This is a genomic window from Streptomyces sp. NPDC004327, from assembly GCF_042873935.1.
GTDB lineage: Bacteria > Actinomycetota > Actinomycetes > Streptomycetales > Streptomycetaceae > Streptomyces.
Genome location: NZ_JBIAME010000010.1, coordinates 1 through 56,573, shown reverse-complemented (window position 1 = coordinate 56,573; position 56,573 = coordinate 1). Strand labels below are relative to the sequence as shown.

Genomic DNA, 56,573 nt, shown 5'->3' with positions numbered 1-56,573 from the left:
TCCTCCTCCCCTTCACGGAGTTCCTCACCATGAGCAAGCGCAACAGCCAGGAGAACAAGGCCGCCGCCCGCGAGCGGCTGCGCGCCGAGCGCGAGAAGCAGGCCAAGAAGGACAAGGCCCGCCGGCAGCTGATCGTCGCCGGGTCGGCCGTGGCCGTGCTCGCCGTCGCCGGCGGCATCGGCTTCGCCGTCGTCCAGGCCAACAAGCCCTCCCAGTGGGAGGCGGCCGCCGACGCGAAGAGCGTCACGGCCCCGAAGAACAGCGAGGGCACCGACGGCACGACGGTCGTCATCGGCAAGCCCGAGGCGAAGAAGACGCTGGAGCTGTACGAGGACTCGCGCTGCCCGGTCTGCGCGACCTTCGAGCAGGGCGTGGGCGCCAACGTCGAGAAGGACGTCGCCGACGGCAAGTACAAGATCAAGTACATCGGTGCCACCTTCATCGACAACTCCGACCAGGGCCAGGGCTCCAAGAACGCCCTCTCGGCGCTCGGCGCGGCGCTGGACGTCAGCCCCGAGGCGTTCCTGAAGTACAAGGCGGCGCTCTACTCGACCCAGTTCCACCCGGACGAGCGCGACGACAAGTTCGCCAAGGACGACTACCTGCTGAAGGTGGCCGACTCGGTGCCGGCCCTGAAGGGCAACGCCGCGTTCAAGAAGAACGTCGAGGACGGCACGTTCGACGCCTGGGCGATGAAGATGTCGAAGACCTTCGACAAGAGCGGGGTCACGGGCACGCCGACGCTGAAGATGGACGGCAAGGCGCTGACCGCCGAGGGCAGCAAGAACCCGCCGCTGACGGTGGACCAGTTCAACACGGCCCTGACGAAGGCCCTGAAGGGCTGACGCCCCCTCACCACCCCACGGGCCCTTCCCTTGCGCGCTCCGGCGCGAAGGGGAAGGGCCCGTGGGGTACGGCCCGGCGAATGCTGGACGAACATTCGCACGCACCCCTGCCCTTTTGGCTTACTCGTCGGTAATCTGACGGGCCGTGACCAGTCGTAACCTCATATCCGCCCCCAGCCGCCGCACCGTGGTGAAAGCCGCCGCCGTGACCGCCGTGGTCGCGCCGGCCCTGGTGGGCACAGCCTCGACCGCGCTCGCGGACTCCGCGGCCCCCGCGTTCCTGCACGGCGTCGCCTCCGGCGACCCGCTGCCCGACGGCATCCTGCTCTGGACGCGCGTCACGCCCACGCCCGACGCCGTGCCCGGCTCGGGCACCGGCCCCGACGTCACGGTCGGCTGGGAGCTGGCCGAGGACCGGGGCTTCACCCGGGTCGTGGCCGGCGGCACCACCGTCGCCACCGCCGCGTCCGACCACACCGTGAAGGCCGACGTCCGCGGACTGCGGCCGGCCACCGCGTACTTCTACCGCTTCACGGCCGGCCCGACCGTCTCCCCCGTGGGCCGTACCCGCACCGCGCCGGCCGCCGACGCGACCGACGGCATCCGCTTCGGCGTGGTGTCCTGCGCCAACTGGGAGGCCGGCTACTTCTCGCCGTACCGGCACCTGGCCGCCCGGACCGACCTGGACGCCGTCCTCCACCTCGGCGACTACATCTACGAGTACGCGACCGGCGCCTACCCGGCGGCGAAGTACGTCGTGCGGCAGCACCGGCCGGCGCACGAGATCCTCACCCTCGCCGACTACCGCCTCCGCCACGCCACCTACAAGACGGACGCCGACCTCCAGGCGCTGCACGCGGCGCACCCGATCGTGGCGATCTGGGACGACCACGAGTTCGCCAACGACGCCTGGTCGGGCGGGGCCGAGAACCACACGCCGGGCACCGAGGGGGCGTGGGCGGACCGGGTGGCGGCGGCCAAGCGGGCGTACTTCGAGTGGATGCCGGTGCGCACCTCCACCGAGGGCACGGTCTACCGCCGGCTGCGCTTCGGCCGGCTCGCCGACCTGCACCTGCTCGACCTGCGCTCGTTCCGTTCGCAGCAGGCGGGCGTGGGCAGCGGCAAGGTCGACGACCCGGAGCGCACCATCACCGGCCGGGCGCAGCTGGACTGGCTGAAGTCGGGCCTGGTGGCCTCGGACGCGACCTGGCAGCTGGTGGGCACCTCGGTGATGATCTCGCCGGTGGCCTTCGGCGCGCTGCCGGCCGATCTGCTCGGCCCGCTCACCGAGCTGCTCGGGCTGCCCGGCGGCGGCATCGCGGTCAACGTCGACCAGTGGGACGGCTACACGGACGACCGCAAGGAGCTGCTGCAGCACCTGGTGGACCGTTCGATCCGCAACACGGTCTTCCTGACCGGCGACATCCACATGGCGTGGGCCAACGACGTGCCGGTGAAGGCGGCGACGTACCCGCTGTCGGCGTCGGCGGCGACGGAGTTCGTGGTGACGTCGGTGACCTCGGACAACCTGGACGACCTGCTGCACGTGGCGCCGGGCACGCTCTCGGTGGTGGCGGCGGGCGCGGTGAAGGCCGCCAACCGTCATGTGAAGTGGGTGGACATGGACCACCATGGCTACGGCGTGCTCGACGTGACGGCCGACCGCTCGCAGATGGACTACTACCAGGTGTCCGACCGGGCGGACCGCGACGCGACGGCGTCGTGGGCGCGTTCGTACCGCACGCTCAACGGAACGCAGCGTGTCGAGCGGGTGTACCAGCCGGTACGCTGATCGATGATTTTCAGCCATGATCCATCGCGTTAACGGGGGATCACATGGCTACGGCGGGTGGTGGGTCCGGAGCTTCGAATCCGGACACATCACCCGCCTTTGTCGTTCCTTCTGTTACGTCGACGTCTCAAACTCCGGAAGCGGCGCAAGTTTTTCTTCCCGATGACCCCATTTGCCCGACGAATGATTGGGCTTGATCAACCCTCAACGTCATATGACATGGACGCGTAATCTCCCCGCCGTGGCGAGGAAGTACCTCTCCACAACCCCCCGCGAGGAGTCCCCCCGTGCGCGCTCTTGCCCGTATATCGCCGCGTATGTCCCGTCGCCTGCTCGGCACCGCCGTCATGGCCGGAACGCTGGCCCTGGCGCCGCTCTCCGCCCCGGTGGCCGCCCCCTCCGCCGGCACCACCACCCTGGCCTCGGCCGAGAAGTGCGCCGACGGTGCGGCCGCCCTCTCCGGCGCCCGCAAGGCGAAGGGCAGCGCCACCCAGGCCGAGCCCAACGAGCTGACCGCCGCCCAGGCCAAGGCCATGAACGACGACCTGGCCAAGAAGGTGTCCGCCGCCCGCGCCGAGGGCCGGGTCTCCTCCGCCGCCGGTCTCGCCGCGACGACCACCATCCCGGTCTACTTCCACGTCATCCACAGCGGCACGACGGGCAAGCTCAGCGCCACCGCCATCAACAACCAGATCGCCGTGCTCAACGCCGCCTACGCGGGCCAGGGCACCGGCAACGTGGACTCGGGCTTCCAGTTCTCGCTGGCCGGCACCGACTACACGGACAACGCCACCTGGTACAACCTCACCGACGGCACCCAGGCCGAGAAGGACATGAAGAACGCCCTGCGCAAGGGCGGTGCCAACGCGCTGAACATCTACACCGCCAACCTCGGCGGCGGCCTGCTCGGCTGGGCGACCTTCCCGTCCTCCTACAAGTCCAGCCCCAGCATGGACGGTGTCGTGATCCTCGACGCCTCGCTGCCCGGCGGCTCGGCGGCCAACTACAACGAGGGCGACACCGCCACCCACGAGGTCGGCCACTGGATGGGCCTGTACCACACCTTCCAGGGCGGCTGCACGGGCAACGGCGACTACGTCAGCGACACCCCGGCCGAGAAGAGCGCCGCGTTCCAGTGCCCGACCGGCCGTGACACCTGCACCTCGAAGCCCGGCGTGGACCCGATCCACAACTTCATGGACTACACGTACGACTCCTGCATGTACCAGCTCACCGCGGGCCAGGTGACCCGCATGAACGACTCCTGGGTCGCGTACCGCGCCTGACGCACCGCGCACGAAGGCGGCGGCCCCGGGGAACTCCCCGGGGCCGCCGCCCTTTTCACCCGTGGCCGTGTCCGCTCACGGGCCGCGTCCGCCTACAGGCTCTCCAGGAAGGACAGCCCGACCGCCCAGGTCCGCTCCGCCGCCTCCGCGTCCCAGTCCGGCGACTCCGGGTCGGTGTAGAGGTGCCCGGCGCCCCGGTATCGGTAGATCTCCACGTCCGCACCGGCCTTGCGCATCTGCAGGTACCAGGCCGACAGCCAGTCGTCCGTCTCGAACGGGTCCGGCTCGGCCACGTGCAGCTGCACCGGCAGGTCGTCCACCGAGGCCGACTCGGCGATGTCCGAGGTGCCGTGGAGCAGCAGCAGTCCACGCGCCTTCTCGTCGCCGAGCGCGAGCGTCTGCGCCACCGAGGCGCCGAAGTCCAGGCCCATGTAGACCAGGCCGCGCTCCGAGTACGGGGCCGCCGCCAGGACCGCCCGCTTCAGCAGCTCGTCCTTGCCGATCTCGTCCCGCAGCGCCGTGCCCTCCTCGGCGGTCCGCGCCGTCCGTCCGCCGAAGAGGTCCGGCGTCCAGACCTGGTGTCCGGCGGTCCGCAGCCGCTCGGCGGCGGCCTCCACGGCGGCATCGAGCCCGTGGACGGAGTGGAAGAGCATGATGTCCATGCGCCCCATCCTGCCACCCGTCCCCATCGGTGCCGGTCAGCGCATGCTGCGCACGTCCAGCTGGCGCAGCACCCGGTCCACCACCTCCGGGTCGGCGCCCGGCTCGCTGCGGGCCGAGAGCACCGCGTGCCGGGCGGCCGACATCATCTCCCGCTGGATCCGCTGAAGGGACTTCAGCCGCGCCGCGCGCTGGGTGAACGCGGCCCGCCGCTCCTCGTCCACCATGTCCGCGCTGATCCGCGCCCCGATGTCGTAGGCCCCGCGCAGCAGCCGCTCGGCCACCTCCTCGGGCAGCTCCTCGAACTCCTCGATCTCCTTCAGCCGCTGCTTGGCGGCCTTCGCCGCCCGGATCGCCAGGTCGCGCTCGAAGGCCCGCTCGGCGTCCGCGTCCGCCTTCACGCCGAGCCACTTCACCAGCCGGGGCAGGGTCAGGCCCTGCACCACCAGGGTCGTGAGGATCACACAGAAGGCGATGAAGATCAGCTCGTCCCGGCCGGGGAAGGGCGAGCCGTCGTCGGTCCGCAGCGGGATGGCGAGGGCGAGGGCGACCGAGGCCACCCCGCGCATCCCGGCCCACCACATGACGACCGACTCCCGCCAGCTCATCGGGATCTCCTCGGCGTAGTCCCGCCGGTCGTGCAGCTTCTTCGCCACCCAGGCGGCCGGCAGCAGCCAGAGCAGCCGCACCACGACCACCACGCCGACCACGGTCGCGCCCCAGCCGAGCATCTGTCCGCCGCGGCCCTCGGCGACCCCGAAGACGTGCACCAGCTCCAGGCCGATCAGGCCGAAGGCGATGCCGGTGACGAGGGTGTCGACGACCTCCCAGAAGGTCTGCCCGGCGAGCCGGCCCATGACGTCGTCGGCGTCGCTCGCGTGCTCGGCCAGGAAGAGCGCCGTGACGAGCACGGCGAGGACGCCGGAACCGTGCAGCTCCTCGGCGAGCACGTACGACACGAACGGCACGAGGAGGGTGAGGCCGGTCTGCAGGGTGGGGTCGCCGAGGACGCCGATCAGCTTGTTGGCGACCCAGCCGAGCGCGAGGCCGACGGCGACGGCGACGACGGCCGACAGGACGAGCTCGGCGAGCGCCTCCGGCCAGGAGAACCGGCCGCTCACCACGGCGGTGATCGCCACGTGGTAGAGCACGATCGCGGTGACGTCGTTGAAGAGCCCCTCGCCCTCCAGGATCGACACGAGCCGCCGGGGCAGCCCCAGCGAGCCGGCCACGGCCGTGGCCGCGACCGGGTCGGGCGGCGCCACCAGCGCGCCGAGGGCGAGCGCGGCGGCCAGCGGGATGCCCGGCACGAGGGCGTCCGCGACGGCGCCGACGGCGGCCGTGGTCACGAAGACCAGGGCCACCGCGAGCAGGAAGATCGGGCGTCTGTTGGCCGCGAACTGCCGCCAGGAGGTGCGCTGCACGGAGGCGTAGAGCAGCGGCGGCAGCACCAGCGGCAGGATGTACTCGGGCGGGATGTCGACGTTCGGCACGAAGGGCAGGAACGCCAGCGCGATCCCGACGAGGGTCATCAGGACGGGCGCGGGCAGCCCGAGCCGGTCCCCGAGGGGCACGGTCAGGACGGCGCCGAGCAGCAACAGGAACAGCAGGGCCAATTGATCCACGGCCCCACATTGTCACGTACATCCGTTTTCGCCGTCTGATCAGACGGCCGACGGCCGGTACCACATCGTGACCGGACGTCCGGCTACAGAGACCTTCGCATGGCCCGGTGCGGCATGCCCGCGTCCGGGAACTCGGGGCCGTACGCCACGTACCCGAGCCGCTCGTAGAAACCGAGCGCGTGGGTCTGCGCGTGCAGGTCGACCGCGGCGAGCCCGCGCCCGCGGGCCACGTCCTCGATGGCCCGTACGAGCGCCGCGCCGACCCCGAGGCCGCGCGCGGCCCTGGTCACCGCGAGCCGCCCGAGGGAGCCCACCGAGGCGTCGGCGCCGGTCTTGCCGGTCGCGTCCGCCCCGTGCAGCAGCCGTCCGGTGCCCAGCGGGACGCCGTCCGCGCGGATCGCGAGCACGTGCACGGCGGTCTCGTCGTAGGTGTCGTACTCCAGCTCGCGCGGCACGCCCTGCTCGTCGACGAAGACGTCACGGCGCACCTCGAAGCAGGCGTCGCGGTCGCCCGGGCCCACGGCCTCGCGGACCTCGTACGACACGGCCCCGTCCGGGCCGGCCCCGGCGGTGGTGGTCACCGGCTCTCCGAGGCGATCCGGTCGAGCGCGGTCTGCAGGTCGGCCGGGTAGGTGCTGGCGAACTCGACCCACTGCCCGTCGGCGGGGTGCTCGAAGCCGAGCCGGACGGCGTGCAGCCACTGCCGGGTCAGCCCGAGGCGCTTGGCCATGGTCGGGTCGGCGCCGTAGGTGAGGTCGCCGACGCAGGGGTGGCGGTGGGCGGACATGTGCACCCGGATCTGGTGGGTGCGGCCCGTCTCCAGCTTGATGTCGAGCAGCGACGCGGCCCGGTACGCCTCGATCAGGTCGTAGTGCGTCACGGACGCCTTGCCGTCGGCGGTCACGGCCCACTTGTAGTCGTGGTTCGGGTGCCGGCCGATGGGCGCGTCGATGGTGCCGCTCAGCGGGTCCGGGTGGCCCTGCACCAGGGCGTGGTAGCGCTTGTCGACCACGCGCTCCTTGAACTGCCGCTTCAGCGAGGTGTACGCGTACTCCGACTTCGCCACCACCATCAGACCGGAGGTGCCGACGTCGAGGCGGTGCACGATGCCCTGGCGCTCGGCGGCGCCGGAGGTGGAGATGCGGTAGCCGGCGGCGGCCAGGCCGCCGATCACGGTGGTGCCGGTCCAGCCGGGGCTGGGGTGCGCGGCGACGCCGACCGGCTTCATGATCACGACGATGTCGTCGTCGTCGTGGACGATCTCCATGCCCTCCACGGGCTCGGCCACGATCTGCACCGGGGCGGCCGCGCCGGGCATCTCGACCTCGAGCCACGCGCCACCGCTGACCCGCTCGGACTTGCCGACGACGCTGCCGTCGACGAGGACCTTGCCTGCGGCGGCCAGCTCGGCCGCCTTCGTACGGGAGAACCCGAACATACGGGCGATGGCGGCGTCGACGCGCTCGCCCTCCAGGCCGTCGGGTACGGGCAGCGTGCGGATCTCGGGACTCGTGCTCACCCTGTCGAGTATGCCTTGCCGCGGGACGTGGCCCCGCACTCAGTCCTTGTGGACGGTCCCGTCCGGGTCCAGCCCGCGGAACGACAGCAGGACGATCAGGATGCCGCCGCACACGATCGCCGAGTCGGCGAGGTTGAAGACGGCGAAGTGCGCGGGCGCGATGAAGTCGACGACCGCGCCCTCGAAGATGCCGGGCGAGCGGAAGATGCGGTCGGTGAGGTTGCCGAGGGCGCCGCCGAGCAGCAGGCCGAGGGCGATGGCCCAGGGCAGGCTGTAGAGCTTGCGCGCGAGCCGGATGATCACCACGATCACCACGGCCGCGATCACCGTGAAGATGATCGTGAACGCCTCGCCCATGCCGAAGGCGGCACCGGGGTTGCGGATGGCCTCCAGGCGCAGCAGGTCGCCGATCACCTTGATCGGCTCGTGCCCCTCCAGCCTGTCGACCACGAGCATCTTGCTGCCGAGGTCGAGCAGGTAGGCGAGGACGGCCACCACGAAGAGCGCGGCGATCTTCCGCTTGCCCTTCGGCCGCTCCTCGACCTCGGGAGCCGTCGTCCCGTCGGCGCCTGCCGATTCCGGAGTACCGATGACGTTCTCCCCGATGACGCTGTCCGCCTCTGCCATGCCACGAGGGTACGGCACGCGCCTCGGGCGGCGTCAGCCGCGGCGCTCCTGCTTCTGCTTGTCCTCCACGCACAAAGTGGCCCGGGGGAACGCCTGCATCCTGGCCTTGCCGATGGGCTTGCCGCAGACCTCGCAGAGGCCGTACGTGCCCGCGTCGAGCCGCTCCAGGGCGTGCTCGGTCTGCTCCAGCATCTCGCGGGCGTTCGCGGCCAGGGCCAGCTCGTGCTCGCGCGTGATGTTCTTCGTACCGGTGTCGGCCTGGTCGTCGCCGGCGCCGTCGCCGGAGTCGCGCATCAGCCCGGTCAGCTCCTCCTTGGAGTGGACGAGTTCGCTGCGCAGCCGCAGCGCCTCGGACTGCAGCTCGCTGCGGGCCTCGGCGACCTCCTCGGGGGTCCACGGCTCCTCGCCGGGGCGTACGGCGAGCTCGCCGGCCCTGGCCTGGGGCACCGCGGCCTCGTCGCCGGCCGTCGTGACGCCACCCGCGGTCTTCTTCGCTGCCACCGTCCTGGCTCCTGTCTTCTCGGCCGCGGCCTGTGCGGCCGGGGCCTTCCTCGCCGGCGTCTTCTTCGCCGGGGTCTTCTTCGCCGGGGTCTTCTTGTTCGCCGGGGTCTTCTTGGCGGTCTTCTTCGCGGCGGTCTTCTTCGCGGGGGCCGCGGGCGCGGCGACCGGGGTGTCGTCGACGGCCGCCCGGTCCGCGGCGGCCTTCTTCGCGGCCGGGGCCTTCTTCGCCGCCGCCCCGGCCGCCTCTCCGACCGCCTTCTTCGTCGCCGTCCTCGTCGCCGTCCTCGTCGCCTCCGTCGCCTTCCCGGCCGCCGTTCTCGTGGCCGCCGGCTTCTTCGCGGCGGTCTTCTTCGCCACCATGGCGCGGCCCCTTCACATTTTGTGATCTTGCGCGCGAATCGTGCTGGGACGATAAATCGGCCCAAGGTCCGCGGCAACGGGGCACGCCGCCCGTTCCGCCCGCCCCGGCGTCGTACCGGTCGGGTCTGACTCGGTTGTGCCCAGCTCCGCGGCGGGTTATCCGCGCCCCCGCTCCCCCACTTGGCCGCGGCGGAAGTCCGCGCGCGGCCGTGTGGCCATTCGGGTCACGCGGGAACGCCCGGGAAAAGCGGTCGGCCTCCGTCGCCGGCGCCCCGTACACTGGGCGCAGCGAAAGGCTTGGATGGGGACGAGTAGCGTCGTACGCAGCCATGAGCGACCCGGGGACGGTGCGAGCCCGGGGGCGTGCCCGATGTGAAGGATCACCCCGGAGCTGCCGGAAGAAAGCCGCCGGACCCGTTGAGGACCGTGCGGCGAGTAGAACCGGCGTCGCGACCCCAATGAGGGGGCACCGGGCGACCGCGTCCGGGGCCAAGGAGGGTGGTACCGCGGGAGCACTGCTCTCGTCCCTCCGGACGGAAACGTGGCACATCCGCCGGAGGAAGATCGATGTCTTCGCAGTACCGCCAGGTACCCGCCCAGGTAGACCTGCCCGCGCTCGAGCACGCCGTGCTCGACTTCTGGCGCGAGAACAAGGTCTTCGCCAAGAGCCTCGAGCAGTCCGAGGGACGCCCCGAGTGGGTGTTCTACGAGGGCCCGCCGACGGCCAACGGCATGCCGGGCGCGCACCACATCGAGGCCCGCGTCTTCAAGGACGTCTTCCCGCGCTTCCGCACCATGCGCGGCTACCACGTGGCCCGCAAGGCCGGCTGGGACTGCCACGGCCTGCCCGTGGAGCTCGCCGTCGAGAAGGAGCTCGGCTTCTCCGGCAAGAAGGACATCGAGGCGTACGGCATCGCCGAGTTCAACGCCAAGTGCCGCGAGTCGGTGACCCGCCACACCGACGCCTTCGCCGAGCTGACGACCCGCATGGGCTACTGGGTCGACATGGACGACGCCTACCGCACCATGGACCCCTCGTACATCGAGTCGGTCTGGTGGTCGCTCAAGCAGATCTTCGACAAGGGCCTGCTCGTCCAGGACCACCGCGTCGCCCCCTGGTGCCCGCGCTGCGGCACCGGCCTGTCGGACCACGAGCTGGCGCAGGGCTACGAGACGGTCGTCGACCCGTCCGTCTTCGTCCGCTTCCCGCTGACCTCCGGCCCGCTCGCCGGCAAGGCCGCGCTCCTCGTCTGGACGACCACCCCCTGGACCCTGGTGTCCAACACGGCCGTCGCCGCCCACCCCGAGGTGACCTACGTGGTCGCCACGGACGGCGACGAGCGTCTAGTCGTCGCCGAGCCGCTGCTCGACAAGGCTCTCGGCGAGGGCTGGGTGACCACCGGCGAGTCCTTCACCGGCAAGGAGATGGAGCGCTGGACGTACCAGCGCCCCTTCGAGCTGGTCGCCTTCCCGGAGCCGGCGCACTACGTCGTCAACGCCGAGTACGTGACCACCGAGGACGGCACGGGTCTGGTCCACCAGTCCCCCGCCTTCGGTGAGGACGACCTCAAGGTCTGCAAGGCCTACGGCCTGCCGATGGTGAACCCGGTCCGCCAGGACGGCACCTTCGAGGAGGACGTGCCGCTGGTCGGCGGCGTCTTCTTCAAGAAGGCCGACGAGGCCCTCACCGCCGACCTGGACGCGCGCGGCCTGCTCTTCAAGCACATCGCCTACGAGCACAGCTACCCGCACTGCTGGCGCTGCCACACCGCGCTGCTCTACTACGCGCAGCCGTCCTGGTACATCCGGACGACCGCCGTGAAGGACCGTCTCCTCGAGGAGAACGAGAAGACCAACTGGTTCCCGGACTCGGTCAAGCACGGCCGCTTCGGCGACTGGCTGAACAACAACATCGACTGGGCGCTCTCCCGCAACCGCTACTGGGGCACCCCGCTGCCGATCTGGCGCTGCGCGGACGACCACCTGACGTGCGTGGGCTCGCGCGCCGAGCTCTCCGAGCTGACCGGCACGGACCAGGCGGGCCTCGACCCGCACCGCCCGTTCATCGACGACGTCACCTTCACGTGCTCCGCCGAGGGCTGCTCGCTGGAGGCCGTGCGCGTCCCGGAGGTCATCGACGCCTGGTACGACTCGGGTTCGATGCCGTTCGCGCAGTACGGCTACCCGTACCAGAACAAGGAGCTCTTCGAGCAGCGCTACCCGGCGCAGTTCATCTCCGAGGCGATCGACCAGACGCGCGGCTGGTTCTACACGCTGATGGCCGTCGGCACGCTGGTCTTCGACAAGTCCTCGTACGAGAACGTGGTCTGCCTGGGCCACATCCTCGCCGAGGACGGCCGCAAGATGTCCAAGCACCTCGGCAACATCCTCCAGCCGATCCCGCTGATGGACCAGCACGGAGCCGACGCGGTCCGCTGGTTCATGGCGGCCGGCGGCTCGCCGTGGGCGGCCCGTCGCGTCGGCCACGGCACGATCCAGGAGGTCGTCCGCAAGACGCTCCTGACGTACTGGAACACGGTCGCCTTCCAGGCGCTCTACGCCCGTACGTCCGGCTGGGCGCCGTCCGCCGCCGACCCGGCGCCGGCCGACCGCACCGTCCTCGACAAGTGGCTGCTGTCCGAGCTGAACACGCTGGTCGCCGAGGCGACCGAGGCGATGGAGGCGTACGACACCCAGCGCACCGGCAAGCTGCTCTCCGCGTTCGTCGACGACCTGTCCAACTGGTACGTGCGCCGCTCGCGCCGCCGCTTCTGGCAGGGCGACAAGGCCGCGCTGCGCACCCTGCACGAGGTCGTCGAGACGGTCACCCGGCTGATGGCCCCGCTGACCCCGTTCATCACCGAGCGGGTGTGGCAGGACCTGGTCGTCCCGGTGACCCCCGAGGCCCCCGAGTCCGTGCACCTCGCCACCTGGCCCGAGTCGGACGCCGCGCTGATCGACCCGGTCCTCTCCGAGCGGATGGTCCTGGTCCGCCGCCTGGTCGAGCTCGGCCGCGCGACCCGCGCCGAGTCCGGTGTGAAGACCCGCCAGCCGCTGTCGCGCGCGCTGGTGGCGGCGACGGGCTTCGCCGATCTCGACGAGGAGCTCCAGGCCCAGATCACCGAGGAGCTGAACGTCTCCTCGCTGGCGTCCCTTTCGGAGGTCGGCGGCTCGCTCGTCGACACCACCGCCAAGGCGAACTTCCGCGCGCTCGGCAAGCGCTTCGGCAAGGGCGTCCAGGACGTGGCGAAGGCCGTGGCCGCGGCGGACGCCGCCGCCCTGTCCCTCGCCCTGCGCTCCGGCGAGGCGCCCCTGGAGGTGAACGGCGAGACGATCGTCCTCACCCCCGAGGAGGTCATCATCACCGAGACCCCGCGCGAGGGCTGGTCGGTCGCCTCCGACTCCGGCGCCACGGTCGCCCTCGACCTGGAGATCACCCCGGAGCTGCGCAAGGCGGGCCTGGCCCGTGACGCGATCCGGCTGATCCAGGAGGCCCGCAAGAACAGCGGCCTCGACGTCGCGGACCGCATCGCGCTGCGCTGGACGTCCACCTCGGCGGAGACGGTGGAGGCCCTGACGGCCCACGCCGGCCTCATCGCCGACGAGGTCCTCGCCACGGACCACGCCGAGGGTCCGGCCGACGACTCGTACGGCACCCCGTTCGAGGACGAGGGCCTGGCCCTCACCTTCCGCCTCCGCAAGGCGTAGCGGTCGCAGGCAAGGGCCCGGCACCCACGGGGTGCCGGGCCCTTGCGCATACCCGGACGTCGGGCCCTTGCGCGCACCCGGGGCGTCCGGCGCCCGGCGCGCATGCCAAAGGGCCGGGCCCCGGGAAATCCCGGGGCCCGGCCCTCAGTGCCTGCCGACGACGGCTACGCGCTCATCACGCGTAGACGGGCCGCCTCAGTTGTCGTCCTCGTCGATCAGGAAGCCGCGCATCGGCGCCGGCGCCTGCTGCATCGGCTGCGGGGCCTGCGGACGGACCGGGGCCATGGGCTGGGTCATGGCCGGGGTCATCTGCTGCTGGCCGCCGTAGGACGGGGCGCCGCCCATGGTGGCGTTGCCGCCGTAGGACGGGGCACCGGCGCCGGCCGGAGCCATCGACGGGGACGGCGGCAGCGAGGCGGCCGCCGGGGTGCGCGGCGGGGCCAGCGAGTCGTCCGCCTGCGAGTCCAGCTGACGCAGCTGGGACTCCAGGTAGGACTTCAGGCGGGTCCGGTACTCACGCTCGAAGCCCCGCAGGTCCTCGACCTTGCGCTCGAGGGTGGCGCGGGCGGACTCCAGGGAGCCCATCGCGACGCGGTGCTTCTCCTGCGCGTCCCGCTCCAGGGCGTCGGCCTTGGCGCGGGCGTCCCGCTCCAGGCCCTCGGCGCGCGAACGGGCCTCGCCGACGATCTTGTTGGCCTCGGAACGGGCCTCCGCGATCGCCTGGTCGGCGGTCTGCTGCGCGAGCGACAGGACGCGCGCGGCGCTGTCGCCACCGGGGCCCTGCGGGGCCGGCGGCTGCATCGGCTGCTGCTGCGGGTGACCCATGGGGCCGCCCTGCATGGGGCCGCCCTGCATCGGGCCGGGACCCATCGGGCCGCCCTGCATCGGGCCGGGGCCCATGGGCCCGCCCTGCATGGGGCCGCCCTGCATCGGGCCCGGGGGAAGCGCGGGGGCACCGGACGGCAGCTGCGGCGGGCCCATCTGCGGCTGCTGCTGGGCCGGCGGTCCGGATATGGCGGCGGGCACGGGAGCGCCGGGTCCGACGGGACGGTCCTGCGGCTCCGGCGGCTTGCGCATGCCCTGCTGCTGCTGGTTCTGCGCGGCGGCACGGGTCGCGGCGGCCAGCTTGGCGCGCAGGTCCTCGTTCTCGCGGAGCAGCCGGGTCAGTTCGGCTTCGACCTCGTCGAGGAAGGCATCGACCTCGTCCTCGTCATAGCCTTCTCGAAGGCGGACGGTCGTGAACTGCTTGTTCCGCACGTCCTCAGGGGTCAGCGGCATCTCTTCTTCACCTCTACGTAGTCGTCGGCAGTCGGCAAGACCGTATCGTCCACATTCACCTCGCTCACCCCGCGAAACCGCGCACGACGGAGATCAGGATGTAGACGATGATCATCAGAACGAAGAAGGACAGGTCGAGTGCCACGCCCCCGAGACGCAGCGGCGGGATGAGCCGCCGCAGCAGCTTGAGCGGTGGATCGGTGACAGTGTAGGTGGCCTCAAGGACGACCACCATCGCCTTCCCGGGTTGCCATGACCGGGCGAACTGGAAGACGTAGTCCATGATCAGCCGGAGGATCAGGAGGACGAGGAAGCACATCAGCGCGATGTAGACCACCTGCAGTGCGACGCCCATCCCGCGGTTCCCTCTCCCCTGGCCTTCGTGCTCTCACTTGTCCGGCCGCGCGTCGCGGCCGGCCTTCTCGGTCTCGTGTTCTCAGCTCTGGTTGAAGAATCCGCCCTCTGCGATGCGGGCCTTGTCCTCCGCCGTGACATCGACGTTAGCAGGCGACAACAGGAACACCTTCTGCGTCACGCGCTCAATGCTGCCATGGAGACCGAAGACGAGTCCGGCGGCAAAGTCGACAAGTCGCTTCGCGTCCGTGTCGTCCATCTCCGTGAGGTTCATGATCACCGGGGTGCCCTCGCGGAAGTGTTCCCCGATGGTACGGGCCTCGTTGTAGGTCCGCGGGTGCAGCGTGGTGATGCGGTAAGGCTCCCGCTCGGACACGACCTTGGGCATGATCACCGGTGCGTTCTTCTCCAGGTTCGGACGTTCGGGTGTGATGGATGCCACGGGGGCAATTCGGGCCGGACGCCCACTCTCGGCGGGTACCGGTACAGAATGGGACACCGGTTCACGGGGCGCCGGGGGCGTCACCACACGCACCGGCTCCTCCCGCTCCACCTGCCGCGGCGGCTGGTGGTGGCGCCGGTCCCGCTCGGGCTCCGGCTCCAGCTCGGGTTCGAAGTCGTCGTCGGGGTCGAACCCCCGGCCGTCGTAGCCATCGTCCTCCACGAGGCCGAGGTAGACCGCCATCTTGCGCATCGCGCCGGCCATATCTCCGCATCCTCCGCTCTGTGGTGGATCGCCCTTACCGATTTCGCAGTGTCACCAAGTGCCCGCGATCCACGGGTCCTCCGCCCCTCGGCGGAATGACCATATTTTCTGCTGTGGTCCGACCTGCTTCGCGACGTTACCCGAGCTTCGGGCGGACTCCGAGCACCGCGCTGCCGATGCGCACGTGTGTCGCTCCGGCCGCCACGGCCTCTTCGAGGTCCGCACTCATCCCTGCTGACACCATGTTCGCAGCAGGACGGGTCGTGCGCAGGTGAGTCGACAAATCCATCAGCCGGTCGAAGGCGGCCCGTTGCCGTCCGGCGTACGGACCGGCCAGCGGCGCGACGGTCATCAGCCCGGCGCACCTCAGCCCGGGAGCGGCGTCGATCGCCGCCGCCAACTCCTCGATCCCGTCCGGCGCCACACCGCCGCGCTCGCCGCGGTGGCCGGACTCGGCGTCGAGGGCGACCTGGACCAGACAGCCGAGCTCGCGCTCCCCCTTCTCCGCGGCGGCGGAGAGGGCGGAAACGAGCTTCAAACGGTCCACGGACTGCACCACATCGGCATAACCCACCACGGAACGGACCTTGTTCGTCTGCAACTGGCCCACGAAGTGCCAGGTCAGATCGAGGTCCGCACACGCGGCGGCCTTCGGGGCGGCGTCCTGGTCGCGGTTCTCCGCCACATGACGCACACCGAGTTCGTGCAGAAGTCTCACGTCACTGGCGGGGTAGGTCTTCGTGACCACGATCAGGGTCACGTCCTCCCGCCGGCGCCCGGCGGCGGCGCACGCGGCGGCGATGCGCTCCTCCACATGGGCGAGGTTCGCGGAAAGTTCCGACTTACGGTCCGTCATATCTCTTCTCAGGCCAACCAGACATATCCCGCGAGTCGCCCTGTGGTGCGATCGCGGCGGTACGAGTAGTGGTCACCGGACTCCAGGGTGCAGACCCCGGCGTCCGCGACGTCCGTCACCCCGAGCCGCGCCAACTGGGCGCGCACTCCGGCGGCGACGTCGACGGCGGGGGTGCCCCAGCCGGTCTCGGCGTGGGCGGCCGGTTCGACGGCGGCGACCTCGGCGCGCATCGCCTCCGGCACCTCGTAGCAGCGGCCGCAGACGGCGGGGCCGGTGCGGGCGGTGATCCGGGCCGGGTCGGCGCCGAGTTCGGTCATCCGCTTCACCGCCGCCGGGACGACGCCGGCGACCATCCCGGGCCGCCCGGCGTGGGCGGCGGCGACGACCCCGGCGACGGGGTCGGCCAGCAGGACGGGCACGCAGTCCGCGGTGAGGACGGCGAGCGCGAGACCCCGGCGGGCGGTGACGACCGCGTCCACGGACGGGATCGCGTCGCCGGTGCCGGCCCAGGGTCCGTCGACCGTGGCGACGTCGGCGCCGTGCACCTGGTTCATCCAGACGACCCGCGCCGGGTCGAGGCCGAGTTCGGCGGCGGCCCGCGCCCGGTTGGTCCGGACGGCCTCGGGGTCGTCGCCCACGGCGCCGCCGAGGTTGAGCTCCTCGTACGGAACGGCGCTCACTCCGCCCCACCGGTCGGTGAAGGCGAAGTGCGCGCCGCTCGTCTCGTCACGCTGCCCTATCAAGGCGTCACTTCAGGAAGTCCGGGACATCCAGCTCTTCGGCCTGGGTGTCCGGGTACGGGCGGGCCGGCGGGACCACCGGCGGGGCGACGGGCGGCAGCGGGGTCTCGCTGACCGGCGCCGACTCGACCGGGGCCACGCTCTCCTCGCGCGGGGTCACCGTGCCCAGGCCGCCCAGCGGGCGGGGGGTCTCGGCGGCGCGCGGGGCCGGGGCCGGCTCCTCGCGCTTGGCGGAGACCGAGCCGATGATGTTGTCGCGGCGGGCCGGCGGCTGGCCGCCGTCGAAGCCGGCCGCGATGACGGTGACCCGGACCTCGTCGCCGAGGGCGTCGTCGATGACGGCGCCGAAGATGATGTTGGCCTCCGGGTGGGCGGCCTCGCTGACCAGCTGGGCGGCCTCGTTGATCTCGAAGAGACCGAGGTCGCTGCCGCCGGAGATGGAGAGCAGCACACCGCGGGCGCCGTCGATGGACGCCTCCAGGAGCGGCGAGGAGATCGCCATCTCGGCGGCGGCCACCGCGCGGTCGTCGCCGCGGGCGGATCCGATGCCCATCAGGGCGGAACCGGCCTCGGACATGACCGACTTGACGTCGGCGAAGTCGAGGTTGATCAGACCCGGGGTCGTGATGAGGTCGGTGATGCCCTGGACACCGCTGAGGAGCACCTGGTCGGCCGACTTGAAGGCGTCGAGCACGGAGACCTGGCGGTCCGAGATCGAGAGCAGCCGGTCGTTCGGGATGACGATGAGGGTGTCGACCTCTTCGCGGAGCTCGGCGATGCCGTCCTCCGCCTGGTTGGCGCGCCGGCGGCCCTCGAACGTGAACGGGCGGGTGACCACACCGATCGTCAGGGCGCCGAGCGAGCGCGCGATGTTGGCGACGACGGGCGCGCCGCCGGTGCCGGTGCCGCCGCCCTCGCCGGCGGTGACGAAGACCATGTCGGCCCCCTTGAGGACCTCCTCGATCTCCTCGCGGTGGTCCTCTGCCGCCTTGCGACCGACTGCCGGGTTGGCCCCGGCCCCGAGGCCACGGGTCAGTTCACGGCCGACGTCGAGCTTGACGTCGGCGTCGCTCATCAACAGCGCCTGAGCGTCGGTGTTGATGGCGATGAACTCGACGCCCTTGAGGCCGACCTCGATCATTCGGTTGATGGCATTGACACCACCGCCGCCGACACCGATGACCTTGATGACTGCGAGGTAGTTCTGCGGTGCTGCCACGTCGAAGGCCTCTCGCCTCGAGTTACGTGTCGCCGTTTCGCGGTGGTAGCGCGTCGCGGCGACGGATGCCGATGGGGACGGTCCGAAACGCCGACCCAAACCCTAACGTTGAAGTTTAGGGTTACTAGTGTCCCTGTTCGCTGGACTCTTCCGAACAGGACACTAAGTCGACAAGTGGCGCACGTTCAACGAACACGCCGAACCTCCCGTTTTTCTTTTCACCCTATGTGATCACCCGTAGCCCTGGCCAACCAGGGGGCTGGCCTGGGCTGATGGGCGTCAACTCCGCGACGAAGCGGGTGCGGTGGGGGCACTTACATCGAAGTGCCCCGCTTTGGGAGTCGCGTTCATCAGCGCGGTGAGGACGCGGGCCTTCACCGGCCCGTCCTCGCCGCTGCCCCAGAAGACGCTGCGGCCCTTGCCGAGCTCCAGAATGATGGAGTCGAAGGACGTGATCCGGACGACACGGACGTCTTGGGCGATTTTCTCCGGGAGTTCGCCCGTCACGCCTACGGCGACGTCGAGGAGCCGCTCCGCGTCGAAGCGGCGCAGGCTCGGCGAGGCGGCGACGTCGAGGACGAGCCGGGGTACGCCGCGGGGCGGGGTCGGCACGGTGGCGAAGCGCACACCGCCGGAGTCCACTTCGACGAACTTTCCGCCGTTTTGGAGGAGCAGGACCGGCCGACGTTCCGTCACTTTCAGACCGATTCCGTGCGGCCACGACCGTACGACGTCCACGCTGTCGATCCGCGGCAGCTCGCGGCGCAGCCGCGCCTCGATGCCGTCGGTGTCGACGGAGACCAGCGGCGCGCCGAGCGGCACGGCCGCGACACGCTCGACCTGGTCCGGGGTGAGCACCTCCGTGCCGGAGGTGCTCACCTTCTCGACCCGGAACCAGGTGGAGCCGTACAGCGCCCAGATGCCGCCGGCCAGCAGGACGACGGCGGCGAGGCCGAGCAGGAGGGCGCGCGGGCCGGGCACCGGGAACCTCCGGGTGCCCGCCGGGGCCGGCCGCCGCGGGGCGCCCTCGGACCTGCCGCTCGCGCTCTTCCCTGCCACGTCTCTCCTCGCCGTGGGCGCCGTTGCCGCCTAGCGGCGGGCGGCGATCGCCTCGTACACCATGCCGACGAGCAGGTCGTCGGCGTCCCGGCGGCCGAACTCGGCGGCGGCGCGGGACATCTCGTACAGCCGGTGCGGATCGGCGAGCACGGGCAGGACGTTGCCCTGCACCCACTGCGGCGACAGCTCCGCGTCGTCGACGAGGAGTCCGCCGCCGGCCTTGACCACCGGCTGGGCGTTGAGCCGCTGTTCGCCGTTGCCGATGGGCAGCGGGACGTAGGCGGCCGGGAGTCCGACGGCGGAGAGCTCGGCGACGGTCATCGCGCCCGCGCGGCAGAGCATCATGTCGGCGGCGGCGTACGCGAGATCCATCCGGTCCACGTACGGTACCGGCACGTACGGCGGCATTCCGGGCATGTTGTCGACACGCGGCAGTTCGTTCTTCGGGCCGACCGCGTGCAGGATCTGGATGCCGGAGCGCTGGAGCACCGGGGCGATCTGCTGCACGACCTCGTTGAGCCGGCGTGCGCCCTGGGAGCCGCCGGAGACCAGCAGGGTCGGCAGGTTCGGGTCGAGCCCGAAGGCGGCGCGCGCCTCGGGGCGCACGCGGGCGCGGTCGAGGGTCGCGATCGAGTGCCGCAGCGGGATGCCGATGTAACGGGCGTTGCGGAGCTTGGAGTCCGGGGTGGCGACGGCGACCCCGGCCGCGTACCGCGAGCCGATCTTGTTGGCCAGGCCGGGCCGGGCGTTGGCCTCGTGGACCACGATCGGCACGCCGAGCCGCTTGGCGGCCAGATAGCCGGGCAGGGCCACGTAGCCGCCGAAGCCGACCACGCAGTCCGCCTTGGTGCGCTCCAGGACCTGCTCGGCGGCCTTGATGGTGCCGCGCAGCCGTCCGGGGACGGTGATCAGCTCGGGCGTGGGCTTGCGGGGCAGCGGCACGGCGGGGATGAGCGCCAGCTCGTAGCCCCGTTCGGGGACCAGCCGGGTCTCCAGGCCGCGCTCCGTGCCCAGCGCCGTGATGCCCACGGTGGGGTCCTGCCTGCGCAGGGCGTCCGCGAGGGCGAGCGCGGGCTCGATGTGGCCGGCGGTACCTCCGCCGGCGAGGACGACATGCACCGAAATTCACCGCTCTCCGGACGGTCGCTTCTTGACGCGCCGTCGCATCGACTTCCATCTCCCCCCGGCCCGCTTGCCCCAGCCGGGGCGGCGCATGGCCAGGGCCGCTTTCGCGGCGGGTTCCTGTCGCGCGAACGCGATCAGCAGCCCGACGGCGAACATGGTCGGCAGCAGGGCCGACCCCCCGTAGGAGAACAGCGGGAGCGGGACTCCGGCGATCGGCAGCAGACCGAGCACCGCACCGATGTTGATCACGGCCTGCGCCGTGATCCAGGTGGTCACGCCTCCCGCGGCATACCTGACGAAGGGGTCCTCCGTGCCTCCGGCCACGCGGATACCCGCATAGCCTAGAGCCGCGAACAGGGCGAGCACCGACAGCGTCCCCGCCAGACCCAGTTCCTCCCCGGTGACGGCGAAGATGAAGTCGGTGTGCGCTTCGGGGAGTTGACCCCATTTTTCCACACTCGCGCCCAGACCGGAACCGAACCATCCGCCCGAGGCCAGAGCATAGATCCCGTGGGCGGCCTGCCAGCACGGGTCGCCCGCGCCGCCCGGGTCGCTGGCGCCGAGGCAGCCGAAGCGTTCCATGCGGTGCGGGCTGGTCTTGATGAGCAGGGCGCCGATCGCGGCGGCGACTCCGAGTACGCCGACGAAGAGCCGGGTGGGCGCGCCGGCGGTCCACAGCAGGCCGAACAGGATCGCCGTGAGGATGATCGCCGTGCCCATGTCACCGCCCAGCATGATCAGGCCGAGCAGCAGAAACGTTCCGGGCACCAGCGGGACCAGCATGTGCTTCCACTGCGTGAGCAGCTTCATGTCCTGTTTGCGGGCCAGCAGATCGGCGCCCCACAGGATCAGCGCCAGCTTGCCGAACTCGCTGGGCTGGAGCATGAACGGGCCGCCCAGCGAGATCCAGTTCTGGTTGCCGCCGACCGCGACCCCTATCCCGGGGATCTGGACGAGCACCATCAGGAAGATCGCCCCGAGCATGATCGGGTAGGCGAGCGCCCGGTGCAGCTTCACCGGCATCCGGGAGGCCACCAGGAGCAGTCCGCCGCCGAGCAGCGCCGCGAGGAACTGCTTGCGGAAGAAGTACGAGGGCACCAGGTCGTAGCGGAGCGCCGTGATCATCGAGGCGGAGTAGACCATCACCAGGCCGAGCGCGGTGATGAGCAGTCCGGCGCCGACGATCACGTAGTACGCGGTGAGCGGCCGGTCCCAGGCCCTGCGGGCCCGCTCGTACAGCCCCCGCGGCCCGCCCGGGCGCCGGCCGCGCGGCGCGGCGGGAGCGGGCCGGCCGCCCCCGCGCGCGGCGGCGGCCTTTCGCGTCCCGGCGGTTCTGCTCGGCATGGTCGCTGTCCCCTCCAGTCGTGCCCGGCCCGCGGCCGGGACCCTTCCGCTGGTCAGGTCAGGCGCGCCCGGTGGCGGCGAGCGAGCGGACGGCGTCCGCGAAGGCGTCGCCCCGCTTGTTGTAGTTGGTGAACATGTCCATCGACGCACAGGCCGGGGCCAGGAGGACCGTGTCCCCCGGCTGGGCGAGCGCCGCCGCCTCCTGGACCGCCGCGGACATCGCCCCAGTGTCGGTCCGGTCGAGGTCCACCACCGGGACTTCCGGGGCGTGTCGCGTCAGGGCTTCGCGGATCAGCGCGCGGTCCTGGCCGATCAGGACGACGCCGCGCAGCCGCTTGGCCGACTTCTGGACGAGCTCGTCGAAGGTCGCGCCCTTGGCGAGGCCGCCGGCGATCCAGACGATCGGGTCGTAGGCCGCCAACGAGGCTTCCGCGGCGTGGGTGTTGGTGGCCTTGGAGTCGTCGACGTAGACGACGCCCTCGATCTCCTCGACCGTCTCGATGCGGTGCGGGTCGGGCCGGAAGGCCCGCAGCCCGTCCCGTACGGCCTTCGGCTCGACGCCGAAGGCGCGCGCGAGGGCGGCCGCGGCGAGCGCGTTGGCGATGTTGTGCGGGGCCGGCGGCTGGACGTCGGAGACCTCGGCCAGCTCCTGGGCGTTCTTCTGCCGGTTGGGCACGAAGGCCCGGTCGACGAGGATGCCGTCGACCACGCCGAGCTGCGAGGGGCCGGGCGTGCCGAGGGTGAAGCCGATGGCACGGCAGCCCTCCTCGACGTCGGCCTCGCGGACCAAATCCTCGGTGACCTGGTCGGCCACGTTGTAGACGCAGGCGACCTGGTTGCCCTCGTAGATCCGGCCCTTGTCGGCGGCGTACGCCTCCATGGAGCCGTGCCAGTCGAGGTGGTCGGGCGCCAGGTTGAGCACGGCGGCCGAGTGGGCGCGCAGCGAGGGCGCCCAGTGCAGCTGGTAGCTGGACAGCTCGACGGCGAGGACGTCGTAGCGCTCCTCGCCGAGGACGGCGTCGAGCAGCGAGACCCCGATGTTGCCGACGGCGGCCGTCTTCAGGCCGGCCGCCTCCAGGATGGAGGCGAGCATCCGCACGGTCGTGGTCTTGCCGTTGGTGCCGGTGACCGCGAGCCAGGGCGCGGCCTCGGGGCCGCGCAGGCGCCAGGCCAGCTCGACGTCGCCCCAGATCTCCACGCCGGCCGCCTCGGCGGCCCGGAAGAGCGGCTTGTCGGGCTGCCAGCCGGGCGCCGTGACGATGAGCTCGGTGCCGGGCGGCAGGGTCGCCCCGTCGCCGAGGCGGGCGGTGATGCCCGCCGCCTCGAGATCGGCCGCCTGGGCCCTGGAGCGCTCGTCGTCGCCGTCGTTGACGACCGTGACGACCGCGCCGAGGCCGTGCAGCGCGCGGGCGGCCGGGATGCCGCTCACGCCGAGGCCGGCGACGGTGACCTTCTTGCCCTGCCAGTCCAGCTGTTCGCTCACTTTTCGGATGCCCATCCCGCGTAGAAGATGCCCAGGCCGACGATGACGTAGATGCCCTGGATGATCCAGAACCGGACGACCACCAGGACCTCTGACCACCCCTTGAGTTCGAAGTGGTGCTGGAGGGGCGCCATCCGGAAGACGCGCTTGCCGGTCATCTTGAACGAGCCGACCTGGATGACCACGGACATCGTGATCATCACGAACAGGCCGCCCAGGATGGCGAGCAGCAGCTCCGTACGGGAGCAGATGGCGAGACCGGCGAGCGCGCCGCCGAGGGCCAGCGAGCCCGTGTCACCCATGAAGATCTTGGCGGGCGAGGTGTTCCACCACAGGAAGCCGAAGCAGGCGCCCATCAGGGCGGAGGCGACGACGGCGAGGTCGAGTGGATCGCGCACCTCGAAGCAGGCGTTCGGGTTCGTCAGGGTCATGGCGTTGGCGCACGACTCCTGGAACTGCCAGAGCCCGATGAAGGTGTAGGCGCCGAAGACCATCACCGACGCGCCGGTGGCCAAGCCGTCCAGACCGTCCGTCAGGTTCACGCCGTTGGACATGGCCAGGATCATGAAGAGAGCCCAGACCACGAAGAGCACCGGGCCGATGTACCAGCCGAAGTCGGCGATGAAGGAGAGCTTCGTGGACGCCGGGGTGTTGCCGCGCGCGTCGGCGAACTGCAGCGAGAGCACGGCGAAGGCGATGCCGACGATCAGCTGGCCGGCCATCTTCGCCTTGGCCCGCAGGCCCAGCGAACGCTGCTTGACGATCTTGATGTAGTCGTCGAGGAAGCCGACCAGGCCCATGCCGGCCATCAGGAACAGCACCAGGACGCCCGAGTACGTCGGGTCCTCACCGGTGATGACCTTGGCCAGGGCGTAGGCGATGAGGGTGGCCAGGATGAAGGAGATGCCGCCCATGGTGGGCGTGCCCTTCTTGCCGGCGTGGCCGCGCGGGCCGTCGTCGCGGATGAACTGGCCGTATCCCTTGCGGGCGAGCAGCTTGATGAGCAGCGGGGTGCCGATCAGGGTCAGGAAGAGCCCGATGGCCCCCGCGAAGAGGATCTGCCTCATCGGCCGGCACCCTCACCCTCGGCGCTGTTCTCGAGCAGTGCCATGGCGACCCGCTCCAGACCCACCGACCTGGAAGCCTTCACCAGGACGATGTCCCCCGGCCGCAGCTCACTGCGCAGCAGGTCGACCGCCGCCTGCGCGTCGGACACGTGCACCGACTCCTCACCCCACGAACCCTCGTTATAGGCGCCCAGTTGCAGCCAGGACGCTTCCCTGTCCCCGACCGCCACGAGCTTGCTGACGTTGAGCCGGACGGCGAGCCGTCCGACCGCGTCGTGCTCGGCGAGCGAGTCGTCGCCGAGCTCGGCCATCTTGCCGAGCACCGCCCACGTACGGGAGCCCCTGGCCTGTGCAGACCTGCCCATGGCCGCGAGCGCGCGCAGGGCGGCTCGCATGGACTCGGGGTTCGCGTTGTAGGCGTCGTTGACGATCGTCACGCCGTCCGGACGCTCGGTGACCTCCATGCGCCAGCGCGACAGGGTGCCTGCCTCGGAGAGCGCGGTGGCGATCTCCTCGGCGGCCATCCCCAGCTCATGGGCGACGGCGGCCGCGGCGAGCGCGTTCGACACGTGGTGCTCACCGTACAGGCGCAAGGTCACGTCGCTGCACCCGGTGGGTGTGTGAAGCCTGAAAGAGGGCTGTCCGTTCTCCGTGAGCCGGACGTTCTCGGCCCGTACGGCCGCTTCGTCCGCTTCTCCGAACAGTGTCACCTTGGCCTTGGTACGGGAGGCCATGGCACGGACGAGGGGGTCGTCGGCGTTGAGGACGGCGACGCCGCCGTCCTCGGCGGCCGGCAGCGCCTCGACCAGCTCGCCCTTGGCCTGGGCGATCTGCTCGCGGCCGCCGAACTCGCCGATGTGCGCGGTGCCCACGTTGAGGACGAGGCCGATGCGCGGCGGGGTCAGTCCGGTGAGGTAGCGGATGTGGCCGATTCCGCGCGCGCCCATCTCCAAGACGAGGTGGCGGGTGCCGGCGTCGGCGGTGAGCGCGGTGAGCGGCAGGCCGATCTCGTTGTTGAGCGAGCCGGGCGTCCACACGGTCGGCGCGTGCTTCTGGAGGACCTGGGCGATCAGGTCCTTGGTGGAGGTCTTGCCGGCCGAGCCGGTGAGCGCGACGACATCGGTGCCGAGGCGCTCGACGACGGTGCGCGCGAGGGCGCCGAGCGCCGCCTGGACGTCGGCGACGACGAGGGCGGGCACGCCGACGGGGCGGGCGGCCAGCACGGCGACCGCGCCCGCCTGGACGGCGCGCTCCGCGTAGTCGTGGCCGTCGACGTGCTCGCCGGCGAAGGCGGCGAAGAGGCTGCCGGGCTTCACCTGGCGGGAGTCGATGACGACGGGACCGGTGACCTGGACGGTCGGATCCGGTATGTCGTGCGGCTGCCCGCCGACGATTTCGGCGATCTCGGCGAGGGAGAGGGCGATCACTGCTTCATCCCTGACTGTTCTGGTGACGGGAAGCGTCCTGCTGCCGGCTGGCAATCGCCTCGCGCAGGACCTGACGGTCGTCGAAGGGGCGCACCACGCCGGCGGTCTCCTGGCCCTGCTCGTGGCCCTTGCCCGCGACCAGGACGGTGTCGCCCGGCTCGGCGCGGGCCACGGCGGCGGCGATGGCGGCGGCACGGTCGGCGTCGACGAGGACCTGGCCGCGCTCCTCCCGCGGCACCCCGGCGGCGCCGGTGAGCATCGCGGTGAGGATCGCGAGCGGGTCCTCGGAGCGCGGGTTGTCCGAGGTGAGGACGGCGGTGTCGGCGAGCCGGGCCGCGGCGGCGCCCATCGGGCCGCGCTTGGTGACGTCGCGGTCGCCGCCGCAGCCGATGACGATGTGCAGCCGGCCCCGGGTGACCTCGCGCAGCGAGCGCAGCACCGACTCGACGGCGTCCGTCTTGTGCGCGTAGTCGACGACGGCGAGGTACGGCTGGCCCGCGTCGACCTTCTCCAGACGCCCGGGCACGCCGGGGACGGCGGCGACGCCGTCGGCGGCGGTCTGCGGGTCGATCCCGGCGGCGGCGAGGGTGACGATCGCGGCGAGGGTGTTGGCCACGTTGAACGGGCCGGGCAGCGGGGCGGTGGCGGAGATCCGCTCACCGGCCGGGCCGACGACCGTGAAGGTGGAGTCGGCGGCGCCGGTGACGACGTCCTCGGCGCGCCAGTCGGCGTCCGCGGCGCCGGTCGCGGAGAAGGTGACGACCGGGACGGCCGCCTCCTTGGCGAGCCGGCGGCCGTAGGCGTCGTCGGCGTTCACCACGCCGAGCCTGCTGCGCTCGGGGGTGAACAGACGGGCCTTGGCCTGGAAGTAGTCCTCCATGTCGGAGTGGAACTCCATGTGCTCCGGGCTCAGGTTGTTGAAGACGGCGACGTCGAAGACGCAGCCGTCGACCCGGCCGAGCACGAGCGCGTGGCTGGAGACCTCCATGGCGACGGCCTCGACGCCGCGTTCGCGCATGACGGCGAACAGGGCCTGGAGGTCGGTGGCCTCGGGGGTGGTGCGCTCGGACTTGATGCGCTCGTCGCCGATGCGCATCTCGACCGTGCCGACGAGGCCGGTGGCCTTGCCCGCGCCGCGCAGCCCGCCCTCGACGAGGTAGGCGGTGGTGGTCTTGCCGGAGGTGCCGGTGATGCCGATCTGCAGCAGTTCCGCGCCGGGCCGGCCGTAGATCTCGGCGGCGAGCTCGCCCATCCGGCCGCGCGGGTCCTCGACGACCAGGACCGGCAGGCCGGTCGCGGCGGCGCGTTCGGCGCCCGCCGGGTCGGTCAGGACGGCGGCGGCGCCGAGCCCCGCGGCCTGGGCGACGAAGTCGGCGCCGTGTGCGCGGGCCCCGGGCAGGGCCGCGTAGACGTCACCGGGGCGGACCGCCCGCGAGTCGTGCGTGATGCCCGAGATCTCGACGTCACGGCCGGAGCCGCCGGAGGTCTCGGTGCCGAGCCGCGCGGCGAGCTCGCCCAGGGGTGTCGGGCGGACCCGCTCCGGGCGGGGCGGGGTGGTTCGGTACTGATCAGCGTGTGGCACGGCGGTGAGCGTACCGGGCGCACCCTGCGCAGGGCTAAATCGAGCCGTTGCGTCGCTGGAGTTCGATTTCCGGTTCCCGGAATGTGGGGTGATCGTTCTCACTGGTGCTCCCGGAGTTTCACGCGGTGTTACGGCTTTCAGGGTTTGAACGTCACCGGGAGCCGGGCGGGCTGGCTGCCGGTCGGCGGGATGTGCAGGGTCTTGAGGGCGAACTCCATCACCTTCTTGTAGATGGGTCCGCAGATCTGGCCGCCGAAGTAGCTGCCCTTGGTGGGGTTCTGGATGGCGCAGTAGACGGCGATGCGGGGCTGGTCGGCCGGCGCGAAGCCGGCGAAGGACGCGGTGTAGCCCTTGTAGCGGCCGAGTTCGGGGTCGACGCGGTTGGCGGTGCCGGTCTTGCCGGCCACCCGGTAGCCGGGGATGGCGGCCTTGGTGCCGGTGCCCTCCTGGTCGTCGACGACGGACTCCAGCATCTTCGCGAGGGTGGTGGCGGTCTTCTCGCTGACCACCCGGCTCTCCTTGGGCGCGGGTGCCGGGGTGAAGCGCCCGTCGGGGCCCTTGATGCCGCGGACCAGGGTCGGCTCGATCCGTACGCCTCCGTTGGCGATGGTCGAGTAGACGGAGGCGGCCTGCATGGCGCTGACCGACAGGCCCTGGCCGAACGGGATCGTGTACTGCTGCGAGGTCGACCAGTCCTGCGGCTTGGCGAGGATGCCGGGGGTCTCGCCCGGGTAGCCGAGCCCGGTGGGGCTGCCGATCCCGAACCTGCGCAGGTAGTCGTAGAGCACCTGGTTGGCCTCGGGCTGCGTCTTGCCGAGCTGGCCGGTGGCGAGGATGGTGCCGATGTTGCTGGACTTGGCGAGGACGCCGTTGAGCGTCAGGTACCAGGTCGGGTGGTCGATGTCGTCGCCGAAGAGGCGGTCGCCGCGGTGCAGCCGGTTGGGCACGGTGACCCGGGTGTCGGGGGCGGCGACGCCCTCCTCCAGGACGGCGGCCATGGACATGACCTTGGCGGTGGAGCCGGGTTCGTAGGCGTCCTGGAGGGCCGCGTTGCCCATGGCGGTGGCGTTGGCCTGGGAGAGGTCGTTGGGGTCGAAGCCCGGCGCGTTGGCCATGGCCAGGACCTCGCCGGTGCGGGTGTCCTGGACGACGACGTAGCCGCGGTCGGCCTTCGACTTGCGGACCTGCTCGGTGATGGCCTGCTGGGCGGCCCACTGGATGTCCCGGTCGATGGTCAGCTCGATGGTCGAACCGGGGACGGCCGGGGTGCCCTGGGAGCCGGCGGTGGGCACGCGGCGGCCGCCGGACTGGGCGAAGCGGATCTTGCCGTCCTGGCCGGCCAGCTCCTTGTCGAGCATGGACTCGATGCCGCCGGCGCCTCGGCCCTCGGCGTTGACGTAGCCCAGTATCCCGGCGGCCAGCTCCCCGTTCGGGTACACCCGCTTGGTGACCGGCTCGCTCAGGACGCCGCCGAGCAGGTTGACGCCGTTGCCGCCGTGGGCGGGCGCGGCCTTCTGCTCGTAGACCTTCTTCAGGTCCTTGATCTGGTTCCAGACCTGCGGGGTCTGCTTGCGGGCGAGCACGGTGTAGCGGGATCGGGGCGTGCGCAGCTTCTTGGCGAGCTCGGCCGGCTCCTTGCCGAGGATCGGCGCGAGCAGCGCCGCCGCCTGCTCCGGGGCGTCGCGCAGCTTGGCGTCCTCGGGCGTGAAGAGCTTGGGGTCGGCGGTGATGTCGTACGCGTCGACGCTGGCGGCCAGCGCGATGCCGGCCCGGTCGGTGATCTCACCGCGGTCGGCGGTGAGGGTGTACTCGAGGTAGCGGTGCTTCTCGGCCTTCGCGGCGTACGCGGCGGCGTCCACGGCCTGCACCTGGAGCAGCCGCACCACGAAGGCCAGCATGACCAGCGTCAGGCCCAGGGAGACCAGCCGCAGCCGCGGCTTGGGGCTGCCGAGCCGGATCGTGCGCGCCTTGGCGGCGGGCCGGGCCGCGGGCCGGCGCGGCGGCGCGGACCGCTGGGCGGGGCGCTGTGCCGGTCGGCGCGGCTGTGCGGGCCGGGCGGGGCCGGGCACACGGCGGCGCGGAGGCTCCTGGGAGGGCACGGGTCACCTGCCGGAGGTCGTCGGGGCGGTCGCGGGAGCGGTCGGGGCGCCGGTCGCGGGCGGCTTCGGCGTGCCGGTCCCCCTGGCGGGCGGGGCCTGGGTCGCGGGCGGGGCCGGCGGCGGGGTGGGGCGCGGCGAGGGCTTCGGGGAGACGGCCACCGAGGGCACTCCCCGCACCCGGCCGTCGGGGTCCAGGAAGGCGGGGCTGCCGCCGGGCACCATGCCGAGCTCGCGGGCGCGCCGCTCCAGGGCGTCGGGGGCGGCGCTGTCGTCCACGTCCCGCTGGAGGGCCTGCTCCTCGTCGGTGAGCTCGGTGGTCTTCTTCCGCAGCTCGCTGAGCTTGAACGAGCCCTGGTTGAGGGCCGAGTTGAGCATCAGGAGCGTGATGAGACCACCGCCGAGCAGCAGCACGACGAGCAGGACGAAGGGGGTGCGGGCCGCGGTGCTCGGCCCGGAAGGCATGAGCCTGCCGAGCCTGGCGGCCCGTCCTTTCAAAGGCCCCTTCCGGTTCACGGCTCCACGTCCTCCCTGATCCGCTCCGCACCCCTCAGACGAGCGGGAGCGGCGCGGCGGTTCTCCTCGATCTCCGCCTCGGTGGGGAGCTCGGCGCCGCGGGTCAGGAGCTTCAGGCGGGGCTGGTACTGCTCGGGTACGACGGGGAGGCCGGGCGGCGCGGTGGTCGCGGCGCCCGCCGCGAAGACCTGCTTGACCAGCCGGTCCTCCAGGGAGTGGTACGACAGGACGGCGATCCGGCCGCCGACGGCGAGCGCCTTCACCGCGGCCGGGATGGCCCGCTCCAGGACCGACAGCTCGCCGTTGACCTCGATCCGCAGGGCCTGGAAGGTGCGCTTGGCCGGGTTGCCGCCGGTGCGCTTGGCGGCCTGCGGCAGCGCGTCGCGGATCAGCTCGACCAGCCGGGCGCTGTTGGAGAAGGGCTCCTTCTCGCGCTCGCGGACGATCGCCGACACGATCCGCTTGGCCTGCTTCTCCTCGCCGTACGCGCGCAGGATGCGGACCAGCTCGCCGGCCGGGTAGGTGTTGAGGACCTCGGCCGCGCTCATGCCGGTCGTCTGGTCCATGCGCATGTCGAGCGGGGCGTCCTGCGCGTAGGCGAAGCCGCGGTCGGCCTCGTCGAGCTGCATGGAGGAGACGCCCAGGTCGAACAGGACGCCGTCGACGCGCGGGATGCCGAGCCGCTCCAGCACCTCGGGCAGCTCGTCGTACACCGCGTGCACGAGCGTGGCGCGCTCGCCGTACGGGGCGAGCCGCTCGCCGGAGAGGCGCAGCGCCTCCTTGTCCCGGTCGAGCGCGACGAGCCGCACCTCCGGGAACTGCCGGAGCAGCGCCTCGCTGTGCCCGCCGAGCCCGAGGGTGCAGTCGACGACGACGGCGCCGGGGCGTCCGAGGGCGGGGGCCAACATGTCCAGACACCGCTGGAGCATCACCGGGACATGTCGGTCGTTGCTCAAGGCGCCCTCTCAGATCCGGCGGAGACAGGTACCACCGGCGAGCGGAAGGAGGCCGAGCCGCAGGTACCGCCGCACTTACGGGGAGAAACGGCGGAATTCGCTCGATGTCTCCGTGAACTTCGCGCCACTTTAGTCCACCGGACCCGCCGGTCAACCAACCGGCTGGCGCGTCGCGCGCTGCGGCGGGGGCGGACGGTCGTTTCGCGGGATTCACCCGGACGGACCCGTTTCCCGCCTCCTGTGGGTTCGCTCACAACAAGGTTCTATGGCGGACTTTGTCCGCTCTCACAGCAGGCTTGTCCACACGGTGACCATTACCTTCGGAGACATGTCGACCTCTGCGCACTCCACCGCCGAAGACGCGATAAAGACCGAGGGCACGGTCATCGACCGGTTCGTCCACGCCAACGCGCGTTACGCCGCCGACTTCACCGACCCCGGAATGGACGCCCGGCCCGTGCGCCGGGTGGCCGTGGTCGCCTGCATGGACGCCCGTCTCGACCTGCACGCCGCGCTCGGGCTCGAACTCGGCGACTGCCACACCATCCGCAACGCGGGCGGTGTCGTCACCGACGACGTCATCCGCTCCCTCACCATCAGCCAGCGGGCGCTGGGCACCCGCAGCGTGATGCTCGTGCACCACACCAACTGCGGCCTCGAGTCGCTCACCGAGGACTTCCGGCACGAGCTGGAGGACGAGGTCGGCCAGCGCCCGGCCTGGGCCGTGGAGGCCTTCCGCGACGTCGACCAGGACGTCCGCCAGTCGATGCAGCGGGTGCGCACCTCGCCGTTCCTGCCGCACATCGACGACGTCCGCGGCTTCGTCTTCGACGTGACGTCGGGCCTGCTGCGCGAGATCGACCCGGCGAACTGACGGAGCCGAGCAGACGATTCGCTCCGCCACAAGCCCTCAAACCCCGGCAATTCACCCGCAGTTATCCACAGGCGGGCCGGGGGCAAGTGACACGACCCGCTCGCGGCAACAAGAATGCACGGGTGACACCCCCCGGCCACCGTGCCGGGGGCAGGTGTCGGTGCTGCGAAGGGCCGAGGAGGGCCGGGTGACGACCTATGACGATCGAGCGAGCCTCGCTGATCTGACCACCACAGCGGAGCGGATCCGCCGGTCGGTGGAGGGTGTGATCGAGGGCAAGCCCGAGGTCGTACGTCTCGCACTGACCGTGCTCCTCGCCGAGGGACACCTCCTGATCGAGGACGTCCCCGGCGTGGGCAAGACCATGCTGGCCAAGACACTGGCCCGGTCCATCGACTGCTCGGTGCGCCGCATCCAGTTCACGCCCGACCTGCTGCCGTCGGACGTGACGGGCGTGTCGGTCTTCGACCAGCAGCGGCGCGAGTTCGAGTTCAAGCCGGGCGCGATCTTCGCCCAGATCGTCATCGGCGACGAGATCAACCGGGCCTCGCCCAAGACCCAGTCCGCGCTCCTTGAGTCCATGGAGGAGCGCCAGGTCACGGTCGACGGCCAGACCTACGAGCTGCCCAGCCCCTTCATGGTCGTCGCCACCCAGAACCCGGTGGAGATGGAGGGCACCTACCCGCTGCCCGAGGCCCAGCGCGACCGCTTCATGGCCAAGGTCTCCATGGGGTACCCGAGCCCCGACGCCGAGCTGAAGATGCTCGACGCGCACGGCTCGGTCTCCCCGCTCGACGACCTCCAGCCGGTCGCCCACGCCCATGACGTGCTCAAGCTCGTCGAGGCCGTGCGCGCGGTGCACGTCGCCGACGCCGTCCGGCGCTACGCGGTCGACCTGGTCGCCGCCACCCGCAACCACCCCGAGCTGCGGCTCGGTGCCTCCCCGCGCGCCACGCTGCACCTGCTGCGGGCCGCGAAGGCGTCCGCCGCGCTCAGCGGCCGGGAGTACGTGCTGCCCGACGACCTCCAGGCGCTCGCCGCCCCGGTGCTCGCCCACCGGCTGCTGCCCACCGCGCAGGCGCAGCTCGGCCGCCGCACGGCCGAGCAGGTCGTGCACGACATCCTCCAGCGCACCCCCGTCCCCGCCGCCGCGCCGCCCGCGCCGCAGGCCGGGCCGCTCTACGGCCAGCACCAGCCCGGCGGCCGGCGGCTGTGATGGGCACCGCCGCCGCTCCGCCGGCCCCGCAGGGGCATCCGCCCCAGGGCGAGGGGCAGCGGGAGGACGGCGACCGGGGCGGCCTGCGGGCCGCCCTGGGCGGGCTCACCACCCGCGGCCGGTCCTTCCTGGCCGCCGGGATCGCCGCCGCCGTCTGCGCCTACGTGCTCGGCCAGTCCGACCTGCTGCGCGTCGGACTGCTGCTCGCCGTGCTCCCGCTGATCTGCGTCGTCGTGCTGCACCGCACCCGCTACCGGGTCGCGGGCAGCCGCCGGCTCGCCCCGCAGCGGGTCGAGACCGGCGCCGAGGCCCGGGTCCACCTCCGCGTGGACAACGTCTCCCGCGTGCCCACCGGCCTGCTCATGCTCCAGGACCACGTGCCGTACATGCTGGGGCCGCGGCCCCGCTTCGTGCTCGACCGGGTCGAGGCCGGCGGCCGGCGCGAGGTGTCCTACCGGGTCCGCTCCGACCTGCGCGGCCGCTTCCCGCTCGGCCCGCTCCAGCTGCGGCTCAGCGACCCCTTCGGGATGTGCGAGCTGACCCGCTCCTTCAGCGCCCACGACAACCTCACCGTCATCCCGCGCACCGAGGCGCTGCCGCCGGTCGGGCTCGGCGGCGAGTCCTCCGGCTACGGCGACGGACAGCACCGGGCCCTCGCGCTCGCCGGCGACGACGACATCATTCCGCGCGCCTACCGGCACGGTGACGACCTGCGCCGGGTCCACTGGCGCTCCACCGCCCGCTACGGCGAGCTGATGGTGCGCCGCGAGGAGCAGCCGCAGCGCGCCCGCTGCACGGTGCTGCTCGACACCCGGGCCGTCGCCTACGAGGGCGGCGGACCCGACTCGGCCTTCGAGTGGGCCGTCTCCGGCGCCGCCTCCGTGCTCACGCACATGCTGGAGCGCGGCTTCTCGGTGCGGCTGCTCACCGACAGCGGCAGCACGGTGCCCGGCGAGGGCGCCGAGGGCTTCGCCGAGGCCGGCCGCTCCGTCGAGGGCGCCGCCGAGACCGGCGGGCTGCTCCTGGACACCCTCGCCGTCGTCGAGCACTCGGACGGGGCCGGGCTCTCCCGGGCGTACGACGTGCTGCGCGGCGGGCACGAGGGGCTCCTCGTCGCCTTCCTCGGCGACCTCGACGAGGAGCAGGCGGCGCTCACCGCCCGGATGCGGCAGCGGCACGGCACCGCCGTCGCCTTCGTGCTCGACTCCGGGACCTGGCTGACCGGCGGCGCCGTCGCCGGGGCGGTCGAGGACCGGGTGCGCCGGCTGTGCGAGGCCGGCTGGCAGGCGTTCGCCGTGGCGCCCGGCGCCCGGCTCGCCGAACTGTGGCAGCTCGCCGGCGGGGCCTCGGCGCAGGCTCCCGCGGCCGAAACGTACGGAGGCTGGTCATGAGCGGGCGCGGGCGGCTGACGCTTGCGGCCTTCGGCGCGACGCTGACGGCGTCCGCCGCGCTGCTGCCGCTGGTGAAGCCGGCGGACTGGATCCTCATCGCGGTCGTCGTGCTCGGCCTGCAGAGCGCCGTCGGACTGCTGACCCGCCGGGTGCCGCTGGCCCGGCCGCTGACGATCGCCGCGCAGGCACTCGTCACGCTGCTCGCGCTGACCGTGGCCTTCGCGCGCGAGGAGGCGGTCCTCGGCCTCCTGCCGGGCCCGGACGTCCTCGCCTCCTTCGGGAGCCTCTTCCAGGCCGGCGTGACCGACGTCGGCACGTACGCCATCCCGGCGCCGAACACGGCCGGCATCCGGCTGCTCCTGGTCACCGGCGTCGCCGTGGTCGGCCTGCTCGTGGACACGCTCGCGGTGACCTTCCGCAGCGCGGCCCCGGCGGGACTGCCGCTGCTCGCCCTGTACTCGGTGGCGGCCGGGCTCTCCGGCGGCGGCGCGGGCGGACTGCTGTTCCTGCTCGCCGCGGCCGGCTATCTGCTGCTGCTCCTGGCCGAGGGCCGGGACCGGCTGTCCCAGTGGGGCCGGGTCTTCGGCGGTGGCGGCGGCGAGGGCTCCGGCAAGGGCGGACCGGCGTCCGCGCCGGTGCGCACCGGGCGGCGGATCGGCGCGGTCGCCCTGGGCGTCGCGCTCGTGGTGCCGTTCGCGCTGCCCGGCCTGAGCGGGGGCTTCCTCGACGGCGGCAAGGGCGGGGGCTCCGGCAAGGGCAAGGGCGGGACGATCTCGGCGGTGAACCCGCTGGTCTCGCTCCAGGACAACCTGCGCCAGCCGGAGAACCGCGAGGTGCTGCGCTACCGCACCAACGCGCTCGACACGAGCGGCCTGTATCTGCGGCTCGTCGCCCTCGACCAGTTCGACGGCACCGCGTGGAAGTCCTCGGTCCGCCCGATCGAGGACGTGCCCGAGAACCTGCCCTGGCCCGACGGCCTGTCCTCCCGGGTCAGCGTCTCTGAGGTCACCACCAACCTGGTCGCCTCCACGGCGTACGAGCAGAAGTGGCTGCCCATGCCGTATCCGGCGGCGCGGGTCTCCATCAGCGGCGGCTGGCGGTACGAGCCGGCCGGCCGGATGCTCGTCGGCGACAACGGGCAGAACACCAAGGGCGCCCGCTACACGGTGACCAGCCTGGACGTGCGGCCCACCGCCGAGCAGCTGGCCGACGCCCAGGCCGCGCCGGACGCCCTGCGCCGCGAGTACACCCGCGTCCCGGCCTCGCTGCCGGCCGACGTGCGGTCCACGGCCCTGAAGGTCACCCGCGGGGCGCGCACCGACTACGAGCGGGCGGTGCGGCTGCAGGACTGGTTCGCCCGGGACGGCGGCTTCCGCTACGACGTGGACGTCAAGTCCGGCACCGGCGTGGAGGCGATCTCCCGCTTCCTGAAGGACAAGGAGGGCTTCTGCGTCCACTTCTCCTTCTCGATGGCGGCGATGGCCCGCTCCCTGGGCATCCCGGCCCGGGTCGCGGTCGGCTTCATGCCGGGCACCCCGCAGAGCGACGGCTCGGTCTCGGTCGGCATCCGGGACGCGCACGCCTGGCCCGAGCTGTACTTCGAGGGGACCGGCTGGACGCGCTTCGAGCCGACGCCGTCGCGCGGCTCGGTCCCCGAGTACACCCGCGACCGGTCCTCCGGCGGCGCGGCCACCCCGTCGGCGCAGCCCTCGGCCGGCCAGAGCGCCCAGCCCTCCGCGGCGCCCAGCGCCCAGGAGAGCTGCCCGCCGCAGGCCAGGAAGCTCGGCGAGTGCGGCCCGGACAAGGCGGCGGGCGCGGCGCTCGCGGGCGACGACGGCCTGCCCTGGACCCAGGTGCTCCTGGTGTCCCTGGCCGTGCTCCTCGTGCTGGCGCTCCCGCTGCTGCCCCTGCTCTGGCGCAGCCGCGTCCGGGCGGCGCGGCTCGGCCCCTCGGGCGGTGTCCTCGCCGTCTGGCGCGAGATCAACGACACCGCCTGGGACTACGGGATCCTCCCCGACGACTCCCGCACCCCGCGCAAGACCGCGGCGCGCATCTTCACCCTGGGCGAGCTTCCCCTCGACGCGGCCGACGCGCTGCACCGGGTGGCACGCGCGGTGGAGGAGACTCTCTACGCCCCGCGACCCCCGGCCGGCGCCGCCCTGGCCCCGGAGGCCACGGCCGTCCGCCGTGCGCTGCACACCGCGGCGTCGCGCCGGGCGCGGCTGCGCGCGGTGCTGCTGCCGAAGTCGGCGGCGCGGGTGGTCTGGGCGACGCGGGAGCGGTGGACCCGGGTGAGTGGCGCGTGGGCGCTGCGGATGCGGGCGCTGGTCCGCAAGCCCTCGTAGCCGGAAGGCGCAACCGACGACATGACGCGAGTGGGCCCGCACCTTTCGGTGCGGGCCCACTCGCGTCATGTCGTCGGTTGCGGTCCGGGCCGCGTCAGTGGTGGCCGCCCTGCTGCTCGTCGCGGCGGCGCTGCCAGCGTTCTTCGATGCGGGTCATCATGGAGCGGCGCTGCCGGGTGCGATGGCCGCCCGCGGTTCCCCGCAGGTGCTCGCCCGGCTTGGGGGCCTTGCGCCAGCCAGTGATCGCGAGGACCGCGCAGCCCAGCATGACGAGGAAGCCCACCACGCTGATCCAGATCTGCTGGGCGACCATTCCGGCCATGAGGAGCGCGATACCCACCAGGAAGCCGGCGACTGCCTGGTAGACCCGTCGCCGGGTGTACGTACGCAGCCCGCTTCCCTCGAGCGCTGTCGCGAACTTGGGATCTTCGGCGTACAGCGCTCGCTCCATCTGCTCGAGCATTCGCTGCTCGTGCTCCGAGAGCGGCACGGAGTCCTCCTAGTCGTCGGTCGCGGGGGCGACCGGTTAGCGGCCCTTTCAGGATAGGCAGGGAATCGCCCCCGTGAAACCCGCCCTCAATCCAAATCGCCAATCCGGGCCGCCATGCGGATCGGATGCTGAGGCGTTGATTCCCCAGCCCCCGGCCCGTCATGCCGGATGGTGTCTTCCGATCATACGGGGACAAGTCCCTGTTCGGCGGGGCTGTGGCGTACTCCATCCGCCGCCGCACCGCTGATCAGCGGGTATGCCGCCGCCCCGCAGCCGTGGCCGCGGGGCAGCGCCGTGCGAGTGGCGCGCGGGGCTCAGGCGTGCTTGGTGCCCAGGACGTGCAGCTGGGTGGCGATCGCCTGGAAGGACGGCAGCTCGGCGGCCGCGGCCTCCAGGCGGAGCAGGGCCTCGGCGGCGCCCGGTTCGGTGTCGACGAGGACGCCGGGCACGAGGTCGGCGAAGACCCGCACGCCGTGGACGGCGCCGACGTCGAGGCCCGCGTCGGCGGCCAGGACGGTGAGCTGCTCGGCGGTGAAGCGCCGCGGGACCGGGTCGCCCGCGCCCCAGCGGCCGTCCGGGTCGCTCAGCGCGGTGCGGGCCTCGGTGAAGTGGCCGGCGAGGGCGCGGGCCAGGACGGCACCGCCGAGGCCGGCGGCGAGCAGGCTGAGGGCGCCGCCGGGGCGCAGCGCGGCGGCCGCGTTGCGCACGCCCTCGGCCGGGTCGTCCACGTACTCCAGGACGCCGTGGCACAGGACGGTGTCGAAGCCCTCGCGGTCGACGACGTCGAAGAGCCCGCGGATGTCGCCCTGGACTCCGGTGACCCGGTCGGCGACGCCGGCCTCGGCGGCGCGCCGCTCCAGGGCGAAGAGCGCGTTGGGACTGGGGTCGACGACGGTGACCCGGTGGCCGAGGCGGGCCACCGGGACCGCGAAGTTGCCGGAGCCGCCGCCCGTGTCGAGCACGTCGAGGCCGTCCTGCCCGGTGGCCTTGACCCGGCGGTCGAGGGCGTCTTTGAGGACGTCCCAGACGACGGCGGTGCGCAGGGAGGCGCGCGACGGGCGCGAGGTCGCCTCTCGACCGGAGACGGCGGAAGGGTCCGACACGGCTGTTGACTCCTCGGTGACGGGGGCTTACGCCCCCACCCTATGGCCTGGGGCCGTGTCCCCCGATCATCCTGTGGCCTCCTCGGCGCCGGGCTGGCGCGGCAGCACCGGCTGGAGCACGAGCAGCCGCTCGACCAGGCGGAGGAAGTGGGCGGCGGCGCGGAGCAGGTCGTCGGCGTCGCGGCGGCTGGCGGCGCCGGTGATGCCGGCCTCGGCGCGGGCCCGGCGCTCGGCGCCGGAGGCGAAGAGGGCGCTCCATTCGGTGAGCTCGGGCGCTATCTCCGGGAGCACCTCCCAGGCGCTGCGGATCCGGGCCCGCTTGCGGGGGTCGCGCTCGGGCCGGCCGCGGGCGGCGAGCACGGCGGCGGCGGTGCGCAGGGCGGCGAGGTGGGCGGTGGCGTACCGCTCGTTCGGCACGTCGAGCGCGGCGGCCTCGTCGAGTCCGGCCGCGGCCTTGGCGAGCAGGTCGAGGGCGGCGGGCGGGGCCGAGGTGCGGCGCAGGACCGGGTGGATGTCGGACGCGGGTCCGAGCTGGGCGGGGGCAGGGCGACTTCCGGTGTGGCGCCGGGGCGTGGCTGCGGCGGAGTTGCCGGCCATGACGAGCCTCCTGTCGTCGGGTGACGGCGCTGTGGCCGTATGCGCTCATCGTGCACGGCACCACTGACAATCGCGCTGACCTGGGCTTTTGCCAGTTCGCCAACTCAGCGGTAACTTTTTGCACTGACTGGTCAGTTCAAAAGAGGGGGGATGGTGGAAGCGAACCACGGCGCCGCCGTCGTCGCGGACGGATTCGGACTGAAGGGCACGCGCGGCTGGGCGTTCCAGGGGATCGGCTTCGAGGCCGCCCCGGGCAGCCTGGTCGCCATCGAGGGTCCCTCGGGCTCGGGCCGCACCTGCCTGCTGCTCGCGCTCACCGGCCGGATGAAGGCCCAGGAGGGCCACGCCGAGGTCGCCGGGCTGCCGCTGCCCCGCAAGATGGCGGCCGTGCGCAGGATCAGCGCGCTCGGCCCCGTCCCGGGCGTCAGCGACCTGGACCCGGCCCTGACCGTCGCGGAGCACCTGCGCGAGCGGGTCATGCTCCAGCGCCGCTTCGACGGTTCCCTGAAGGCCCTGCTGCGCCCGCCGGCCGAGCGCCGCGCCGCCGCGCGGGCCCGGATCGACGAGGCACTGGCCGCCGCCGGGCTCGACCCGGCCACCCTGCCGAAGGGCGACCGCACCTCCGTACGGGACCTGGAGCGCCTGGAGGCGCTGCGCCTGTCGCTCGCGCTCGCCCTGATCGGCAAGCCCCGGCTGCTCGCCATCGACGACGCCGACCTCAAGCTCTCGGACGCCGACCGCGCCGAGGCGTGGGACCTGCTGCGGTCGATCGCCGCGGCCGGCACCACGGTCCTCGCCGTCTGCAGCGAGGCCCCCGAGGACGCCCTGACGGTCTCCACGGCCCCCGCCGCGAAGCAAGCGAAGCCCGCGAAGCAGGCCAAGCCCGCGAAGGCCGCCGCGCCCGCCAGGCACGCGAAGCCGACGGAGAAGGCCGAGCCCTCCGAGGCCGCGCCCGCCGAGGCCGAGCCCACGAAGCCGGCGCCCACGAAGGCCGAGCCCGCGAAGGCCGAGCCCGCCGGCACCGGCACCGCCACCGAAGCCGGCACCGCCACCGAAGACGGCACCGCCCCTGAGGACGGCACCGTCACCGCAAGCATCACGAAGTCCGGGAAGGGGGAGTCCGGTGCGCTCGCATAAGCTCGCCGCGCTCGAACTGAAGCGGTTCGGCAGGGGGAAGCTCCCGCGCGCCGCGCTCGTCGCGATCCTGCTGCTGCCGCTGCTGTACGGCGCGCTGTACCTGTGGTCGTTCTGGGACCCGTACAGCCGGCTCGACAAGATCCCCGTGGCCCTCGTCAACGCGGACAAGGGCGCCACCGCCGGCGGCCAGAAGATCACCGCGGGTTCCGACATCACGAAGAAGCTCCGCGACAGCGCCGTCTTCGACTGGCACGAGGTGAGCGACGACGAGGCCCGCGCGGGCGTCGAGGACGGCACGTACTACCTGTCCCTGACGATGCCCGCCGACTTCAGCGAGCGCATCGCCTCCAGCTCCGGCGACGCTCCCGAGACCGGCGCCCTGCAGGTCCGGACGAACGACGCCAACAACTACATCGTCGGCTCGATCTCCCGCACCGTCTTCTCCGAGGTGCGTGCCGCGGCCTCCACGAACTCCTCGCGCAAGTTCCTCGACAAGATCTTCATCTCCTTCTCCGACCTGCACGACGCCACGGCCGAGGCAGCCAAGGGCGCCGGCGACCTCAAGGAGGGCGTCGACAAGGCGAAGGCGGGCTCCAAGAGCCTGGCCGACGGCCTGAAGGACGCCAAGAAGGGCAGCGGCGAGCTGGCCGGCGGCATCCGGAAGCTCGACAAGGGCTCCAAGGACCTGCAGAACGGTGCCCGCCAGGTCGCGGGCGGCACCCAGCAGCTCGCCGACAAGGTGAACGGCACCGCCGACAAGGTCCGCCCCTACCTCGCCAACAACGGCAAGTCGATCCGCGACACCGCCCGCCTGGTCTCCGACTCGGCGACCGCCGTCCGGCACAACCTGGACGACCTGGTGCGCCGGGCCCCGATCGCCCGCAGCGCCGCCCACAAGGCCGACGAGGACCTGTCCGCGTACTACCGGACGCAGTGCGCGGGCAATCCGCTCGCCGACGCCAGGGGCTGCGAGCTGCTGAAGAAGGCCTCGGTCACCGCCGGCGACGTCTCGAAGATCGCCGACGACCTGAACGAGCTGACCAAGGACAGCAAGGGCGACCTGAAGACCCTGGACACCCGGCTCGCCAAGCTGAAGAAGGACGCCGACGAGCTGGCCCGGCGCGCCCCGCACCTGGACCAGGACATCGAGGGCGCGATCAAGAAGATCAACGAGCTGAACGCGGGCGCCCACAAGGTCGCCGACGGCGCCGAGAAGCTGCACACCGGCCTCAGCAGCGCCCGGTCCGGCTCGGCCGGCCTCGACACCGGTGTCGGCAAGCTGAAGAAGGGCGCCGGTCAGCTGGACGGCGGTCTGTTCAAGCTGGCGGACGGCTCGGGCCAGCTGGCCACCGGCCTCAAGGACGGCGTCGACAAGATCCCCGACTACGACAAGCAGGACCGCGACCACCGCACCGAGGTGATGGCCGACCCGGTCAAGCTGGCCGCCCAGTCGATGCACAAGGCGCCCAACTACGGCACCGGCTTCGCCCCGTACTTCATCCCGCTCTCGCTCTGGGTCGGCGCGATGGTCGCGTACATGATCATCCAGCCGCTCAACCGGCGCGCCCTCGCCGCCGGCGCCTCCGCCTGGCGGATCGCGCTCGCGGGCTGGCTGCCGGTCGCCGCGATCGGCGTGCTCCAGGTGGGCGCCCTGATGTCGGTGCTCCACTGGGGCCTCGGCCTGCAGATGGCCCGGGCCGCCGGCACCGTCGGCTTCCTCGTCCTGGTGACCTGCTGCTTCGCCGCCATCATCCAGTGGCTCAACGCCCGCTTCGGCGCGGCCGGCCGCATCCTGGTGCTCGCGGTCCTGATGCTCCAGCTCACCTCGGCGGGCGGCACCTACCCCGTCCAGACGAGCCCGGGCTTCTTCAACGCCATCCACCCGTACCTGCCGATGACCTACGTCATCGGGGCACTGCGCCGGCTCATCACCGGCGGCGGCCTCGGGCCGGTCTGGCAGGCGGTCGCCGTGCTCACCGCCTTCACCCTCGGCGCGCTGGCCCTGACCGCGGTATCCGCCCGGCGCAAGCAGGTGTGGACGCTGGACCGGCTGCACCCCGAACTGTCCCTGTGACAAGGACCGCCTCTGTGAGAATCGACGCCATGGACAGCAGCAGCACCAGACGGCAGGCCACCCGCGCCAAGCTCTACGAAGCGGCCGTCACCCTCATCGCGGAGCAGGGCTTCTCGGCGACCACGGTCGACGAGATCGCCGAGCGGGCCGGGGTGGCCAAGGGGACCGTCTACTACAACTTCAAGAGCAAGACGGAGCTCTTCGAGGAGCTGCTGCGGCACGGCGTGTCCCTGCTCGCCGCCTCGCTGCGGACGGCGGCCGAGGAGACCGCCGCCCGCGGCGGCACCCGGATAGAGGCGCTGGACGCGATGATCCGGGCCGGTCTGGTCTTCATCCAGCGCTATCCGGCCTTCACCCAGCTGTACGTGGCGGAGCTGTGGCGCACCGGCCGGGCCTGGAACTCCACGCTGCTGGTGGTCCGTCAGGAGGCCGTCGCGGTCGTCGAGAACGTGCTGCGCGAGGGCGTGGCGGCCGGTGAGTTCAGCGACGAGATCGACGTGCAGCTGACGGCGTCGGCGCTGGTCGGCATGGTCCTGGTGGCCGCGCTCGACTGGCAGGCGTTCCAGAGCGAGCGCTCCCTGGACGACGTGCACGCGGCGCTCTCGCGACTGCTGCACGGGCGCGTGCACGGCTGCTGACCGCCTCAGGACGCGCAGCAAACGAAAGAGACGCCGGTCCGGCGAGGCTCGATCCCCCCGAGCCTCGCCGGACCGGCGTGGTGTTTCCGCTCCCCCGCGCACCTGGGTGCGCCCCCCGGAGAGCAGTCCCCGTTTCCCCCGTGCCGGCAGGCACGCGACCCCGTTTCCGCCGCCCCGTGTCGGCGGTGCCGGAGCCGCGCCCCTTCCGTGCGGTCCACTCTCCCCTCCGCGCAGGTCACGGCCCATCCGTGCGGCTACTCATCTCGCCCTCTAGGTACGGGTACTCAGACCGGTCGGCGTCATTGTCGGCGGGGGCCGATAAGGTCCCTGGCATGGCACGGATTGTGGTGATCGGCGCGGGTCTCGGCGCCATGGCGGCAGCCGCCCGGCTCGCGGTGGCGGGCCATCGGGTGACGGTGTACGAGATCAACGCGACGTACGGCGGCGGGGTGCGCCGCCTGGAGCGCGACGGCTTCGGCTTCGACACCGGGCCGGGGCTGCTCCATCTCCCGGCCGTCTACCGCGATCTGTTCGTGAAGACGGGCAAGCAGCCGCTGGAGGAGTGCGTGACGCTCACCCAGGTCGATCCGGCGAGCCGTCATGTCTTCGCCGACGGCACGACGGTCGACCTGCCGAACGCCTCGCGGGCCGGCACGGTCGCCGCCCTGGACGCGGCGCTCGGCGCGGGCGCCGGCGAGCGCTGGGGCGATTTCCTGGGGCGGGCCCGTGAGGCCTGGGACCGCACCCGGCGTCCGCTCCTGGAGGAGCCGCAGGGCGCGGACACCACCGCGCTCGGCCGCGAGCCGTATCCGGCCCTCAAGGCGGGGCTGCTGCGCCGTCCGACGACCACGCTCGCCCAGGTCGGCGCCCGCGAGCTGCGCGACCCTCGGCTCGCCGCGCTCCTCGACTCGTACGCGTGGGGATACGGCTTCGACCCGGCCACGGCCCCCGCCTCGGCGGCCGTGCTGCCGTACATGGAGCAGACCTTCGGCAGCTGGTACGTGGCCGGCGGCATCCGGGCGCTCGCGGACGCGGTGTACGAGCGGTGCCTGCAGCGGCGGGTGGAGTTCGTCTTCGGCACCGAGGTCACCGAGGTCCTCCAGGAGCACGGCCGGGCGGTCGGGCTGAAGCTGGCGGGCGGCGAGACGGTGCGCGCGGACCACGTGGTCGCCGGCGCGCCCGTGCCGATGCTCTACCAGGAGCAGCTGGTCGGCTGGGAGCGGCAGGACGAGTGGCCGCGCTTCCAGCCGGTGCGGACGGGCCGGGTGACGGTCTGCCTGGCGCTGCGCGGCGCCCGGGAGCCCGGCGCGGTGCACCGCACGGTGGTGCACGCCACGGCGGACCTGCCGACCGTGACGGTGCTGCGGCCCGACGACCCGTCGCTGCGGCCCGACGACGACCACGAGTCGGTGACGGTCACGGCGACGGAGGGCGCCCTGTCGTCCTGGACGGAGTTCGCCGGGAAGATGCTGATACAGGCCGAGATGGTGGTGCCGGATCTGCGCGAGCGGCTGCTGTGGCAGGAGCTCCGCACCCCCGACGACACCCTTCTGGAGACGGGCGCGGCCGAGGTCCCGGGCCCGGCGCTCGCCGGTGACCGGGGCCGCTGGCTGCCGGCTGCGAACGCCTCACCGGTGCCCGGGCTCTACTTCGCCGGCGGCTGGTCCCACCCGGGCGGCGGGCTGGCCCACGCCGGGATGTCGGGCGCGCTGGTCGCCGGGCTGATCGTGGAGGGCGCCGGCTTCCGCGGCTCGCAGTGACCGGCGCCCCGCCGGGAGCCGAAGGCTAGTAGCGGTGCTGCTGGTCCTCGCCGTACCCGTACTGCTGCTGCGGCGGCTGCTGCTGGTGCTGCTGGTGCTGCTGGTCGGGGTACTGCTGCTGGTCGGTGTCGCGCTGCTGCGGGACCCAGATGCCGCCGGGCGGGGTGTCGTAGGTGTACGAGGGGGCGTACGGGTCGGCGTAGGGCTGCTGCTGGTAGGTGCCGTACTGCTGCCCCGCGTCGCCGTACTGCTGGCCGATGTACGGGTCGGAGTAGGCCGGGTACTGCTGCTGGCCGCCGGCGCCGTAGTCGTACGCGGGCTGCTGCTCGTAGCCGGCGTACGGGTCGGCGTGGCCGGTGTACTGCGGCTGCTGCTGGTCGTAGCCGGTGCCGGACGCGCCGTACACGCCGTAGGAGCCGGTGTCCTCGGGCATGGGCTCCGGCTCGTAGACCGCCGTGGTCTCGGCGGCCATGACCTCGGGGCCACTGGGACCGTCGGGGCCGTCCTCGTGGTCCGGTCCGCCGGCCGGCTCGTAGGCGAGGTCGCTGACCTCCAGCGTCGGGCCGGCCTTGGCCGCGGCGGAGCCCGCGCGGCGGCGCCGGCTGGCGCCCGGGCGGCCGCCGATGGCCCAGCCGGTGGAGAAGCCGCGGCGGAAGGAGAGGGTCACATAGGTCTGGCCGACGGCGAACGCGACGGCGCCGACCACGATGACGACGACGGACGGCACCAGGACGCCGACGACGACGCCGAGGAAGCCGCCGAAGGCGAGCAGCCGCCAGCGCAGGCGTGCCTTGTACTGCAGCAGCACCTCACCGAGCAGCCACAGCGCCACGACACCGAACGCGATGTAGAGGACCGTCCACCCCATGCCCGCCCCTCTCCTACGGCCTCCGCCGCGGGTAGGGGCGGGTACGGCCGGTCAGGACTGCTGGTGCAGTCCGAGATTCTCGTAGATCTCGAGCGTCGCCCTGGAGTTGTTGAGCGTGATGAAGTGCAGTCCGGGGACACCCTCGGAGAGCAGCCGCGCGCAGAACTCCGTCGCGAACTCGATGCCCATGGAGCGTACAGCGGCCGGATCGTCCTTGACGGCGAGGATGCGTTCTTTCACGTCGGCGGGGAAGAGGGCGTTACTGAGGGTGGGCAGCCGTTCCAGTGTCCGGAGGCTGACGACGGGCATGACCTCGGGGATGATCGGGGTCTCGCATCCGGCCTTCTGGACGCTGTCGCGCAGCCGCAGATAGGCCTCCGGGTCGAAGAACATCTGGGTGATCGCGTAGTCGGCGCCGGCCCGGCACTTGTCCACGAAGTGGCGGACGTCGGTGTCCCAGTCCTCCGAGCGCGGGTGCATCTCGGGGAAGGCGGCGACGCCCACGCAGAAGTCGCCGGACTCCTTGATCAGCCGGACCAGGTCGGCCGCGTAGTGGACGCCCTCCGGGTGCGCGACCCACTCGCCGAGCGGGTCGCCCGGCGGGTCGCCGCGGACGGCGAGCATGTTCCTGATGCCGGCGTCGGCGTACTGGCCGAGGATGTTGCGCAGCTCGGCGACCGAGTGGTCGACGGCGGTGAGGTGCGCGACCGGGGTGAGGGTGGTGTCGGAGGCGATCTTCTGGGTGGCCTTGACCGTGCCGCCGCGGGTGGAGCCGCCCGCACCGTAGGTCACGGAGACGAAGCTCGGCGCGACCGCCTCGATGCGGCGCATGGCGTCCCAGAGGCTCTGCTCGCTCTTCTCGGTCCGGGGCGCGAAGAACTCGAAGGAGTACGAGGTGTCGCCGGACGCGAGGATGTCGCGGACCGTGCGTGCGCGGTCCGAGCGGACGGAAGCGGTACCAAGGGCCATACGGGCAGGTTAGACGGGGTCCAAGCCACGGATAAAGCGGAGTCCGCCCTGTGGACACCTTTCAGGACAGCTTTGGCGGACATCCGGGTGGTCACACGGCGCGTTCGCGGACCCGCTTGGCGAGGGCGGCCGCGGCGGCGGCCGGGTCGTCGGCCTCGGTGAGGGCGCGGACGACCACGATCCGGCGGGCGCCGGCGTCGAGGACCTGGTCCAGGTTGCTCTCGTCGATGCCGCCGATGGCGAACCAGGGCCGGTCCTGGGCGAGTCCCGCCGCGTACCGCACGAGGTCGAGGCCGGGGGCGTGGCGGCCGGGCTTGGTGGGGGTGGGCCAGCAGGGGCCGGTGCAGAAGTAGTCCACGCCCGGCTCGGCGGCGGCCGCGGCCACCTCGGACTCGGCGTGGCAGGAACGGCCGATCAGCACCTCGTCGCCGAGGACGGCGCGGGCGGCGGGCACGGGCAGGTCGCCCTGGCCGAGGTGGAGCACGTCGGAGCCGATGGCGTGGGCGACGTCGGCCCGGTCGTTGACCGCGAGGAGCTTGCCGTGGCGGCGGCAGGCGTCGGCGAGGACGGCCAGGTGCTCCAGCTCCTCGCCCGCCTCCATGCCCTTGTCGCGGAGCTGCACGATGTCCACGCCGGAGGAGAGCACGGCGTCGAGGAAGGCGGGCAGGTCGCCCTGGCGCTTCCTGGCGTCGGTGCACAGGTAGAGCCGGGCGTCGGCGAGCTGTGCGCGGGACGTGGACATGGTGGTTCCCCCCGTCGGGTGGTCGGGGCCCGCGCGGCCGGTGTCCCGGCCGTGTGGGCCCCTGGTGGGTCGTCGGTGGTGCGTGTCAGACGGCGAGCGCCTGGGCGCGGCGCTTCACCTCCGTGCCGCGATTCTCGCCGAGGGCCTGCGCGGGCGTGCCCGGCAGGCTCGGGTCCGGGGTGAAGAGCCACTCCAGCATCTCTTCGTCGCTGAAGCCGTCGTCCCGCAGGAGCGTCAGGGTGCCGGCGAGGCCCTTGACGACCTTGCCGTCCTGGATGAAGGCGGCCGGCACCTGGAGGATCTTCTCGCCGGGGCGCACCTCTCGGCGCACGGCGATGAGCTGGCCTTCCTTGACCAGCTGCCGCACGCGCGTCACCTCGATGTCCAACATCTCCGCGATGTCGGGAAGGAAGAGCCAGGCGGGGACGAGAGCATCGGTCTTTGCGTCAATCTCGGTCACGGGACAAGCCTGCCATCCCGGACTGGCAGCCGGTAGTCGGGCCCTACCGGACTGCGGCCTTCAGAGGGACGGACGGGTCCGCGGCCCGCTCCGGGTCGACGGCGGCGCGCTGCTCGATCAGCCGCCGTCCCTGGGCCAGGTCGCGCGGCCGGCCGACCGCGAGCAGCGCCACCGGGACCTCGTCGCGCAGCCACAGCACGGTCCACGCCGGCTCGGCCGGGTCGCCGCGCCACAGCAGGGTGTCGGCGGCGGCGTGGTGTCCGGCGTACTGGACGAAGCGGCCGAACTGCTCGGACCAGAAGTACGGCACCGGGTCGTAGGCGGGGACGGTCCCGGCGGGCGCCCCGGAGACGGCGGCGACGATGTCGGCGGCGACCGTGCGCGGGCCCTGGAGGGCGTTGTCCCAGTGGTGCACGAGGAGCCGCTCGCCGTAGCGGGCGGACGGGAAGGAGGCGCAGTCGCCGACCGCGTACACGTCGGGCAGCGAGGTGCGCAGCCGGTCGTCGGCGCGGAGCGCGCCGCTCGGGTCGAGGGCGGCGCCGGAGCCGGCCAGCCAGTCGGTGTCGGGGCGGGCGCCGATGCCGACGACGACGGCGTCGGCGGCGATGCGGGTGGTGCTTCCGTCGGCCCCGGTGAGGACCACCCGGCCCTCCTCGACGCGCTCCACGCGGGCGGCGAGCCGGAGTTCGGTGCCGCTGTCGGCGTACCAGCCGGCCATCGGGGCGGTGACCTCGGCGGGCAGCGCGCCGGCCAGCGGCCGGTCGGCGGCCTCGACGACGGTGACGGCGCAGCCGGCCTCGCGGGCGGCGGTGGCGAACTCGGCGCCGATCCAGCCGGCGCCGACCACCACGACGTCGTGGCGGCGCGCGAGGACCTCGCCGAGCCGGGCGGCGTCGTCGAGGGTGCGCAGCAGATGGACGCCGGGGACGCCCTCGCTGCCGGGCAGGGTGAGCGGGCGGGCGCCGGTGGCGACGACGAGGGTGTCGTACGGGACGGGGCCGGCCTCGGTGTCGACCTCGTGGTCGCCGGGGCGCACTCCGGTGACCTCGACACCGAGGCGGAGTTCGACGCCGAGTGACTCGAAGTCGACGTCGAAGGCGGAGTCCTCGGCCTTGCCGAGGAGGACCGCCTTGGACAGCGGCGGCCGGTCGTAGGGCTGGTGCGGCTCGGCGCCGATGAGGGTGACGGGGCCGGTGAAGCCCTGTTCGCGCAGGGCGACGGCGGTCTGCACACCGGCCATTCCGGCGCCGGCGATGACTACGTGGTGGGGAACCTGCTTCTGCTCGCTCACCCGACCACCTTACGCATCTGACGCTCCGTCAGGAACCAGCGGGGAGGCCGCCGGGGCGAGAGGCCCCCTGCACCCACCCGGCGACGGCGGTTAGTCTGACCGGCGTAGAGCACTCGCGGGAGCCCGGACGCACCGGGCTGAGAGGGAGGCTGGCCGGCCTCCGACCGTACGAACCTGATCCGGGTCATGCCGGCGAAGGGAGGGGCTGGACGCCCATGTCGCGTACATCCGACAGGTCCGACACGTCCGGAACATCCGGCGCGCTCGACGTCCTCGTCATCGGGGGCGGGATCATCGGCCTGGTCACCGCCTGGCGGGCCGCGCAGCGCGGCCTGCGCACCGCGGTGGCCGACCCCGAACCGGGCGGCGGGGCCGCCCGGGTGGCGGCCGGCATGCTCGCCGCCGTCACCGAACTCCACTACGGCGAGGAGACCCTCCTCGGCCTCAACCTCGCCTCCGCCCGCCGCTACCCCGACTTCGTCGCCGAGCTCACCGAGGCGTCCGGCGGCCTGGACACCGGCTACCGCGCCTGCGGCACCCTCGCCGTGGCCCTCGACGCCGACGACCGCGCCCATCTGCGCGAACTCCACGCCCTGCAGACCCGCTGCGGGCTCACCTCGGAGTGGCTCAGCGGCCGCGAGTGCCGGCGCCTGGAACCGATGCTGGCGCCCGGCGTCCGCGGCGGGCTCCGGGTCGACGGCGACCACCAGGTCGACCCGCGGCGGCTCGCCGACGCGCTGGTGGCCGCGTGCGAGCGGGCCGGCGTGGTCTTCCACCGGGCCGTCGCCGAACGGCTCACGGTGGTACGGGACCGGGCCCGCGGCGCCGTCCTGGCGGGAGGCGCCGAGGTGACCGCCGACCAGGTGGTGCTGGCCGCGGGCAGCCTGAGCGGGCGGCTCGACGGCGTACCGGCCGAGGTCCTGCCGCCCGTACGGCCCGTGAAGGGACAGGTGCTGCGGCTGCGGGTGCCGCCCGCGTACGCGCCCTTCCTGTCCCGGACCGTCCGCGCGGTCGTCCGCGGCAGCCACGTCTACCTCGTGCCGCGCGAGAACGGCGAGCTGGTCGTCGGCGCCACCAGCGAGGAGCTGGGCTGGGACACCACGGTCACCGCCGGCGGGGTCTACGAGCTGCTGCGCGACGCGCACGAACTCGTCCCCGGCATCACCGAACTCCCGCTCACCGAGACCCGCGCCGGGCTGCGCCCCGGCTCCCCCGACAACGCGCCGCTGCTCGGCCCCAGTGCCCTGCCCGGGCTGCACCTGGCGACCGGTCACTACCGCAACGGGGTGCTGCTCACCCCGGTCACCGGCGACGTCATGGCGGAGGCCCTCACCACCGGCGCCCTGCCGGAGGAGGCCCGGCCCTTCACCGCCCGCCGCTTCTCCCCCGCACACCTGGAGCACGCATGAACGTGTCCGATTCCCTCACCGTGTCCGTGAACGGAGAGAGCCGGGTCCTGGACGGGCCCGTCCGTCTAGACGCCCTCGTCGCGACCCTCACCCGCGCCTCCTCCGGAGTGGCCGCGGCCGTCAACGAGACCGTGGTCCCGCGCGGCCGGTGGGCCACCACCCTGCTCGGCGACGGCGACCGGGTCGAGGTCCTCACCGCGGTCCAGGGAGGCTGAGCGCGATGTCCGACGACGTGTTCCTGCTCGGCGGCACGGAGTTCTCCTCCCGCCTCATCATGGGTACGGGCGGGGCGCCCAGCCTCGACGTCCTCGAACGCGCGCTGGTCACCAGCGGCACGGAGCTGACCACCGTCGCCATGCGCCGCCTCGACCCGACGGTGCGGGGCTCCGTGCTCTCCGTCCTCGACCGGCTCGGCATCCGCGTCCTGCCGAACACCGCAGGCTGCTTCACCGCCGGCGAGGCCGTGCTCACCGCGCGCCTCGCGCGCGAGGCGCTCGGCACGGAGTGGATCAAGCTGGAGGTCATCGCCGACGAGCGCACGCTGCTGCCGGACGGCGAGGAACTGCTCGCCGCGGCCGAGACGCTCGTCGACGACGGCTTCACCGTGCTCCCCTACACCAACGACGACCCGGTCCTCGCGCGCAAGCTGGAGGACGTCGGCTGCGCGGCGATCATGCCGCTCGGCTCGCCCATCGGCTCCGGCCTCGGCATCCGCAACCCGCACAACTTCGAGCTGATCGTGGAGCGGGCGGGCGTGCCGGTGATCCTCGACGCGGGCGCCGGCACGGCGTCCGACGCGGCGCTCGCCATGGAGCTGGGCTGCGCCGCCGTCATGCTCGCCTCGGCCGTCACCCGCGCCCAGGACCCCGTCCTCATGGCCGACGCCATGCGCCACGCCGTCGAGGCGGGCCGCCTGGCCCACCGCGCCGGCCGCATCCCCCGCCGCCACTTCGCCGAGGCGTCGTCGCCGGCGGACGGCCGCGCCCGCCTGGACCCGGAACGCCCGGCGTTCTGACGCCCGCGCGAGGCCCTCGTCACGGCGAGGGCCTCGTCACAGCTGCGCTGCAGTCCCGGCCGCGCGGGCGGGGGTGTCGTGGCGCCCTCGTAGACTCGACGCCGTGGACACGACCCTTCAGGACCCCCTCGCCGGGCGGCTGCTCGACGGCCGCTACCGCGTCGAGGCGCGCATCGCCGTCGGCGGGATGGCCACGGTCTACCGGGCCGTGGACACCCGGCTCGACCGGGTGCTCGCGCTCAAGGTGATGCATCCGGAGCTGGCGACGGACGCCGCCTTCGTGGAGCGGTTCATGCGGGAGGCGAAGTCCGTCGCGCGGCTCGCGCACCCCAACGTGGTCGGGGTGTTCGACCAGGGCGCGGACGGGGCGTACGTCTATCTGGCGATGGAGTACGTCGCCGGGTGCACGCTGCGGGACGTGCTGCGCGAGCGGGGCGCGCTGCGGCCGCGCGCGGCACTGGACATCCTGGAGCCGGTGCTCGCCGCGCTGGGCGCCGCGCACCGGGCCGGGTTCGTGCACCGGGACATGAAGCCGGAGAACGTCCTCATAGGGGACGACGGCCGGGTGAAGGTGGCCGACTTCGGGCTGGTCCGGGCCGTGGGCACGGCCACCGACACCACCGGCTCGGTCCTCGGCACCGTGTCCTACCTCGCGCCCGAGCAGATCGAGCACGGGACCGCCGACACCCGCGCGGACGTGTACGCGTGCGGGGTCGTCCTGTACGAGATGCTCACCGGCGCCAAGCCGCACTCCGGGGACACCCCGGCCCAGGTCCTCTACCAGCACCTGAACACCGACGTGCCCGCCCCCTCCGCCGACGTCCCCGGCCTCGCCGGTGAGCTGGACGCGCTGGTGGCGGCCGCCACGGCCCGCGACCCCGAGCTGCGGCCGTACGACGCGGTCGCGCTGCTCGCGCGGGTCCGCGAGGCCCGCGCCGGGCTCGGCGAGGAGCAGCTGGACGCCGCACCGCCGCGCGAGCGGGCCCAGGCCCCGGCCCCGGAGGGCTCCGGCCCCGAGGACCGGACCAGCGTCATCCCGCGGATCCGGCCGCTGCCGGTCGAGCACACCAGCGTGCTCCCGACGCCGGTCCCGGCGCCCGCGACCGCGACCGCGCCGGCTCGCCGCCGGCCGCGCGGCCCCTTCCTGATCGTCGCCGCCGTCCTGCTCGCCCTCGGCATCGGCACCGGCGTCTGGTACATCAACGCCGGCCAGTTCACCCGCGTCCCCGCCGTCCTCGGCCAGTCCGAGGCCCAGGCCACCAAGCGGCTCACCGCCGCCGGTCTGGACGTCGGCACGACGAAGCGCGACTTCAGCGACGTGTACGAGCGCGGCACGGTGATGGCCGTCGACCCCGCGCCCGGCGAACGGATCCGCGGCAACGGCCGGGTGACGCTCACCCTGTCCCGCGGCCCGAAGGTCGTGAAGGTCCCGAACCTCAAGGGCATACCGCTCGCCGAGGCGAAGCGGCGGCTCGCCGACGAGGGCCTGGCGCCCGGCGTGATCACCTACGACTTCAGCGAATCCGTCGCCCAGGGCGCGGTCGCCGGCTCCGACCCGGAGCCCGGCACCGAGCGCGCCCCGGACTCGGCCGTCGCCCTCGTCGTCAGCAAGGGCGTGCCCATCGAGGTCCCGGACGTCACGGGCGAGTCGGTCGAGGACGCCACGGCCACCCTCCAGGACGCCGGCCTGAAGGTGACGGTCGCCGCCGAGCGGGTCAACTCGCCCGAGGACGACGGCACGGTCGCCGCGCAGTCCCTCGCCCAGGGCAGCCGGGCCGCCAAGGGCGACACGGTCACCCTCACCGTCTCCAAGGGCCCGAAGCAGGTCGAGGTCCCGGACGTCGTCGGCATGAAGACGGCGGAGGCCAAGCAGGAGCTGGAGGACGCCGGCTTCGAGGTGAAGGTCGAGAAGACCTTCCCGTTCCTCGGCGACACCGTCTCGGGCCAGTCCGTCGAAGGCGGTTCGACCGCTGCCGAGGGCTCTGCCGTCACCCTCACGATCAAGGGACTGTAAGCACCCATGCGCAACCCCGTCGGCGGCCATGTCCCCGTGGCCGGCGGCCTCGCCACCACCGGTCTCGGCTACGCGCGCGAGCTGGGCGCCGAGACCGTGCAGGTCTTCGTCGCCAACCCGCGCGGCTGGGCCACCCCGCCCGGCAACCCGGCCCAGGACGAGAGGTTCCGGGCCGAATGCGAGGCCGAGGGCCTGTCGGCCTGGGTGCACGCCCCGTACCTGATCAACTTCGGCTCGCACACCGAGGCCACCGTGGAGAAGTCGGTGGAGTCGATGCGCCACTCGCTGCGCCGCGGCCGGCAGATCGGCGCCAAGGGAGTGGTCGTGCACACGGGCTCGGCGACCGGGGGCCGGCCGCGCGCGCAGGCGCTGGCGCAGGTACGGGAGCGGGTGCTGCCGCTGCTCGACGAGCTGACGCACGACGACGACCCGTTCCTGCTCCTGGAGTCGACGGCCGGGCAGGGCTCCTCGCTCTGTTCGCGGGCGGAGGACTTCGGTCCGTACTTCGACGCGCTCGACCGCCATCCGAAGCTCGGCATATGCCTCGACACCTGTCACATCTTCGCCGCGGGCCACGACCTGACCGGTCCGCACGGCGCCCACCAGACGCTCGACCAGCTGGTGTCGGTGGTCGGCGAGGGCCGGCTGAAGCTGATCCACGCCAACGACTCGCAGGAGGCCGTGGGCGCGCACAAGGACCGGCACGCCAACATCGGCGCAGGTCACATCGGTGAGGACGCCTTCCGGAATCTGCTGGGGCATCCGGCCACGGACGGCGTACCGTTGATCATCGAGACGCCCGGCGGGACGCCGGGCCACAAGGCGGACGTGGAACTACTAAAGAAACTCGTTGAGGAATACCCCGTAGGGGTATAGCGTTCCGGAGCACGCAGGAACGCTTATCCACGCACGGGGGCATCCATGGAGCACGACGCACACGCCCATCACGAGCAGCACGCCGCCACCGCCCACGAGGGTCACGAGCACCACGCACAGCACCAGGGGCACGAAGGCCACGCGGGTCACGAAGGCCACGAGGGTCACGCGGGCCACCACCAGGGGCACGAGGGTCACGAGGGTCACGCGGGCCACGAGGGTCACCACGCCCATCACGGTCACGGCGCGGGCCCGGTCAGCTGGTCCATGGCCGCCCAGGCCACGCTGCACTGCCTCACCGGCTGCGCCATCGGCGAGGTGCTCGGCATGATCGTCGGCACCGCGTTCGGCTGGGGCAACATGCCGACGATGGTGCTCGCCATCATCCTGGCGTTCTTCTTCGGCTACACCCTCACCCTGCGCGGCATCCTCAAGGCCGGCGTCGACTTCAGGACCGCGTTCAAGGTCGCGCTCGCCGCCGACACCCTGTCCATCGCCGTCATGGAGATCATCGACAACGGCGTGATCGCGCTGTGGCCGGGTGCCATGGACGCGCACCTCACCGACGCGCTGTTCTGGATCACCCTGGCGATCTCGCTCTTCGTCGCCTTCGTCCTGACCACGCCGGTCAACAAGTGGATGATCGGCCGCGGCAAGGGCCACGCCGTCGTCCACCAGTACCACTGAGGGTTCTCGACCCTCAGAGCTCAGGGCCGTCGCCCGGCTCCTCCTGGTACGAGTAGCGCTGCTCCGTCCACGGGTCACCGATGTTGTGATAGCCGCGCTCTTCCCAGAAGCCACGCCGGTCGGCGGCCATGTACTCCACGCCCCGCACCCACTTCGGGCCCTTCCAGGCATAGAGGTGCGGGACCACGAGCCGCAGCGGGAAGCCGTGCTCCGCTGTGAGCAGCTCGCCGTCCTTGTGGGTGGCGAAGATCGTGCGCTCGTCGGCGAAGTCGGAGAGGCGCATGTTGGCGCTGTAGCCGTACTCCGCCCAGACCATGACATGCGTGGCGCCGGCCGCGGGCGGGGCCAGTTCCAGGATCGTGCGGGCGGGGACACCGCCCCATTCGGCCCCCAGCATGCTGAACTTCGTCACGCAGTGCAGATCCGCCACGACGGTGGCGAAGGGCAGCGCCGAGAACTCCTCGTGGTTCCAGCAGCGCTTGTCGCCGTCCGCGGTCGCGCCGAAGACCCGGAACTCCCAGCGATCCGGCTTGAAGCGGGGAACGGGACCGTAGTGGGTGACCGGCCAGCCGCGCTGGAGCCGCTGTCCCGGCGGCAGATCCGTCGCCGCCACCGCTGCTGCTTCCTCCCGGCGATCTCCGCCCTCCGGCTGACCCATGTCATCCATGGTGACAGACCGCGAGGGGTGGTCATGACCAGCCATGCACCGACATCCCGGGGATATTCTGACGATTGGGACAACTGCCGGTAAGCCTGTACTTACTGGACGCGACCTCCGGCCGCTGCAAGGATGCGGCCATCCTGCCCAGTGGCGGCACCGACATGGCGTGGAAGGATTCCGAAGCGATGCAGGGCGACCCCGAGGTCCTCGAGTTCCTCAACGAGCAGCTGACCGGCGAGCTGACCGCGATCAACCAGTACTGGCTGCACTACCGCATCCAGGACAACAAGGGCTGGACGAAGCTCGCGAAGTACACCCGCGAAGAGTCCATCGACGAGATGAAGCACGCGGACAAGCTGACCGAGCGCATCCTCATGCTGGACGGCCTGCCCAACTACCAGCGCCTCTTCCACGTCCGGGTGGGCCAGACGGTCAAGGAGATGTTCGAGGCCGACCGGCAGGTCGAGGTGGAGGCGATCGACCGGCTCCGGCGCGGGATCGAGGTCATGCGGGCCAAGGGCGACGTCACCTCGGCCAACCTCTTCGAGGAGATCCTGGCGGACGAGGAGCACCACATCGACTACCTCGACACGCAGCTGGAGCTGATCGAGCAGCTGGGCGAGGCGCTGTACTGCTCGACGCTCATCGAGCAGCCGAGCTGATCCCGGCGGGGCTAGGCGGCTTCCGGCAGCGGGACGGCCTCGACGATCCCGGTCACCTCGACCACGCCGACGGCCTCGACCACGCCGGCGACCTCGGCGGCCTCGGCCGTCAGGGCCGGGCGGCCCTGGTCCACCAGCTCCCGTCGCGGGCAGTTGCCGCGCCCGAGGATGGCCTGAATCCGACGTACGCACGAGCCACAGTCCGTGCCCGCTTTGCAGGCGGAGGCGATCTGGCGGGGCGTGCAGGCGCCGGCCTCCGCGTGCTCCTTGACCTGCTTCTCCGTGACTGCGAAGCATGAGCAGACGTACACGCGGTTCACCTCCCGCCGATTGATCGATAAGGCTAACCTAACCTTACCCGGCGGGTCGGTGGCCGAAAAGCCCTTCCTACGAGAGTGGGGCGCGGATCACAAGGATCCGCGCCCCACTCTCGTAGCTATCTACCGACTGATCGCGCCCTACTGGTCGCGGTACATCTCGGCGACGAGGAAGGCCAGGTCGAGGGACTGGCTGCGGTTGAGCCGCGGGTCGCAGGCCGTCTCGTAGCGCTGGTGGAGGTCGTC

At 72.4% G+C, this 56,573-nt stretch carries 52 protein-coding genes and 1 riboswitch; of the genes, 19 read left to right on the top strand and 33 right to left on the bottom strand.

Annotated features, from left to right (window positions below):
• Window positions 1-29 precede the first annotated feature (29 nt).
• The 3 genes from ACFYU9_RS30330 (at window position 30) to ACFYU9_RS30320 (ending at window position 3,923) form a co-directional block, all read left to right on the top strand.
• Window positions 30-845, top strand: a complete 816-nt coding sequence (locus ACFYU9_RS30330; RefSeq protein ID WP_389346827.1) for a DsbA family protein — start codon at window positions 30-32, stop codon at window positions 843-845.
• A gap of 145 nt (window positions 846-990) precedes the next feature.
• Window positions 991-2,637, top strand: coding sequence for an alkaline phosphatase D family protein (locus tag ACFYU9_RS30325; RefSeq protein WP_389216210.1), 1,647 nt, complete (start codon window positions 991-993; stop codon window positions 2,635-2,637).
• Between the two features lie 317 nt (window positions 2,638-2,954).
• Window positions 2,955-3,923 (top strand): zinc metalloprotease, encoded by a 969-nt coding sequence (locus tag ACFYU9_RS30320; protein ID WP_389346825.1) that lies wholly within the window; start codon window positions 2,955-2,957, stop codon window positions 3,921-3,923.
• A gap of 92 nt (window positions 3,924-4,015) precedes the next feature.
• Here the strand turns inward: ACFYU9_RS30320 and ACFYU9_RS30315 are convergent, their stop codons facing one another.
• From ACFYU9_RS30315 to ACFYU9_RS30290, 6 genes are all read right to left on the bottom strand, one after another.
• Window positions 4,016-4,585: a dienelactone hydrolase family protein gene (locus ACFYU9_RS30315; protein ID WP_389216204.1), complete on the bottom strand. Its 570-nt coding sequence runs from the start codon at window positions 4,583-4,585 to the stop codon at window positions 4,016-4,018.
• 36 nt (window positions 4,586-4,621) lie between these two features.
• Window positions 4,622-6,208 (bottom strand): Na+/H+ antiporter, encoded by a 1,587-nt coding sequence (locus ACFYU9_RS30310; protein WP_389216201.1) that lies wholly within the window; start codon window positions 6,206-6,208, stop codon window positions 4,622-4,624.
• An 83-nt stretch (window positions 6,209-6,291) separates the two neighbouring features.
• Window positions 6,292-6,789, bottom strand: coding sequence for a GNAT family N-acetyltransferase (locus ACFYU9_RS30305; protein ID WP_389346823.1), 498 nt, complete (start codon window positions 6,787-6,789; stop codon window positions 6,292-6,294).
• Window positions 6,786-7,727 (bottom strand): RluA family pseudouridine synthase, encoded by a 942-nt coding sequence (locus ACFYU9_RS30300; RefSeq protein ID WP_389216195.1) that lies wholly within the window; start codon window positions 7,725-7,727, stop codon window positions 6,786-6,788. Before ACFYU9_RS30300 ends, ACFYU9_RS30305 begins: the two co-directional genes overlap by 4 nt.
• Before the next feature lie 39 nt (window positions 7,728-7,766).
• Window positions 7,767-8,354: a signal peptidase II gene (lspA, locus tag ACFYU9_RS30295; protein ID WP_389216192.1), complete on the bottom strand. Its 588-nt coding sequence runs from the start codon at window positions 8,352-8,354 to the stop codon at window positions 7,767-7,769.
• A 33-nt stretch (window positions 8,355-8,387) separates the two neighbouring features.
• Complete coding sequence (locus ACFYU9_RS30290; RefSeq protein WP_389346821.1) at window positions 8,388-9,215, bottom strand: TraR/DksA family transcriptional regulator; 828 nt, start codon at window positions 9,213-9,215, stop codon at window positions 8,388-8,390.
• A 567-nt stretch (window positions 9,216-9,782) separates the two neighbouring features.
• Between ACFYU9_RS30290 and ileS the strand changes: the two genes are divergently transcribed.
• Window positions 9,783-12,923 (top strand): isoleucine--tRNA ligase, encoded by a 3,141-nt coding sequence (gene ileS / locus ACFYU9_RS30285; RefSeq protein ID WP_389346819.1) that lies wholly within the window; start codon window positions 9,783-9,785, stop codon window positions 12,921-12,923.
• A gap of 195 nt (window positions 12,924-13,118) precedes the next feature.
• Here the strand turns inward: ileS and ACFYU9_RS30280 are convergent, their stop codons facing one another.
• The 16 genes from ACFYU9_RS30280 to rsmH all read right to left on the bottom strand — a co-directional run bounded on the left by ACFYU9_RS30280 (window position 13,119) and on the right by rsmH (window position 30,731).
• Window positions 13,119-14,201, bottom strand: coding sequence for a DivIVA domain-containing protein (locus ACFYU9_RS30280; RefSeq protein WP_389216184.1), 1,083 nt, complete (start codon window positions 14,199-14,201; stop codon window positions 13,119-13,121).
• A gap of 64 nt (window positions 14,202-14,265) precedes the next feature.
• Window positions 14,266-14,556, bottom strand: coding sequence for a YggT family protein (locus ACFYU9_RS30275; RefSeq protein ID WP_389216181.1), 291 nt, complete (start codon window positions 14,554-14,556; stop codon window positions 14,266-14,268).
• An 81-nt stretch (window positions 14,557-14,637) separates the two neighbouring features.
• Window positions 14,638-15,261, bottom strand: coding sequence for a cell division protein SepF (locus ACFYU9_RS30270; protein ID WP_389216178.1), 624 nt, complete (start codon window positions 15,259-15,261; stop codon window positions 14,638-14,640).
• Between the two features lie 136 nt (window positions 15,262-15,397).
• Entirely contained in the window at window positions 15,398-16,117 is a 720-nt protein-coding gene (locus ACFYU9_RS30265; protein ID WP_389216175.1) for a YggS family pyridoxal phosphate-dependent enzyme, read from the bottom strand.
• Between the two features lie 8 nt (window positions 16,118-16,125).
• Complete coding sequence (gene pgeF / locus ACFYU9_RS30260) at window positions 16,126-16,860, bottom strand: peptidoglycan editing factor PgeF (protein ID WP_389216172.1); 735 nt, start codon at window positions 16,858-16,860, stop codon at window positions 16,126-16,128.
• Window positions 16,861-16,864: 4 nt separating this feature from the next.
• Window positions 16,865-18,076: a cell division protein FtsZ gene (ftsZ, locus tag ACFYU9_RS30255; RefSeq protein WP_389346817.1), complete on the bottom strand. Its 1,212-nt coding sequence runs from the start codon at window positions 18,074-18,076 to the stop codon at window positions 16,865-16,867.
• Window positions 18,077-18,355: 279 nt separating this feature from the next.
• A complete protein-coding gene (locus tag ACFYU9_RS30250) occupies window positions 18,356-19,135 on the bottom strand; it encodes a cell division protein FtsQ/DivIB (RefSeq protein ID WP_389346815.1) in 780 nt (259 codons plus the stop codon).
• Window positions 19,136-19,165: 30 nt separating this feature from the next.
• The gene (gene murG / locus ACFYU9_RS30245; RefSeq protein ID WP_389216164.1) at window positions 19,166-20,254 is read right to left on the bottom strand and encodes an undecaprenyldiphospho-muramoylpentapeptide beta-N-acetylglucosaminyltransferase; all 1,089 of its coding nucleotides are present in this window, start codon (window positions 20,252-20,254) and stop codon (window positions 19,166-19,168) included.
• Window positions 20,255-20,260: 6 nt separating this feature from the next.
• Window positions 20,261-21,604: a putative lipid II flippase FtsW gene (ftsW, locus tag ACFYU9_RS30240; protein ID WP_389216161.1), complete on the bottom strand. Its 1,344-nt coding sequence runs from the start codon at window positions 21,602-21,604 to the stop codon at window positions 20,261-20,263.
• 58 nt (window positions 21,605-21,662) lie between these two features.
• Window positions 21,663-23,102: a UDP-N-acetylmuramoyl-L-alanine--D-glutamate ligase gene (gene murD, locus ACFYU9_RS30235; RefSeq protein ID WP_389346813.1), complete on the bottom strand. Its 1,440-nt coding sequence runs from the start codon at window positions 23,100-23,102 to the stop codon at window positions 21,663-21,665.
• A complete protein-coding gene (gene mraY, locus ACFYU9_RS30230) occupies window positions 23,084-24,154 on the bottom strand; it encodes a phospho-N-acetylmuramoyl-pentapeptide-transferase (RefSeq protein WP_389216155.1) in 1,071 nt (356 codons plus the stop codon). The genes murD and mraY overlap by 19 nt, the downstream gene beginning before the upstream one ends.
• Window positions 24,151-25,581: a UDP-N-acetylmuramoyl-tripeptide--D-alanyl-D-alanine ligase gene (gene murF, locus ACFYU9_RS30225; RefSeq protein ID WP_389216152.1), complete on the bottom strand. Its 1,431-nt coding sequence runs from the start codon at window positions 25,579-25,581 to the stop codon at window positions 24,151-24,153. Before murF ends, mraY begins: the two co-directional genes overlap by 4 nt.
• A 4-nt stretch (window positions 25,582-25,585) precedes the next feature.
• Complete coding sequence (locus ACFYU9_RS30220; protein ID WP_389346809.1) at window positions 25,586-27,265, bottom strand: UDP-N-acetylmuramoyl-L-alanyl-D-glutamate--2,6-diaminopimelate ligase; 1,680 nt, start codon at window positions 27,263-27,265, stop codon at window positions 25,586-25,588.
• Window positions 27,266-27,300: 35 nt separating this feature from the next.
• Window positions 27,301-29,262 (bottom strand): peptidoglycan D,D-transpeptidase FtsI family protein, encoded by a 1,962-nt coding sequence (locus ACFYU9_RS30215; protein ID WP_389216146.1) that lies wholly within the window; start codon window positions 29,260-29,262, stop codon window positions 27,301-27,303.
• 3 nt (window positions 29,263-29,265) lie between these two features.
• The gene (locus ACFYU9_RS30210; protein ID WP_389346807.1) at window positions 29,266-29,724 is read right to left on the bottom strand and encodes a septum formation initiator family protein; all 459 of its coding nucleotides are present in this window, start codon (window positions 29,722-29,724) and stop codon (window positions 29,266-29,268) included.
• 47 nt (window positions 29,725-29,771) lie between these two features.
• A complete protein-coding gene (rsmH, locus tag ACFYU9_RS30205) occupies window positions 29,772-30,731 on the bottom strand; it encodes a 16S rRNA (cytosine(1402)-N(4))-methyltransferase RsmH (protein ID WP_389216140.1) in 960 nt (319 codons plus the stop codon).
• A 328-nt stretch (window positions 30,732-31,059) separates the two neighbouring features.
• Here rsmH and ACFYU9_RS30200 point away from each other — a divergent pair, with 328 nt between their 5' ends.
• From ACFYU9_RS30200 to ACFYU9_RS30185, 4 genes are all read left to right on the top strand, one after another.
• Complete coding sequence (locus ACFYU9_RS30200; protein WP_389216137.1) at window positions 31,060-31,605, top strand: beta-class carbonic anhydrase; 546 nt, start codon at window positions 31,060-31,062, stop codon at window positions 31,603-31,605.
• A gap of 187 nt (window positions 31,606-31,792) precedes the next feature.
• On the top strand, window positions 31,793-32,821 hold the full coding sequence (locus ACFYU9_RS30195; protein ID WP_389216134.1) for an AAA family ATPase: 1,029 nt from the start codon (window positions 31,793-31,795) through the stop codon (window positions 32,819-32,821).
• On the top strand, window positions 32,821-34,212 hold the full coding sequence (locus ACFYU9_RS30190; RefSeq protein WP_389216132.1) for a DUF58 domain-containing protein: 1,392 nt from the start codon (window positions 32,821-32,823) through the stop codon (window positions 34,210-34,212). Before ACFYU9_RS30195 ends, ACFYU9_RS30190 begins: the two co-directional genes overlap by 1 nt.
• Window positions 34,209-36,557 carry a DUF3488 and DUF4129 domain-containing transglutaminase family protein gene (locus ACFYU9_RS30185; RefSeq protein ID WP_389346805.1) on the top strand — a complete coding sequence of 783 codons (2,349 nt, stop codon included), beginning with the start codon at window positions 34,209-34,211 and terminating at the stop codon, window positions 36,555-36,557. The genes ACFYU9_RS30190 and ACFYU9_RS30185 overlap by 4 nt, the downstream gene beginning before the upstream one ends.
• Window positions 36,558-36,651: 94 nt before the next feature.
• On the opposite strand, the gene ACFYU9_RS30180 is transcribed toward ACFYU9_RS30185, so the two are convergent.
• The 3 genes from ACFYU9_RS30180 to ACFYU9_RS30170 all read right to left on the bottom strand — a co-directional run bounded on the left by ACFYU9_RS30180 (window position 36,652) and on the right by ACFYU9_RS30170 (window position 38,747).
• Window positions 36,652-37,047, bottom strand: coding sequence for a DUF3040 domain-containing protein (locus tag ACFYU9_RS30180; protein ID WP_389216127.1), 396 nt, complete (start codon window positions 37,045-37,047; stop codon window positions 36,652-36,654).
• Between the two features lie 314 nt (window positions 37,048-37,361).
• A complete protein-coding gene (locus ACFYU9_RS30175) occupies window positions 37,362-38,150 on the bottom strand; it encodes a class I SAM-dependent methyltransferase (RefSeq protein ID WP_389346803.1) in 789 nt (262 codons plus the stop codon).
• A gap of 66 nt (window positions 38,151-38,216) precedes the next feature.
• Window positions 38,217-38,747, bottom strand: coding sequence for an SAV_6107 family HEPN domain-containing protein (locus ACFYU9_RS30170; RefSeq protein WP_389216121.1), 531 nt, complete (start codon window positions 38,745-38,747; stop codon window positions 38,217-38,219).
• Between the two features lie 150 nt (window positions 38,748-38,897).
• On the opposite strand from ACFYU9_RS30170, the gene ACFYU9_RS30165 reads away from it, so the two are divergent.
• The 4 genes from ACFYU9_RS30165 to ACFYU9_RS30150 all read left to right on the top strand — a co-directional run bounded on the left by ACFYU9_RS30165 (window position 38,898) and on the right by ACFYU9_RS30150 (window position 44,356).
• Entirely contained in the window at window positions 38,898-39,884 is a 987-nt protein-coding gene (locus ACFYU9_RS30165) for an ATP-binding cassette domain-containing protein (protein ID WP_389346801.1), read from the top strand.
• The gene (locus ACFYU9_RS30160; RefSeq protein WP_389346799.1) at window positions 39,871-41,958 is read left to right on the top strand and encodes a YhgE/Pip family protein; all 2,088 of its coding nucleotides are present in this window, start codon (window positions 39,871-39,873) and stop codon (window positions 41,956-41,958) included. Before ACFYU9_RS30165 ends, ACFYU9_RS30160 begins: the two co-directional genes overlap by 14 nt.
• Before the next feature lie 29 nt (window positions 41,959-41,987).
• Window positions 41,988-42,596, top strand: a complete 609-nt coding sequence (locus ACFYU9_RS30155; protein ID WP_389216112.1) for a TetR/AcrR family transcriptional regulator — start codon at window positions 41,988-41,990, stop codon at window positions 42,594-42,596.
• Between the two features lie 332 nt (window positions 42,597-42,928).
• Complete coding sequence (locus ACFYU9_RS30150; RefSeq protein ID WP_389346797.1) at window positions 42,929-44,356, top strand: phytoene desaturase family protein; 1,428 nt, start codon at window positions 42,929-42,931, stop codon at window positions 44,354-44,356.
• Window positions 44,357-44,381: 25 nt separating this feature from the next.
• Here ACFYU9_RS30150 and ACFYU9_RS30145 read toward each other — a convergent pair whose 3' ends face one another.
• The 5 genes from ACFYU9_RS30145 to ACFYU9_RS30125 form a co-directional block, all read right to left on the bottom strand.
• Window positions 44,382-45,224: a hypothetical protein gene (locus ACFYU9_RS30145; protein WP_389346795.1), complete on the bottom strand. Its 843-nt coding sequence runs from the start codon at window positions 45,222-45,224 to the stop codon at window positions 44,382-44,384.
• Between the two features lie 51 nt (window positions 45,225-45,275).
• Window positions 45,276-46,193, bottom strand: coding sequence for a methylenetetrahydrofolate reductase [NAD(P)H] (gene metF, locus ACFYU9_RS30140; protein WP_389216104.1), 918 nt, complete (start codon window positions 46,191-46,193; stop codon window positions 45,276-45,278).
• Window positions 46,194-46,284: 91 nt separating this feature from the next.
• Entirely contained in the window at window positions 46,285-46,935 is a 651-nt protein-coding gene (thiE, locus tag ACFYU9_RS30135) for a thiamine phosphate synthase (protein WP_389346793.1), read from the bottom strand.
• A gap of 85 nt (window positions 46,936-47,020) precedes the next feature.
• The gene (locus tag ACFYU9_RS30130; protein WP_389216098.1) at window positions 47,021-47,395 is read right to left on the bottom strand and encodes an Rv2175c family DNA-binding protein; all 375 of its coding nucleotides are present in this window, start codon (window positions 47,393-47,395) and stop codon (window positions 47,021-47,023) included.
• Window positions 47,396-47,438: 43 nt separating this feature from the next.
• The gene (locus tag ACFYU9_RS30125) at window positions 47,439-48,635 is read right to left on the bottom strand and encodes an NAD(P)/FAD-dependent oxidoreductase (RefSeq protein ID WP_389216966.1); all 1,197 of its coding nucleotides are present in this window, start codon (window positions 48,633-48,635) and stop codon (window positions 47,439-47,441) included.
• A gap of 156 nt (window positions 48,636-48,791) precedes the next feature.
• A riboswitch (TPP riboswitch) is annotated at window positions 48,792-48,904 on the top strand.
• Between ACFYU9_RS30125 and thiO the strand changes: the two genes are divergently transcribed.
• The 6 genes from thiO (at window position 48,902) to ACFYU9_RS30095 (ending at window position 54,687) form a co-directional block, all read left to right on the top strand.
• A complete protein-coding gene (thiO, locus tag ACFYU9_RS30120; RefSeq protein ID WP_389346790.1) occupies window positions 48,902-50,095 on the top strand; it encodes a glycine oxidase ThiO in 1,194 nt (397 codons plus the stop codon). It overlaps the preceding riboswitch by 3 nt.
• Window positions 50,092-50,310, top strand: coding sequence for a sulfur carrier protein ThiS (gene thiS, locus ACFYU9_RS30115; protein WP_389216093.1), 219 nt, complete (start codon window positions 50,092-50,094; stop codon window positions 50,308-50,310). The genes thiO and thiS overlap by 4 nt, the downstream gene beginning before the upstream one ends.
• A 5-nt stretch (window positions 50,311-50,315) precedes the next feature.
• Window positions 50,316-51,110 (top strand): thiazole synthase, encoded by a 795-nt coding sequence (locus ACFYU9_RS30110; RefSeq protein WP_389216090.1) that lies wholly within the window; start codon window positions 50,316-50,318, stop codon window positions 51,108-51,110.
• A 103-nt stretch (window positions 51,111-51,213) separates the two neighbouring features.
• The gene (pknB, locus tag ACFYU9_RS30105) at window positions 51,214-53,124 is read left to right on the top strand and encodes a Stk1 family PASTA domain-containing Ser/Thr kinase (protein WP_389216087.1); all 1,911 of its coding nucleotides are present in this window, start codon (window positions 51,214-51,216) and stop codon (window positions 53,122-53,124) included.
• A gap of 6 nt (window positions 53,125-53,130) precedes the next feature.
• Window positions 53,131-54,000, top strand: coding sequence for a deoxyribonuclease IV (locus ACFYU9_RS30100; protein ID WP_389216084.1), 870 nt, complete (start codon window positions 53,131-53,133; stop codon window positions 53,998-54,000).
• A gap of 45 nt (window positions 54,001-54,045) precedes the next feature.
• The gene (locus ACFYU9_RS30095; protein ID WP_389346787.1) at window positions 54,046-54,687 is read left to right on the top strand and encodes a DUF4396 domain-containing protein; all 642 of its coding nucleotides are present in this window, start codon (window positions 54,046-54,048) and stop codon (window positions 54,685-54,687) included.
• Window positions 54,688-54,700: 13 nt separating this feature from the next.
• Here ACFYU9_RS30095 and ACFYU9_RS30090 read toward each other — a convergent pair whose 3' ends face one another.
• On the bottom strand, window positions 54,701-55,345 hold the full coding sequence (locus tag ACFYU9_RS30090) for a sulfite oxidase-like oxidoreductase (protein ID WP_389216080.1): 645 nt from the start codon (window positions 55,343-55,345) through the stop codon (window positions 54,701-54,703).
• 188 nt (window positions 55,346-55,533) lie between these two features.
• On the opposite strand from ACFYU9_RS30090, the gene bfr reads away from it, so the two are divergent.
• Window positions 55,534-56,010, top strand: coding sequence for a bacterioferritin (bfr, locus tag ACFYU9_RS30085; RefSeq protein WP_132915621.1), 477 nt, complete (start codon window positions 55,534-55,536; stop codon window positions 56,008-56,010).
• Window positions 56,011-56,021: 11 nt separating this feature from the next.
• Here bfr and ACFYU9_RS30080 read toward each other — a convergent pair whose 3' ends face one another.
• Both ACFYU9_RS30080 and ACFYU9_RS30075 read right to left on the bottom strand, forming a co-directional pair.
• On the bottom strand, window positions 56,022-56,330 hold the full coding sequence (locus ACFYU9_RS30080) for a bacterioferritin-associated ferredoxin (RefSeq protein ID WP_389346785.1): 309 nt from the start codon (window positions 56,328-56,330) through the stop codon (window positions 56,022-56,024).
• Between the two features lie 138 nt (window positions 56,331-56,468).
• Window positions 56,469-56,573: 3-deoxy-7-phosphoheptulonate synthase (locus ACFYU9_RS30075; RefSeq protein WP_389216963.1), on the bottom strand; the 105-nt coding region annotated here is incomplete at its 5' end.

What these genes read in the sequence shown, in the direction of transcription:
- ftsW (WP_389216161.1), bottom strand. Translation starts at nt 21,604, where the DNA reads ATGCCGAGCAGAACCGCCGGGACGCGAAAGGCCGCCGCCGCGCGCGGG.
- ACFYU9_RS30100 (WP_389216084.1), top strand. Translation starts at nt 53,131, where the DNA reads ATGCGCAACCCCGTCGGCGGCCATGTCCCCGTGGCCGGCGGCCTCGCC.
- ACFYU9_RS30185 (WP_389346805.1), top strand. Translation starts at nt 34,209, where the DNA reads ATGAGCGGGCGCGGGCGGCTGACGCTTGCGGCCTTCGGCGCGACGCTG.
- ACFYU9_RS30095 (WP_389346787.1), top strand. Translation starts at nt 54,046, where the DNA reads ATGGAGCACGACGCACACGCCCATCACGAGCAGCACGCCGCCACCGCC.
- mraY (WP_389216155.1), bottom strand. Translation starts at nt 24,154, where the DNA reads ATGAGGCAGATCCTCTTCGCGGGGGCCATCGGGCTCTTCCTGACCCTG.
- ACFYU9_RS30330 (WP_389346827.1), top strand. Translation starts at nt 30, where the DNA reads ATGAGCAAGCGCAACAGCCAGGAGAACAAGGCCGCCGCCCGCGAGCGG.
- ACFYU9_RS30200 (WP_389216137.1), top strand. Translation starts at nt 31,060, where the DNA reads ATGTCGACCTCTGCGCACTCCACCGCCGAAGACGCGATAAAGACCGAG.
- ACFYU9_RS30125 (WP_389216966.1), bottom strand. Translation starts at nt 48,635, where the DNA reads ATGGCCGGTGTGCAGACCGCCGTCGCCCTGCGCGAACAGGGCTTCACC.
- ACFYU9_RS30145 (WP_389346795.1), bottom strand. Translation starts at nt 45,224, where the DNA reads ATGGGGTGGACGGTCCTCTACATCGCGTTCGGTGTCGTGGCGCTGTGG.
- ACFYU9_RS30275 (WP_389216181.1), bottom strand. Translation starts at nt 14,556, where the DNA reads ATGGGCGTCGCACTGCAGGTGGTCTACATCGCGCTGATGTGCTTCCTC.
- ACFYU9_RS30090 (WP_389216080.1), bottom strand. Translation starts at nt 55,345, where the DNA reads ATGGGTCAGCCGGAGGGCGGAGATCGCCGGGAGGAAGCAGCAGCGGTG.
- ACFYU9_RS30155 (WP_389216112.1), top strand. Translation starts at nt 41,988, where the DNA reads ATGGACAGCAGCAGCACCAGACGGCAGGCCACCCGCGCCAAGCTCTAC.
- thiO (WP_389346790.1), top strand. Translation starts at nt 48,902, where the DNA reads ATGTCGCGTACATCCGACAGGTCCGACACGTCCGGAACATCCGGCGCG.
- thiS (WP_389216093.1), top strand. Translation starts at nt 50,092, where the DNA reads ATGAACGTGTCCGATTCCCTCACCGTGTCCGTGAACGGAGAGAGCCGG.
- ACFYU9_RS30320 (WP_389346825.1), top strand. Translation starts at nt 2,955, where the DNA reads ATGTCCCGTCGCCTGCTCGGCACCGCCGTCATGGCCGGAACGCTGGCC.
- ACFYU9_RS30270 (WP_389216178.1), bottom strand. Translation starts at nt 15,261, where the DNA reads ATGGCCGGCGCGATGCGCAAGATGGCGGTCTACCTCGGCCTCGTGGAG.
- ACFYU9_RS30150 (WP_389346797.1), top strand. Translation starts at nt 42,929, where the DNA reads ATGGCACGGATTGTGGTGATCGGCGCGGGTCTCGGCGCCATGGCGGCA.
- lspA (WP_389216192.1), bottom strand. Translation starts at nt 8,354, where the DNA reads ATGGCAGAGGCGGACAGCGTCATCGGGGAGAACGTCATCGGTACTCCG.
- ACFYU9_RS30110 (WP_389216090.1), top strand. Translation starts at nt 50,316, where the DNA reads ATGTCCGACGACGTGTTCCTGCTCGGCGGCACGGAGTTCTCCTCCCGC.
- ACFYU9_RS30280 (WP_389216184.1), bottom strand. Translation starts at nt 14,201, where the DNA reads ATGCCGCTGACCCCTGAGGACGTGCGGAACAAGCAGTTCACGACCGTC.
- thiE (WP_389346793.1), bottom strand. Translation starts at nt 46,935, where the DNA reads ATGTCCACGTCCCGCGCACAGCTCGCCGACGCCCGGCTCTACCTGTGC.
- ileS (WP_389346819.1), top strand. Translation starts at nt 9,783, where the DNA reads ATGTCTTCGCAGTACCGCCAGGTACCCGCCCAGGTAGACCTGCCCGCG.
- ACFYU9_RS30190 (WP_389216132.1), top strand. Translation starts at nt 32,821, where the DNA reads ATGGGCACCGCCGCCGCTCCGCCGGCCCCGCAGGGGCATCCGCCCCAG.
- bfr (WP_132915621.1), top strand. Translation starts at nt 55,534, where the DNA reads ATGCAGGGCGACCCCGAGGTCCTCGAGTTCCTCAACGAGCAGCTGACC.
- ACFYU9_RS30165 (WP_389346801.1), top strand. Translation starts at nt 38,898, where the DNA reads ATGGTGGAAGCGAACCACGGCGCCGCCGTCGTCGCGGACGGATTCGGA.
- murD (WP_389346813.1), bottom strand. Translation starts at nt 23,102, where the DNA reads ATGGGCATCCGAAAAGTGAGCGAACAGCTGGACTGGCAGGGCAAGAAG.
- ACFYU9_RS30210 (WP_389346807.1), bottom strand. Translation starts at nt 29,724, where the DNA reads ATGCCTTCCGGGCCGAGCACCGCGGCCCGCACCCCCTTCGTCCTGCTC.
- ACFYU9_RS30170 (WP_389216121.1), bottom strand. Translation starts at nt 38,747, where the DNA reads ATGGCCGGCAACTCCGCCGCAGCCACGCCCCGGCGCCACACCGGAAGT.
- metF (WP_389216104.1), bottom strand. Translation starts at nt 46,193, where the DNA reads ATGGCCCTTGGTACCGCTTCCGTCCGCTCGGACCGCGCACGCACGGTC.
- ACFYU9_RS30290 (WP_389346821.1), bottom strand. Translation starts at nt 9,215, where the DNA reads ATGGTGGCGAAGAAGACCGCCGCGAAGAAGCCGGCGGCCACGAGAACG.
- ACFYU9_RS30315 (WP_389216204.1), bottom strand. Translation starts at nt 4,585, where the DNA reads ATGGACATCATGCTCTTCCACTCCGTCCACGGGCTCGATGCCGCCGTG.
- ACFYU9_RS30265 (WP_389216175.1), bottom strand. Translation starts at nt 16,117, where the DNA reads ATGACGGACCGTAAGTCGGAACTTTCCGCGAACCTCGCCCATGTGGAG.